This window comes from Arthrobacter oryzae (assembly GCF_030812315.1).
GTDB classification, from domain to species: Bacteria; Actinomycetota; Actinomycetes; order Actinomycetales; family Micrococcaceae; genus Arthrobacter; species Arthrobacter oryzae_B.
In genome coordinates this window covers 627,297-684,967 of record NZ_JAUSSM010000001.1, presented here as the reverse complement: position 1 = coordinate 684,967, position 57,671 = coordinate 627,297, and the positions used below count along the sequence as shown (strand labels likewise).

Annotated in this window: 47 protein-coding genes and 2 tRNA genes (2 of these 49 cut by a window edge); 8 read left to right on the top strand and 41 right to left on the bottom strand. The window is 65.5% G+C overall.

Going from position 1 to position 57,671, the window contains the following annotated elements; all coding sequences use genetic code 11:
• Positions 1-1,106, bottom strand: partial view of a signal recognition particle protein gene (gene ffh, locus J2S97_RS03170; RefSeq protein WP_307046468.1) — the 5' portion only. Its footprint begins 496 nt before the window's first position; 1,106 of the gene's 1,602 nt are visible here — the first part of the coding sequence; its start codon is at positions 1,104-1,106; the stop codon falls past the left edge of the window.
• Between the two features lie 151 nt (positions 1,107-1,257).
• Here ffh and J2S97_RS03165 point away from each other — a divergent pair, with 151 nt between their 5' ends.
• Entirely contained in the window at positions 1,258-2,646 is a 1,389-nt protein-coding gene (locus J2S97_RS03165) for a glucose-6-phosphate dehydrogenase (protein WP_307046466.1), read from the top strand.
• Positions 2,647-2,728: 82 nt separating this feature from the next.
• Here the strand turns inward: J2S97_RS03165 and J2S97_RS03160 are convergent, their stop codons facing one another.
• Together J2S97_RS03160 and J2S97_RS03155 are read right to left on the bottom strand one after the other, a co-directional pair.
• Positions 2,729-3,067, bottom strand: coding sequence for a P-II family nitrogen regulator (locus tag J2S97_RS03160; RefSeq protein WP_011692333.1), 339 nt, complete (start codon positions 3,065-3,067; stop codon positions 2,729-2,731).
• Positions 3,064-4,416, bottom strand: a complete 1,353-nt coding sequence (locus J2S97_RS03155; protein ID WP_307046459.1) for an ammonium transporter — start codon at positions 4,414-4,416, stop codon at positions 3,064-3,066. Before J2S97_RS03155 ends, J2S97_RS03160 begins: the two co-directional genes overlap by 4 nt.
• A 355-nt stretch (positions 4,417-4,771) precedes the next feature.
• Here J2S97_RS03155 and J2S97_RS03150 point away from each other — a divergent pair, with 355 nt between their 5' ends.
• On the top strand, positions 4,772-5,938 hold the full coding sequence (locus J2S97_RS03150; protein WP_373460490.1) for an MFS transporter: 1,167 nt from the start codon (positions 4,772-4,774) through the stop codon (positions 5,936-5,938).
• Here J2S97_RS03150 and ftsY read toward each other — a convergent pair.
• The 7 genes from ftsY to coaD all read right to left on the bottom strand — a co-directional run bounded on the left by ftsY (position 5,935) and on the right by coaD (position 14,086).
• Entirely contained in the window at positions 5,935-7,149 is a 1,215-nt protein-coding gene (gene ftsY / locus J2S97_RS03145) for a signal recognition particle-docking protein FtsY (protein WP_307046455.1), read from the bottom strand. The genes J2S97_RS03150 and ftsY overlap by 4 nt on opposite strands.
• A 62-nt stretch (positions 7,150-7,211) precedes the next feature.
• Positions 7,212-10,820 (bottom strand): chromosome segregation protein SMC, encoded by a 3,609-nt coding sequence (gene smc / locus J2S97_RS03140; RefSeq protein WP_307046453.1) that lies wholly within the window; start codon positions 10,818-10,820, stop codon positions 7,212-7,214.
• Between the two features lie 96 nt (positions 10,821-10,916).
• Positions 10,917-11,897 (bottom strand): bifunctional DNA-formamidopyrimidine glycosylase/DNA-(apurinic or apyrimidinic site) lyase, encoded by a 981-nt coding sequence (mutM, locus tag J2S97_RS03135; protein WP_307046451.1) that lies wholly within the window; start codon positions 11,895-11,897, stop codon positions 10,917-10,919.
• A 7-nt stretch (positions 11,898-11,904) separates the two neighbouring features.
• The gene (gene rnc, locus J2S97_RS03130) at positions 11,905-12,627 is read right to left on the bottom strand and encodes a ribonuclease III (protein WP_307046449.1); all 723 of its coding nucleotides are present in this window, start codon (positions 12,625-12,627) and stop codon (positions 11,905-11,907) included.
• 18 nt (positions 12,628-12,645) lie between these two features.
• On the bottom strand, positions 12,646-12,849 hold the full coding sequence (gene rpmF / locus J2S97_RS03125) for a 50S ribosomal protein L32 (protein ID WP_009356569.1): 204 nt from the start codon (positions 12,847-12,849) through the stop codon (positions 12,646-12,648).
• Between the two features lie 36 nt (positions 12,850-12,885).
• Positions 12,886-13,410 (bottom strand): YceD family protein, encoded by a 525-nt coding sequence (locus J2S97_RS03120; RefSeq protein ID WP_307046447.1) that lies wholly within the window; start codon positions 13,408-13,410, stop codon positions 12,886-12,888.
• Positions 13,411-13,585: 175 nt separating this feature from the next.
• Complete coding sequence (gene coaD, locus J2S97_RS03115; RefSeq protein WP_307046445.1) at positions 13,586-14,086, bottom strand: pantetheine-phosphate adenylyltransferase; 501 nt, start codon at positions 14,084-14,086, stop codon at positions 13,586-13,588.
• Positions 14,087-14,227: 141 nt separating this feature from the next.
• On the opposite strand from coaD, the gene J2S97_RS03110 reads away from it, so the two are divergent.
• Together J2S97_RS03110 and J2S97_RS03105 are read left to right on the top strand one after the other, a co-directional pair.
• Positions 14,228-15,436: an aminotransferase class I/II-fold pyridoxal phosphate-dependent enzyme gene (locus J2S97_RS03110; protein WP_307046443.1), complete on the top strand. Its 1,209-nt coding sequence runs from the start codon at positions 14,228-14,230 to the stop codon at positions 15,434-15,436.
• A 2-nt stretch (positions 15,437-15,438) separates the two neighbouring features.
• On the top strand, positions 15,439-16,224 hold the full coding sequence (locus tag J2S97_RS03105) for a spermidine synthase (RefSeq protein WP_307046441.1): 786 nt from the start codon (positions 15,439-15,441) through the stop codon (positions 16,222-16,224).
• Between the two features lie 58 nt (positions 16,225-16,282).
• Here J2S97_RS03105 and rsmD read toward each other — a convergent pair whose 3' ends face one another.
• The 4 genes from rsmD to thiL are packed head-to-tail and all read right to left on the bottom strand — an operon-like array spanning position 16,283 to position 21,153.
• Positions 16,283-16,861, bottom strand: coding sequence for a 16S rRNA (guanine(966)-N(2))-methyltransferase RsmD (gene rsmD, locus J2S97_RS03100; RefSeq protein WP_307046439.1), 579 nt, complete (start codon positions 16,859-16,861; stop codon positions 16,283-16,285).
• Between the two features lie 39 nt (positions 16,862-16,900).
• Positions 16,901-19,114 carry an ATP-dependent DNA helicase RecG gene (locus J2S97_RS03095; protein ID WP_307046437.1) on the bottom strand — a complete coding sequence of 738 codons (2,214 nt, stop codon included), beginning with the start codon at positions 19,112-19,114 and terminating at the stop codon, positions 16,901-16,903.
• Positions 19,104-20,105 carry a DAK2 domain-containing protein gene (locus J2S97_RS03090; protein WP_307046564.1) on the bottom strand — a complete coding sequence of 334 codons (1,002 nt, stop codon included), beginning with the start codon at positions 20,103-20,105 and terminating at the stop codon, positions 19,104-19,106. The genes J2S97_RS03095 and J2S97_RS03090 overlap by 11 nt, the downstream gene beginning before the upstream one ends.
• Before the next feature lie 22 nt (positions 20,106-20,127).
• The gene (gene thiL / locus J2S97_RS03085; protein ID WP_307046435.1) at positions 20,128-21,153 is read right to left on the bottom strand and encodes a thiamine-phosphate kinase; all 1,026 of its coding nucleotides are present in this window, start codon (positions 21,151-21,153) and stop codon (positions 20,128-20,130) included.
• A gap of 94 nt (positions 21,154-21,247) precedes the next feature.
• On the opposite strand from thiL, the gene J2S97_RS03080 reads away from it, so the two are divergent.
• Positions 21,248-21,751 (top strand): DUF3515 domain-containing protein, encoded by a 504-nt coding sequence (locus tag J2S97_RS03080; RefSeq protein ID WP_307046434.1) that lies wholly within the window; start codon positions 21,248-21,250, stop codon positions 21,749-21,751.
• Between the two features lie 32 nt (positions 21,752-21,783).
• Here the strand turns inward: J2S97_RS03080 and J2S97_RS03075 are convergent, their stop codons facing one another.
• The 6 genes from J2S97_RS03075 to leuC form a co-directional block, all read right to left on the bottom strand.
• Positions 21,784-22,932 carry a D-alanine--D-alanine ligase family protein gene (locus tag J2S97_RS03075; protein WP_307046433.1) on the bottom strand — a complete coding sequence of 383 codons (1,149 nt, stop codon included), beginning with the start codon at positions 22,930-22,932 and terminating at the stop codon, positions 21,784-21,786.
• A 2-nt stretch (positions 22,933-22,934) separates the two neighbouring features.
• A complete protein-coding gene (locus J2S97_RS03070; protein WP_307046431.1) occupies positions 22,935-23,987 on the bottom strand; it encodes an NAD(P)H-dependent glycerol-3-phosphate dehydrogenase in 1,053 nt (350 codons plus the stop codon).
• Positions 23,984-24,730 carry a lysophospholipid acyltransferase family protein gene (locus J2S97_RS03065; protein ID WP_307046429.1) on the bottom strand — a complete coding sequence of 249 codons (747 nt, stop codon included), beginning with the start codon at positions 24,728-24,730 and terminating at the stop codon, positions 23,984-23,986. Before J2S97_RS03065 ends, J2S97_RS03070 begins: the two co-directional genes overlap by 4 nt.
• Before the next feature lie 10 nt (positions 24,731-24,740).
• Complete coding sequence (gene murA / locus J2S97_RS03060; RefSeq protein ID WP_307046427.1) at positions 24,741-26,066, bottom strand: UDP-N-acetylglucosamine 1-carboxyvinyltransferase; 1,326 nt, start codon at positions 26,064-26,066, stop codon at positions 24,741-24,743.
• 201 nt (positions 26,067-26,267) lie between these two features.
• Positions 26,268-26,870, bottom strand: a complete 603-nt coding sequence (gene leuD / locus J2S97_RS03055) for a 3-isopropylmalate dehydratase small subunit (RefSeq protein WP_307046425.1) — start codon at positions 26,868-26,870, stop codon at positions 26,268-26,270.
• A 68-nt stretch (positions 26,871-26,938) separates the two neighbouring features.
• Positions 26,939-28,393, bottom strand: coding sequence for a 3-isopropylmalate dehydratase large subunit (gene leuC, locus J2S97_RS03050; protein WP_307046423.1), 1,455 nt, complete (start codon positions 28,391-28,393; stop codon positions 26,939-26,941).
• Positions 28,394-28,505: 112 nt separating this feature from the next.
• Here leuC and J2S97_RS03045 point away from each other — a divergent pair, with 112 nt between their 5' ends.
• Positions 28,506-29,225: an IclR family transcriptional regulator gene (locus tag J2S97_RS03045; RefSeq protein WP_011692361.1), complete on the top strand. Its 720-nt coding sequence runs from the start codon at positions 28,506-28,508 to the stop codon at positions 29,223-29,225.
• 70 nt (positions 29,226-29,295) lie between these two features.
• Positions 29,296-29,841, top strand: a complete 546-nt coding sequence (locus tag J2S97_RS03040) for a DUF1697 domain-containing protein (protein WP_307046420.1) — start codon at positions 29,296-29,298, stop codon at positions 29,839-29,841.
• Positions 29,842-29,855: 14 nt separating this feature from the next.
• Here J2S97_RS03040 and J2S97_RS03035 read toward each other — a convergent pair whose 3' ends face one another.
• The 4 genes from J2S97_RS03035 to J2S97_RS03020 form a co-directional block, all read right to left on the bottom strand.
• On the bottom strand, positions 29,856-31,475 hold the full coding sequence (locus tag J2S97_RS03035; protein ID WP_307046418.1) for a GTPase: 1,620 nt from the start codon (positions 31,473-31,475) through the stop codon (positions 29,856-29,858).
• A complete protein-coding gene (locus J2S97_RS03030; protein WP_307046416.1) occupies positions 31,472-33,250 on the bottom strand; it encodes a dynamin family protein in 1,779 nt (592 codons plus the stop codon). The genes J2S97_RS03035 and J2S97_RS03030 overlap by 4 nt, the downstream gene beginning before the upstream one ends.
• A gap of 179 nt (positions 33,251-33,429) precedes the next feature.
• Positions 33,430-33,505, bottom strand: a tRNA-Glu gene (locus tag J2S97_RS03025).
• A 128-nt stretch (positions 33,506-33,633) separates the two neighbouring features.
• A tRNA-Gln gene (locus J2S97_RS03020) sits at positions 33,634-33,705 on the bottom strand.
• 739 nt (positions 33,706-34,444) lie between these two features.
• On the opposite strand from J2S97_RS03020, the gene J2S97_RS03015 reads away from it, so the two are divergent.
• Positions 34,445-35,446 (top strand): hypothetical protein, encoded by a 1,002-nt coding sequence (locus J2S97_RS03015; protein ID WP_307046414.1) that lies wholly within the window; start codon positions 34,445-34,447, stop codon positions 35,444-35,446.
• Positions 35,447-35,461: 15 nt separating this feature from the next.
• Here the strand turns inward: J2S97_RS03015 and J2S97_RS03010 are convergent, their stop codons facing one another.
• The 17 genes from J2S97_RS03010 to J2S97_RS02930 form a co-directional block, all read right to left on the bottom strand.
• Entirely contained in the window at positions 35,462-36,199 is a 738-nt protein-coding gene (locus J2S97_RS03010; RefSeq protein WP_307046412.1) for an HAD family hydrolase, read from the bottom strand.
• The gene (gltX, locus tag J2S97_RS03005; RefSeq protein WP_307046410.1) at positions 36,199-37,713 is read right to left on the bottom strand and encodes a glutamate--tRNA ligase; all 1,515 of its coding nucleotides are present in this window, start codon (positions 37,711-37,713) and stop codon (positions 36,199-36,201) included. The genes J2S97_RS03010 and gltX overlap by 1 nt, the downstream gene beginning before the upstream one ends.
• Positions 37,714-37,877: 164 nt before the next feature.
• Positions 37,878-38,654, bottom strand: a complete 777-nt coding sequence (locus J2S97_RS03000) for a fumarylacetoacetate hydrolase family protein (RefSeq protein ID WP_307046408.1) — start codon at positions 38,652-38,654, stop codon at positions 37,878-37,880.
• Positions 38,655-38,761: 107 nt separating this feature from the next.
• Entirely contained in the window at positions 38,762-39,544 is a 783-nt protein-coding gene (locus J2S97_RS02995; RefSeq protein WP_307046407.1) for an MBL fold metallo-hydrolase, read from the bottom strand.
• A 204-nt stretch (positions 39,545-39,748) separates the two neighbouring features.
• The gene (locus J2S97_RS02990; protein ID WP_307046406.1) at positions 39,749-40,861 is read right to left on the bottom strand and encodes a branched-chain amino acid aminotransferase; all 1,113 of its coding nucleotides are present in this window, start codon (positions 40,859-40,861) and stop codon (positions 39,749-39,751) included.
• Positions 40,862-40,962: 101 nt separating this feature from the next.
• Positions 40,963-42,015 (bottom strand): 3-isopropylmalate dehydrogenase, encoded by a 1,053-nt coding sequence (locus J2S97_RS02985; protein ID WP_307046404.1) that lies wholly within the window; start codon positions 42,013-42,015, stop codon positions 40,963-40,965.
• Between the two features lie 117 nt (positions 42,016-42,132).
• Positions 42,133-42,915 carry a class F sortase gene (locus J2S97_RS02980; protein ID WP_307046402.1) on the bottom strand — a complete coding sequence of 261 codons (783 nt, stop codon included), beginning with the start codon at positions 42,913-42,915 and terminating at the stop codon, positions 42,133-42,135.
• Between the two features lie 88 nt (positions 42,916-43,003).
• Complete coding sequence (locus J2S97_RS02975) at positions 43,004-43,765, bottom strand: hypothetical protein (RefSeq protein WP_307046400.1); 762 nt, start codon at positions 43,763-43,765, stop codon at positions 43,004-43,006.
• Between the two features lie 417 nt (positions 43,766-44,182).
• On the bottom strand, positions 44,183-45,742 hold the full coding sequence (metG, locus tag J2S97_RS02970; RefSeq protein WP_307046398.1) for a methionine--tRNA ligase: 1,560 nt from the start codon (positions 45,740-45,742) through the stop codon (positions 44,183-44,185).
• A gap of 66 nt (positions 45,743-45,808) precedes the next feature.
• Positions 45,809-46,564 (bottom strand): ABC transporter ATP-binding protein, encoded by a 756-nt coding sequence (locus J2S97_RS02965; RefSeq protein WP_104175371.1) that lies wholly within the window; start codon positions 46,562-46,564, stop codon positions 45,809-45,811.
• On the bottom strand, positions 46,561-49,356 hold the full coding sequence (locus tag J2S97_RS02960) for an ABC transporter permease (RefSeq protein WP_307046396.1): 2,796 nt from the start codon (positions 49,354-49,356) through the stop codon (positions 46,561-46,563). Before J2S97_RS02960 ends, J2S97_RS02965 begins: the two co-directional genes overlap by 4 nt.
• Positions 49,357-49,563: 207 nt before the next feature.
• Positions 49,564-51,153, bottom strand: coding sequence for a phosphoglycerate dehydrogenase (serA, locus tag J2S97_RS02955; protein WP_307046395.1), 1,590 nt, complete (start codon positions 51,151-51,153; stop codon positions 49,564-49,566).
• A 126-nt stretch (positions 51,154-51,279) separates the two neighbouring features.
• Entirely contained in the window at positions 51,280-52,305 is a 1,026-nt protein-coding gene (ilvC, locus tag J2S97_RS02950; RefSeq protein ID WP_307046394.1) for a ketol-acid reductoisomerase, read from the bottom strand.
• 80 nt (positions 52,306-52,385) lie between these two features.
• Entirely contained in the window at positions 52,386-52,898 is a 513-nt protein-coding gene (gene ilvN, locus J2S97_RS02945; RefSeq protein WP_055796055.1) for an acetolactate synthase small subunit, read from the bottom strand.
• Positions 52,899-52,900: 2 nt separating this feature from the next.
• Positions 52,901-54,802, bottom strand: a complete 1,902-nt coding sequence (locus J2S97_RS02940) for an acetolactate synthase large subunit (RefSeq protein WP_307046392.1) — start codon at positions 54,800-54,802, stop codon at positions 52,901-52,903.
• Between the two features lie 384 nt (positions 54,803-55,186).
• Positions 55,187-56,908, bottom strand: coding sequence for a dihydroxy-acid dehydratase (gene ilvD / locus J2S97_RS02935; protein WP_307046390.1), 1,722 nt, complete (start codon positions 56,906-56,908; stop codon positions 55,187-55,189).
• A 140-nt stretch (positions 56,909-57,048) separates the two neighbouring features.
• Positions 57,049-57,671, bottom strand: partial view of a LysR family transcriptional regulator gene (locus J2S97_RS02930; RefSeq protein ID WP_307046388.1) — the 3' portion only. It continues 301 nt past the right edge of the window; the window shows 623 of its 924 coding nt (coding positions 302-924); its start codon lies off the right edge, out of view; it ends in the stop codon at positions 57,049-57,051.

The following is a 57,671-nucleotide window of genomic DNA, read 5'->3' as shown; positions in this document are numbered from 1 at the left end:
ATGTTTTGCGCGCCCGGCATCATCATGAGCATTTTCTTCATGGAGCCCATGTTGCGGATCTGCTGCATCTGGGCCAGGAAGTCGTCGAGCGTGAAGTCTTCCTGGTCGGCGAATTTCTTCGCCATCCGGGCGGCTTCGTCCTTGTCCCAGGACTTTTCAGCCTGTTCGATCAGGGTGAGGACGTCACCCATGTCGAGAATGCGGGAAGCCATCCGGTCCGGGTGGAACAGCTCGAAGTCGTTGACGCCTTCACCGGTCGAGGCGAACATGACGGGCTTGCCGGTGACCGACGCGACGGACAGGGCGGCGCCGCCGCGGGCGTCGCCGTCGAGCTTGGAAAGTACGATGCCGGTGAAGTTGACACCCTCATCGAAGGCGAGTGCCGTGTTGACGGCGTCCTGGCCGATCATGGAGTCGATGACGAAGAGCACTTCGTTCGGAACGATGGCCCGGCGGATCTGGCGTGCCTGCTCCATCATTTCGGCGTCCACGCCGAGTCGACCGGCGGTGTCCACGATGACGACGTCGTGCAGCTTCTGCCGCGCTTCTTCGACGCCGGCGCGGGCGACCGCCACGGGGTCGCCGGCCGGGTGTTCCAGCTCGGCGGAGGTGGCACCCGGGTGCGGGGCAAAAACGGGGACGCCGGCACGCTGGCCGACAACCTGGAGCTGGTTCACGGCGTTGGGCCGCTGGAGGTCGCAGGCGACCAGCATGGGGCTGTGTCCCTGGGACTTCAACCACTTGGAGAGCTTGCCGGCAAGGGTGGTCTTGCCGGCGCCCTGCAAGCCCGCGAGCATGATGATGGTGGGGCCGGTCTTGGCCAGGCGGATGCGCCGGGTTTCGCCGCCCAGGATTTCAACGAGTTCCTCGTTGACGATCTTGACGATCTGCTGGCTGGGGTTCAATGCACCGGAAACCTCGGCGCCGAGGGCACGTTCGCGCACCCGCCCCGTGAATTCCCGCACCACGGACACGGCAACGTCAGCGTCCAGCAGGGCCCGCCGGATCTCGCGGACGGTGGCGTCAACGTCCGCCTCGGTGAGGCGGCCCTTGCCACGCAGATTCTTGAAGGTTGCTGTCAACCGGTCAGAGAGTGAATTGAACACGCGCCGTGCACTTCTTTCAGTGGATCTACAGCTGGCGGCCGGTGCGGCTCGCCAGAGTCGTGACTGTTGTTGGCCTGGACCAACTGCCTCGACAACGGGACTCGACTATCTAGGGTACCAAGACAGCCCTTCAAGATGGCATGCTGGCAGGATGGCCAGCCAAACAACTGTAAAAACCCTGCTCATCCTAGGCGCATCCGGGGACCTCACCGGCAGGCTGCTGCTGCCGGGACTCGCCCGGCTGGCGGCAAAAGGGCGCGCTGGGGGGCTGACGCTCGTTGGCGCAGGATCGGATCCCTGGTCGCAGGAACAGTGGCTTGAGCGTGTCGAATCGTCCTTCGCCGACTCGAACTCCCAGGCGGACGCCGCCGGCAAACGGGAGCTCAAGCGGATCGCCGGAACAACCGCGTACCACCAGCTTGACGTCACTGCGGGCGGGGAGCTCGCCGCCCTATTGTCCGGCCTTGAGGCACCGGTGGCCGTCTACTTCGCACTTCCGCCCCACGTCAGCCAGAAGGCGTGCGAGGTGCTGGCCCCGGGGGACGTTCCGGCCGGTACGCGGCTGGTGATGGAAAAGCCGTTCGGATCAAGTGAGGATTCCGCCCGCCACCTCAATCAGACCCTGGCGGCACTGGTCCCGGAGGACCACATCCACCGGGTGGACCACTTCCTGGGCAAGGCCACAGTGCTGAACATCCTGGGCCTTCGCTTCGCCAACACTTTCCTGGAGCCGGTCTGGAACCGGGACTACATCGAAAAGGTGGAGGTCATCTTCGACGAGGACCTGGCCTTGGAAGGACGCGCCCGCTACTACGACTCCGCCGGCGCGCTCCGGGACATGATCCAGAGCCACCTGCTGCAGATCATGGCCCTGATGGCGATTGAGCCGCCGGCTTCGGTTGAGGAGCGCGATCTCCGGGACGCGGTGGCCACCCTCCTGCGCGCCAGCAGCATCAAGGCGCCCTACCGGTCAAGCACGCGCCGCGCCCGATACACGGCGGGATCCATTTCCGGGCGGAAAGTGCCCGACTACGCCAAGGAAGAAGGCGTGGACGCGGCCAGGAACACCGAGACGCTGGCTGAAGTGCAAGTGGACATCGACAACTGGCGCTGGCAGGGCGTCCCGTTTATCCTCCGTTCGGGCAAAGCGCTGGGGGTAAAACGCAAGGAGGCCGTGGTCACCTTCAAACCGGTGCCCCATTTGCCCAGGGGTTTCACCGGCGTTGACTCGCCCAACCAGCTCCGGATCGGGTTCGGGCCCGACACCCTGCAGTTCGACGTCGACGTCAACGGCCCCGGAAACGTCCTGAGCCTTGACCGGGCCACCCTCAACGCCGAGCTCAGCGCGTCCGACCTGCTCCCCTACGGTGAAGTCCTCGAGGGCGTCCTCACCGGCGATCCGCTGCTGTCGGTGCGGGCGGACACCGCCGAGGACTGCTGGCGGATCATTGAGCCGGTCATCAAGGCCTGGAGCCGCGGCAGTGTTCCGCTGGAGGAATACGCCGCCGGAACCTCGGGGCCGGAAAACTGGCCCGCCTAGGCATCCCGCAACGCAAAAGCGGGCCCGGCGCCTTTTCAGGTGCCGGGCCCGCTTTTCGCTTGCCCATGGGGCTAGCCGTGGGCTAGATGGCGGCCGAGCCGCGTTCTCCCGTACGTACCCTTACAGCTTCAAAAACGTCCACCGTCCAGACCTTGCCGTCGCCGGCACGCCCTGTGTTGGAGCTGGCGATGATGACATCCAGGATGTCATCCGCCTGTTCGTCCGTGGCCAGGACCTCAACGCGGATCTTGGGAAGCAGGTCCACGTTGTACTCAGCCCCGCGGTACACCTCCGTGTATCCCCGCTGCCTGCCGTATCCGCTGGCGGCGCTGACCGTGAGGCCCTGCACACCATAGGATTCGAGCCCCTCCCGGATTGAGTCGAGCTTTTCCGGCCGGACGATTGCTGTGATCAGTTTCATGCCCCCACACTTTCCTTACCTGTTGCTGCGTCAGACTTCTTGCCGTCTTCCGAAACCGGAGCGGGCTCTTCGCTCTGCTTGCCGGTGATCAGTTCATGCAGCGGCTGGAAGCTGCCGCCGTGGCCGCCGACTCCGAATTCGTAGGCGGTTTCTGCGTGCAGGCTGAGGTCCACACCCACAACTTCCTGCTCCTGGGAGACACGGAAGCCCATGGTCTTGTGGATCGCCAGTGCGATCAGAGCCGTCAGGATGGCCGAGTAGGCGATCGCGATGCCTGCCGCTGCGAGCTGGGCCCACAGCTGGGTGAGTCCGCCGCCGTAGAACAGGCCGCCGCCGACGCCTTCGACCGGGAGGGCGATGAAGCCGAGTGCCACGGTGCCGATAACGCCTGAGACCAGGTGGACGCCGACGACATCCAGGGAGTCATCGAAGCCCCAGCGGAACTTCAGGCCGACTGCCAGGGCGGAAGCCGCACCTGCTACGAGACCGAGGCCAAGCGCGCCGATCGGGCTGACGTTTGCACAAGCCGGAGTGATTGCAACCAGGCCGGCAACCACACCGGATGCTGCACCGAGCGAGGTCGGGTGGCCGTCGCGGATGCGCTCAGTGATGAGCCAGCCGAGCATGGCAGCTGCCGGAGCGGCGAGGGTGTTGACCCAGATGAGGCCGCCCTGTTCCGCCGTGGTTGCTGCGCCGCCGTTGAAGCCGAACCAGCCGAACCAGAGGATGGCTGCGCCGAGCATAACGAACGGGATGTTGTGCGGGCGGTGGTTCGGGTCCTTGCCGAAGCCCTTGCGGTTGCCGATGATCAGAACGAGGATCAGTGCGGCCACGCCGGCGTTGATGTGGACCACCGTGCCACCGGCAAAGTCGATCGCCGGGCCGAGTGCCTGGCCAACAGCGCCTTCGGGCCCGAAGAGCCCTCCGCCCCAGACCATGTAGGCCAGCGGGCAGTATACGAGCGTGACCCAGACAGGCACGAACACGGTCCATGCGCCGAACTTTGCACGGTCCGCGATAGCGCCGCTGATGAGTGCCACCGTGATGATGGCGAATGTTGCTGCGTAGCCGACCTTGATGAGTCCGTCCGGAGCCGTGATGCCCTCGAGGCCGAACGTTGCGAACGGGTTACCCACGATCTGCAGGAAACCTTCGCCGGAGCTCATGGATGCACCCCAGAGCACCCACACCACGCCGACCATGCCGATGGAGATGAAGCTCATCATCATCATGTTCAGCGCGGCCTTCGCACGTGTCATGCCGCCGTAGAAAAATGCCAGTCCTGGTGTCATGAACAGCACGAGTGCCGCCGCAACCATGAGCCATACGTGACCTGCGGTAAGTTCCATGGTGCACGTCCTCCCTTGCCTAGATGCTTAGTTGTGCAAACGGAGTCTTCCGCTTGTACAACGCCTTTTGAGTTCTTAGACGATTTTTGCCGGGCTGTGTTTCGCCGGCGGAGGAATTAGATGTCCGGGTTGTTACAACAACCTCCCGGAAGTAAATGGTGCATATCCTGCTTGTTACGGTTATGTTTCACCATTCCAAAACCGCCCTTCCACAGCACTCTGCAAGGACAACGGCCCCATGACCGATCGTTTCCGCCCAGCCAAGGCCCTGCCCCGCCGGAACAGCGGCCAGTCCGGCCGCACGGAAGGTGCGGCGCAGCCCGGTACCACCAAGTTGCCGCGTGACATCAAGGTGATGCTGGCCGCAGCGTTCCTGATTGCGCTCGGGTTCGGACTGGTGGCGCCGGTGTTGCCCCAGTTCGCGACCACATTCGATGTCGGGGCCACCGCCGCCGCCGTGATCGTGAGTATTTTTGCGTTCATGCGGCTGCTGTTCGCCCCAGCCGGCGGTGCACTGATCGTGAGGCTGGGTGAACGGCCCGTCTATGTTGCCGGACTGCTGATCGTGGCTGCTTCAACGGCTGCGTGCGCGTTCGCCCAGGACTATTGGCAGTTGCTCATTTTCCGCGGTCTCGGCGGCGCGGGTTCGGTGATGTTCACGGTGGCTTCGATGGCCCTGGTGGTGCGGCTTGCGCCGCCGGAGAGCCGCGGCCGGGTCTCCGGCGCGTACGCTTCCGCATTCCTGATCGGCAATGTCTGCGGACCGATTGTCGGCGGCCTCCTTGCCGGCTTCGGCCTCCGCATTCCGTTCCTGGCGTACGCCGCGGCGCTGGTCCTAGCGGCGCTTGTGGTGCAGACGCAGCTTAGCCACGTACCCGGCAAGTCCCGGAAGGACAGCGGCCTGGAGCAAGCGATGGGCCTGGGCGAGGCCTTGCGGGACAGCGCCTACCGGGCGGGCCTGTTCTCCAGCTTCGCCAACGGCTGGGCAACGTTCGGCGTGCGTATGGCCACCGTTCCCCTGTTCGCCGTCGCGGCGCTGGGTGCCGGGACTGCTGCGGCGGGCTGGGCGCTGGCCGTCTTTGCCGGCGGCAACGCCGCAGCGCTCACGGTCTCGGGGAAACTGGCAGACACCCTCGGCCGAAAGCCGCTGATGATTGCCGGGCTGGTCCTCACCGGATTGGCGACCGCGGGCATCGGGCTGACCCACGATATGCCCTGGTTCCTGGCGGCCTCCGCCGTTGCCGGAATCGGTTCGGGCCTGCTGGGCCCGGCCCAGCAGGCGGCCATCGCCGACGTGATCGGCAATGGCCGTTCCGGCGGCCGCGTGCTGGCGGTCTTCCAGATGACGTCCGACGCCGGGGCCATCATCGGCCCGGTCCTCGCCGGGCTCCTCGCCGACCGGCTCGGGTACGGCTGGGCGTTCGGCGTCACCGGCGGCGTGCTGATCGTGGCTGCCGCCGGCTGGCTGTTCGCACGGGAGACGTTCCAGCGAACCGCCCCGAGCGGCGCGTCGACGAACTAGTTCAGCAGCGCGTCCACAAAGCTCTCGACCTCGAACGGGGCCAGGTCGTCCGCGCCCTCGCCGAGGCCGATCAGCTTGACCGGGACGCCAAGCGATTTCTGGATGGCGACTACGATGCCGCCCTTGGCGGTGCCGTCCAGCTTGGTGAGGACGATGCCGGTGATGTTGACCACCTCGGAGAACACGCGAGCCTGGTTAAGGCCGTTTTGTCCGGTGGTGGCATCCAGCACCAACAGGACCTCGTCCACCTCGGCCAGCTTCTCGATGACCCGCTTGACCTTGCCGAGTTCATCCATCAGGCCCACTTTGTTCTGGAGCCGTCCGGCGGTATCGATCATGACCACGTCGACTTCCTGGTCGATGCCTGCCTTGACCGCTTCATAAGCAACGGAGGCTGGATCGGCGCCGTCGATGTCGGACTTGACGGTGGGCACGCCCACGCGCTGGCCCCAGGTGGCGAGCTGTTCGGCGGCGGCGGCACGGAACGTGTCCGCCGCGCCCAGCAGGACGTCCTTGTCCTCGGCCACGAGGACGCGGGCGAGCTTGCCTACGGTCGTGGTCTTGCCCACGCCGTTCACACCCACCACCATCATGACGGAGGGCGTATCGGCGTGGCGTTCCGTGCGGAGACTGCGGTCCATGGTCGGGTCCACGAGCTTGATCAGTTCTTCGCGAAGAAGGGCTTTGACTTGCTCGGGGGTGCGTGTTCCCAGCACTTTGACCCGCTCCCGGAGGGCATCGACCAACTGCATGGTCGGTTCCGTGCCTAGATCGGCGAGCAGGAGGGTTTCTTCGACTTCGTCCCAGACGTCTTCGTCAATCTTGTCGCTGGACAGGAGGGCCAGCAGGCCCTTGCCGAGGACGTTGTTTGACCTGACCAGGCGTTCGCGAAGCCGGGTTAGCCGTCCCGCCACCGGCAGCGGCGTCTCCACCGCAATGACCTCAAGTCCCGCCGCGTCGTCGGGGACCTCGGCCGTTTCCAGTCCTTCGAGGTCGACGGCGTCAGGCGCCTGGCGTCCAGGCGTCACCGCCGGGCGGTCCTCCACCAGCGTTCCGCCGGCACCGCGCTGGGGCTCGGCGGGATCGTTGGCGTCACGGGTGCCCGGGTACTTGGTGATGTTCCGGCGGGTCTTCATGAAGACCGGGATCAGCCCGCCAATGACCACCAGGGCAGCGAGGATGGCAAGAATAATGGGGAGGATGTCATTCACTCCCCTAGCTTCTCACAACGTTTCACACACGTGTCACACATGTGTGGATGCCAGGGGGAACGCTATACCTCGGCTCCAAGGCGCTGGCTGATGACCGCCGAAACGCCGTCGCCCCGCATGGTTACCCCGTAGAGCGCGTCGGCAACCTCCATGGTCCGCTTCTGGTGCGTGATGACGATCAGCTGGCTGGACTCGCGGAGTTCTTCGAAAATGGTGATGAGCCGGCCCAGGTTGGTGTCGTCCAGGGCGGCTTCGACCTCATCCATCACGTAGAACGGTGATGGACGCGCCTTGAAGATGGCAACGAGGAGGGCCACTGCCGTCAGTGAACGCTCGCCGCCGGAGAGCAGGGAGAGGCGCTTGATCTTCTTGCCGGCCGGCCGCGCTTCCACCTCGATTCCCGTGGTGAGCATGTCCGAGGGGTCGGTCAGGACGAGCCGTCCCTCGCCGCCGGGAAAGAGCCGGGCGAAAACGCGGACGAATTGCGCCGAGGTGTCGGCGAACGCTTCGGCGAACACCTTCTGGACACGGTCATCCACTTCCTTGATGATGTCCAGCAGGTCCTTGCGGCTTGATTTGAGGTCCTCCAGCTGGGTGCTGAGGAATTGGTGCCTTTCCTCCAGGGCGGCGAATTCCTCCAATGCCAGCGGATTGATCCGCCCCAAGGAGGAGAGGTCCCGCTCTGCTTTCCGGAGCCGTTTTTCCTGCTCCTCGCGGACGAAAGGCTTGCCCTCAGGGACCGGCTTGCCGGCCTCGTCCACCGGTGCGCGGAGTGCCGCCCACTTGTCACCGGATTCCCCCGCGGGCACGGGCACCGGCTGGTCCGGCCCGTAGTCCGCCACGAGCTGGTCCGGCGAGAGGCCGAGTTCCTCGACCGAGCGCAGTTCGAGGGCTTCGATCCGCAGCCGCTGCTGCGTGCGGGCAAGCTCATCGCGGTGCACCGAGTCCGTCAGTTCGGCCAACTCCCGGATAAGTGTGTTGTTCTGTGACCGGACGTCCACGAGTTCGCGGTCCCTGTGCTCCCGCTCTTCCTCCGCCAGATCCCTCGCGCGCGCGGCAAGGTCCACGGACACGTCCATAAATGCGATGACCTGCTCCACAGCAGCCGAAACGGCCGCGGCCCGGCCGGCCTGGATCCGGCGGTGGCGGGCACGTTGGGCGGCCTCTTCACGTGCCCGGCGCTCGGCAACTGCTGCCCGTTCCAGGGACAAGGCCCGGTTGCGGGTGGCCGTCAGTTGCTCCTCGGCACTCCGCAGGGACAGCCTGGCCTCCATCTCGGCCGACCTTGCCGCTGACGCCGCCAGCGCCAGTTCGTCGCGGAGTTCCGGAGAGGGTTCCTCATCCTCGGGGGCCTGCTGGGCTGCGTCCAGGCGTGCGGCCGCAGCCTGCAGCGCATCCTGCTCGGCCACGATGTTTGCCTCGGCCTTGGCCAGCGACGCGCCAAGCCTTTCGCTCTCGCCGACGGCGCTCCGCAGCACCGAGTTCAAGTGGCCCAGCCGTTCGGCCACCGCAGCGAGCCTGGCATCGGATTCGTGGAGCCGGTCCAAGGCTGTGTCCGCGCGCTCCTGGGCTTCCGCCCGGCGGGCCTGGGCCGAGGCCAACGCAAACCGGTTGCGTTCAAGGTCCGCGCCGACAGAGGCGATCCTGGCCTCAGCGTCGTCTACGGCCGCCTGCACTTCCAGCAGCGACGGCGCATTCGCCGAACCGCCCCGGACGGTGAAGGCCGTGAAGACGTCGCCCGCGCGTGTGACCACAGTCAACCCGGGCTGGGCGTGGATAAGCCGCGACGCCGACTCCAGGTCCTCAACAACAGCCGTTCCCGCCAGCAGGGTGCGCAGGAGGCTGCCCGGCAGCAGTCCCGTGGCCGTGACCAGGTCCGCGGCCCAACGGGCACCGCCGGGAAGCGGCCGTGGAGCAGCGGCGGTTGATCCTGCTGTCACCTCCGCGGGGAGCCTGTCAGCCGCCGCCAGCAGCAGCGAGGCAAGGCCGGCGTCGTCGTCCTTTAGCAGCTGCAGCGCTTCGACGGCGGTAGCGGCGTCCCGCACGACGACGGCGTCCGAGGAGTTTCCCAAGGCAGCGGCGATTGCAGCTTCATAACCGGCCTCGACGGCCAGCATCGACGCAAGTGGCCCCACGATGCCGGGCAATCCCGAATCGGCGACGCGGCCCGAACCGTCCTTGCGGCTTAGCCCCAGCTGCAACGCATCCCGACGGGCAACCAGGGCGTCCCGTTCGCGTTCGCCCTCACGCTCGGCTGATTTCAACCCATCGATTTCCGCCAGGATTTCGTCCAAAACAGCGCTGGCGTCCTCATAATCGGCGTCAAGTGTTTCCTCGCCGTCCTCGACACCTGCCACTTGCGATTCCAGTGCCGTGAACTCGCTCTGGGCGCGGCGGCGGCGCTCGTCGCCGGCAGCCTGGGATTCCCGGAGCCTGCCAAGCTCTGCCTGCGCGGACTCGACGCGCGACCGTGCGGCGCCCACCTGGCCGGCCAGTTTCGCCAGCCCCTCGCGGCGGTCCGCCGCAGCACGGAGGACCGCGGCCAGTCGCTTGTCTTCGGCGCTGGCGGCACTTTCGGCATCCTGTTTGGCTGCCGTGGCGGCTTCCAGGGCAGCGCGTTTCTCCAGGATGCCGTTTTCCAGTGCCGACTGTTCTTCGCGGACCCGCGCCGCGTTCCGTTCGAGCTGCTCCGGGTCCCGGCCGGAGTCCGGGACATCGTCCGCGGCGCCAAGCAGCCGGCGCCGCTCTTCTGCAAGCGACCCGAGGGAGCGAAGCCTTTCCCGCCCCGCCGAGAGCTGATACCACGTGTCCCGGGCAGCGTTGAGTTTGGGGGTGGCTTCGGCGGCAAGCTGTTCCAGTACTGCCTGCCGCTGCCGTCCGGTTTCAAGGCCCTGCTCGACGACGGCCCTGCGCGCCTTCAGTGCCGATTCGTCGGCAACGTCCTTGGCCAAGGCGGACTGCAACTGCACGAGGTCGTCCGCGAGCAGCCGCGCCCGGGCGTCCCGTACTTCGAACTGGACGCTTTGCGCCCGGCGAGCCACTTCGGCCTGTTTGCCGAGCGGGGTCAGCTGGCGCCGGATCTCACTGGTGAGGTCGCTCAGCCGCTGCAGGTTCGCCTGCATCGCCTCCAGTTTCCGGACCGTCTTTTCCTTGCGCCGGCGGTGCTTGAGGATCCCCGCGGCCTCTTCGATGAAGCCGCGCCGGTCCTCCGGGGTGGCGTGCAGGACCTTGTCCAGCTGGCCCTGCCCGACGATGACGTGCATTTCCCGGCCCAGGCCGGAATCGGACAGGAGCTCCTGGATGTCCAGGAGGCGGCAGCCGGAACCATTAATCGCGTATTCGGATCCGCCGGTACGGAAAAGCGTCCGGGAAATGGTCACTTCGCTGTATTCAATCGGCAGCGCGCCGTCTGTGTTGTCGATGGTCAGGGACACGTGCGCCCGGCCCAGCGGCGGGCGCCCGGACGTACCGGCGAAGATAACGTCCTCCATCTTGCCGCCGCGGAGCGTCTTGGCACCCTGTTCGCCCATGACCCAGGCCAGGGCATCCACGACATTGGATTTCCCGGAGCCGTTCGGGCCGACCACTGCAGTGACGCCCGGCTCAAAGTCGAACGTCGTGGCTGACGCGAAGGACTTGAATCCGCGGACGGTCAGGCTCTTGAGGTGCAAGGTGTTTCGGATCTCCTGAGTGGCTGAAGCGGCTAGTTCCTGCCCTAAATCTACTGCGTGGCACCGACAAACCGCGGATTTACAGCCTTTTCCCGCCTACCACCGGCCGTTACGGGGGCGGGGCTGGCACACGGGGCACGTATAGGACGACCGGTTCATGAACTGTTCGCGCTTCATGAGGCTCACTATCCCCGCAGCGGCGCAGCGCTTGCACTCCAGGTTTTCCCTGCCGTAGGCGTTGAGGGACCGGTCGAAGTATCCGGAAGCGCCGTTGACGTTGACGTAGAGGGAGTCGAAGCTGGTGCCGCCGGCGGCAAGGGCGTCCAGCATCACCTCGCGGGCGGCCTCAAGAACCTTCAGTGCTTCGGCGCGGCGGAGCGTGTCGGTGGGCCGCGCGTAATGCAGCCTCGCCCGCCACAGTGCCTCATCCGCGTAAATGTTGCCGATACCTGAAACCAGTCCTTGGTCCAGCAGCGCGCGTTTGAGGCCGGTTTTTCGTGCCCGCAGCCGGCGGTAGAACGAATCGAAGGAGAAATGCGGATCGAGCGGGTCCCGGGCGATGTGGGCGGCTTCCTCGGCAATGACCGGCGCCGGGAGCTCCCCCAGGCCGCCTGGTCCACCGTCGGATGTTGGGATCAGGGACGTCACGAACAGTCCGCCGAAAATGCGCTGGTCCACGAACCTGAGCTGCTCCGGCATGCCTTCAGCCGGACTGAGCCGCAGGCGGATTTTCAGGTGCTTTTCGTCCGGAACGCCGGCATCCTGCATCAGCAGCTGGCCGCTCATGCCCAAATGAGCCATCAGGGCCACCGCCGGGCGGGCGGTGCCGGGCGGCCGGACCGCGTCGGCGTCCGGGTGCACGGCGTCGGCCTCCTCCAGCGGAAGCCAGAGGAACTTTCCGCGCCGCACCACGTCCACGACCTTGGCGCCTTCGAGGTTGCCGGCAAAATCCTGCACGCCGAGGGCGTGCCGGCGGATGGAGCGCGGATCCAGGACGTCAACAGAGGTAATTGTCCTGCCACGGACCCAACTCACCAGTCCGCGGCGGACAACTTCGACTTCCGGCAGTTCAGGCACGGAAAACCTAGCGGCCGGTTTCGGAATCCGCCGGGAGGCTTGGCGTCGCGGCAGCTGACAGCTTCCGCCAGGCATCGGCGGCAGCTTCCTGTTCAGCTTCCTTCTTGGAGCGACCGGCACCCTGACCGTAGTCGGTCCCGCCGATCCGGAGCACGGCTTCAAAAGTCCGCGCATGGTCCGGGCCTGAGCCCTCCACGGCGTAGTAGATGCTGCCAAGCTGACGGCTGGCCGCCAATTCCTGGATGCTGGTTTTCCAGTCGGTTCCGGCGCCAAGCGCAGCGGCGTCCTGGAGCAGCGGACCGATCAGCCGCATGACCAGTTGGCGTGCCGTCTCGATGTCGTTGGACACGTAGGTGGCGCCGATGAGGGCCTCCATGGTGTCCGCGAGGATGGAGGACTTGTTCTTGCCGTCGGTGAGCTTTTCGCCCTGTCCGAGGTAGATGTAGTCACCGATGCCGAGGCTGCGGCCGATTCCGGCAAGTGCCCTGGTGCTCACCACGGCTGACCGACGCTTCGCGAGGTCGCCTTCAGGCAAGGCAGGGTTGTCACGGTACAACGCATCCGTCACCGAGAAACCCAGGATGGAATCGCCCAGGAACTCGAGGCGCTCGTTGGTGGGTATGCCGCCGTTTTCGTAGGCATACGAACGATGTGTCAGAGCAAGACGAAGCGTCCCGGCGTCAATAGAGACACCGAGACGCTTCAAAAGCTCTTCAGTTGAAGACGTCATGTTCAGCCAGTGGGCCGATTAGACGTCTGCGACCTTGCGGCCCTTGTACTCAAGGAACAGCGCAGTGCCAGCCGAGTCGGTAACGACCTTTGCCTGGTGCGGCAGGCTGTAGGTAACCTGGCCGTTCTCAACGGTCTTCACCAGGTGGGGGGCAGTTGCCTTCCACTGGGAGCGGCGGGCGCGGGTATTCGAGCGAGACATTTTCCGCTTCGGGACAGCCACGGCTAACTCATTTCTCTCTAGAAAAACACTTACAAATCAATTTTGCCGGTCAGGCTTAGCCAAGTCAGCTAGGGCAGCCCAGCGAGGATCTACGACCTCGTGGTGATGCCCCGGCTCGTCTTCCAGGCGTACTCCGCATTCGGAGCAAAGGCCCTGGCAGTCTTCCCGGCACACCGGCTGGAACGGCAGCATGGTTACAACCGCGTCCCGCAACACCGGCTCAAGATCGATTAAATCGTGCTCGATTCGATATTGCTCTTCTTCGTCTTCTTCAGCGGAGAACTGGGCGCCCTCGTAGAAGAAAAGTTCTTGCACATTGACCTCAAGGTCATACGCAAGGGGATCCAGGCATCGGCCGCACTCGCCGGTTACTCCGACGAGAACGGTTCCTGATACCAGAATTCCTTCGTGTACGGCCTCCAGCCGCAGATCCAGCTCGATGTCCGAGCCTTCCTGCACGCCAATGAGTGCCACACCAAGATCCCTTGGTGCAGGTACATGTTCCGTCAGCGTCCGCATGCTCCCCGGACTGCGTCCGAGGTCCTTGACGTCGAACGCCAAGGGCGAACTAGCATCTCGTTTAATGAGAACTCCTGTTGAACATATGACCGACGTACTATCTTAGCCTGATCTCCCGGGCGGACTCAAACCGGCTGAAAGCCACACAGTAAAGGACCGCGTGACAGTCTGGGAATGGGCCGCAAAACCGGCAGGGGCCGTTGCGTACCGATCAAGCCTACCCTCTGCCGGGCTGATCCGAGGACGGCTCGCCCGCCAGCAGGCGTTTCAACACCGACCTGGGCACATAGTCGGACACGCTGCCGCCCAAGGTGAAGACTTCCTTGATAAGGGTTGACGACAAGTGGAGGTAGTGGCCTTCGGTGGGAAGGAACACCGTTTCCACCCCGCTGAGCTGCCGGTTCATGGTTGCCATCGGGAGCTCATAGTCGAAGTCGGACGAGGAACGAAGGCCCTTCACGATCGCAGACACACCCCGCTGCCTGCAGTATTCGGCCAGCAGGCCCTCCCCCACCGGCTCCACCACGATGCCGCGCAGCGACGCGAGGGTCTCGCGCGCCATGTCGATGCGCTCTTCCAGCGAGAAGCGGTATTTCTTGGCGTAGTTGGTGGACACCGCCACGATGACTTCGTCAAAGAGGCCCGCGGCCCGCGCGATGACTTCAAGATGGCCATTGTGGATCGGGTCGAAGGAGCCTGGGCATACGGCACGTCTCATGCTCCGAACCTACCCCATTCACGGGCCGGGATAACATGACTGGATGCCCGAGTCGAACAATCCCTGCACCGTTGCAGTGGGCGCAGTTCTTGTCAGAGGGCGGGCAGAGAACGCCGTAACCAACCGACAGGCAGGCAGACAGTGACCACATCAGTTCCGGCACCGTGGCAGCGGGCGGCATCAGGGGCCAACCTGCTGGCAGCCAACGGCACACTCGGCGTCACGATCTTCGAGGAGATGACCACCCTCGCGGTCCGGACCGGTGCCATCAACCTGGGACAGGGTTTCCCCGATGAGGACGGCCCCGCGGAGATCAAGGCGGCTGCGCAGGCGGCCATCGCTGCCGGCGCCAACCAATACGCCCCGGGGAAAGGAATCCTTCCCTTGCGGGAGGCCATTGCGGCACACCAGGAGCGGTTCTACGGACTGACGCCGGACCCCGAGACAGAGATCATCGTCACCACCGGCGCCACCGAAGCCATTGCTGCCTCATTGCTGGCGTTCGTGGAACCCGGTGATGAAGTGCTTACCTTCGAACCGTTCTACGACTCCTACGGCGCCATCATCGGACTGGCGGGAGCCACGCATGTGACGGCGCCTCTGCTCGCTCCGGACTTCATGCCGGACATGGCGGCACTGGAAGCGGCTTTCAGCGGCCGCACCAAGGTGGTGCTCATCAACAACCCGCACAACCCCACCGGCGCGGTTTTCCCCCGCGAGGTGCTTCAGCGCGTCGTCGAACTTGCCTCCCGGCACGACGCCGTGATCATCACTGATGAGGTCTACGAGCACCTGACGTTCGGGGAACGTCACATCCCCGTGGCGTCCCTGCCCGGTGCTGCCGGCAGGACAGTCACCATTTCCTCCGCCGGCAAAACGTTCTCCTTCACCGGCTGGAAGATCGGCTGGTTGAGCGGACCCGAACACCTCGTGGCCGCCATCCGGACAGTGAAGCAGTTCCTGAGCTACAGCTCCGGCACGCCGTTCCAGGGCGCCATCGCCGTGGGGCTCGGCCTTCCTGACGATTTCTACACCGGAATCTCTGAGACCCTCAGGCATAAGCGCGACATCCTCAGCGAGGGGCTGAAGGCCGCAGGCCTGGACGTCTTCACACCGCAGGGAACGTACTTCGTCAACGTGGACACGGCACCCCTGGGGATCTCCGACTCGGTGGACCTGGCCCGGCGGCTTCCGGAGCTGGTGGGGGTCGCCGCCATCCCGGTACCCGTCTTCTGCCACCCCGAGGGCGCCGAACGGACCCGCAGCCTGCTCCGCTTTGCGTTCTGCAAGAAGACCGAGATCCTCGAAGAAGCCGCCGCCAGGCTCGCGACGCTTCGCGACAGGCTCTGACGGTGGCGGCCCGGCCCGCGGCGGCCTCGCGCTTCCTCCGGAAAACCGGTCAGCATGCAGCCATCGAGCCGGATGCCTTCACCGCGGGTGCCTACGTGCTCACCATCGGCGGCGCGGAGCAGTCCCACGTGAACCTCGCTGAACCGGGCGAAATATTCTACGAGTACCTCCGCCGGATCGGCCACGTGGTGGATCTGGCCGCCCCTGCCGGTGAGCCCGTCAGGGCGCTGCATCTTGGGGCCGGGGCGCTGACGCTGGCCCGCTACATCCAGGCGACCCGGCCAGGGTCTGTGCAGTACGCCGTGGAGCTTGAGCGCGAGCTCCTGGACTTCGTCCTGCAGCAGCTGCCGATGCCGGACGGGACGGAGCTGCACACGCTGATCGGCGACGCCCGGGACGCCTTGGCGGAGCTGCCTGCGGAACTGCGTTTCGACGTCGTAATCCTGGACATCTTCTCCGGGCCGGAAGCGCCGGAGCACATCGCCTGCACCGCCTTCTACGCGGAAGCGGCGGCAAAGCTGACGCCGCGTGGCGTGCTGATAATCAACGTGGGCGACGAACCGGGGCTGACACTTGTCCGAAGCCAGGTGGCTGCCCTGCGGCGAGCGATGCCCGGAGTGTCCGCGTTCGCCGAGTCCAGCATGTTCGCCGGCCGGCATCCCGGCAACATCGTACTCATCGGCACCCAGGGTCCCTGGCCCGTTGGATGGACCGAGGATCTGAAGGCCCGCGGCCCGCACCCAGCGAGGGTGCTCGCCGGCATGGACCTCGACGCGCTCTCCCGTTAGGCCGGGCTCAGGCAGGGCCGGGCAGCGAAGGCTATGGCGGGCTCCGGCATCCGGCCAGTCAGCTGCCGCCGCCCACGGGCTCGGCAAACCACAGCTTGGTCTCGCCGTATTTCTTCTCGGCGAACCGTTCCAGCGACGCCGGCCACGACGGCTCCGGGCTGCGGGAGGAGCGCTCCACCACCACGACGGCGGCCTCCGCCAGAAAGGGCGACAGTTCCTCCAGCACCGCCCCCATGGCGGGCTCGTCTAGCGGATACGGCGGATCCAGGAACACAAGGTCCCACAACGCGCCCTGCACCGTCCGTTCCAGGAAGGACTCCACGCGGGACCGGTGCACCGACACGGCCTTGCGGCCGATGGCCCCGTTGACGAGGTCCGCGTTGCGCTGGCAAACCTCGCTGGCTTTGCCGTCAAACTCCACCAGGTCTACGGTTTCCGCCCCGCGGCTGGCACTTTCCACGCCGAGGGAACCGGATCCGGCGTAGAGGTCAAGAACCCGGGCACCCGCCACCACGTTGAACGCTTCAAGCCGCGAGAAGAGGGCTTCCTTGACTCGGTCCGTGGTGGGACGGGTCATGGAACCCGGCACGCTGACCAGCGGGATTCCGCCCCCGGCACCGGAAATGATGCGGCTCATGCCCCCACCGTCCCGTTGGTTGCAGCCATGCGCCAACTCCTAGCCACGCTCAAGGAACGCCTCCTTTTCAGGGTTCAAATACTCTTCTATTGCCTCCGCGAGAGCGGAATGTTCCACCAGACCGGGATCCCGGGCCACAATCCGCTGCGCATCCTGGCGCGCCTTCGAGATAACGGCCTCATGCTCGAGGACGCGCAGCAGCTTGAGCGCCGACCGGCCGCCGGACTGCGACGCCCCCAGGATGTCGCCCTCGCGCCGCAGCTTCAGGTCCTCCTGCGACAGCTCGAAGCCGTCCGTCGTGGCCGCCACGGCGTCCAGCCGGCGGCGGCTGGGGTGGCCGGGTTCCAGCGTGGTGACCAGGAGGCAGGTGCCGGGCAAGCCGCCCCGGCCCACCCGTCCGCGGAGCTGGTGCAGCTGGGAAATGCCGAACCTGTCCGCATCCAGGATCACCATGAGCGTGGCGTTATGAACGTCAACGCCAACCTCGATCACGGTGGTGGACACCAGCAGCTTGGTCTCATTCGCCGTGAAGGACGCCATGGTCGCGGACTTCAGGACAGGATCCTGCCTGCCGTGCAGCGGCGCCAACGCAACGCCAGCCAGCGCCGGTTCACCGCTGAGGTGTTCGACTACGGCAGTGACTGACGCGAGCTCGCGGGCCGGCCCGTCACCTTCCAGCTCGGCGGCGGACGGTTCCGCTTCCCCGGGGCTGAAGTCGCCGTCGTCGTCCTCGCCGATCTTGGGACACACCACGTAAACCTGGTGTCCGGCATCGATCTCTTCCCGGGACCGGGACCAGATGCGCCCGGCCCAGCCGGGATTTTCGGCGAGGCCTACGACGTGCGTGGAAATGGGCGCACGGCCCGCGGGGAGTTCGTCCAGCACCGACGTTTCCAGGTCGCCGAACACGGTCATGGCCACGGTCCTAGGAATGGGCGTGGCTGTCATGACCAAAAGGTGCGGCGGCTTGCTGGCTTTCGCGCGCAGGGCATCGCGCTGCTCAACTCCGAAGCGGTGCTGTTCATCCACGACGATCAGCCCGAGGTCGTAGAACGAGACGTTGTCGCTGAGCAGGGCATGCGTGCCGATCACGATCCCGGCAGTGCCTGAAGCAGCATCCAGCATGGCCTGTTTGCGGGCAGCCGTGGGCATGGAGCCGGTAAGCAGCGTGACCTGCGCGGTATCGGGACCCAGGCCACCCAGCAGGCCGTCGCGGGACAACGGTCCCAGCGTCCGGCGGATGGATTCGAAGTGCTGGGCTGCCAGGACTTCGGTAGGCGCCAGCAGTGCGGCCTGTCCCCCGGCGTCAACCACCTGGAGCATGGCGCGCAGGGCCACGATGGTCTTGCCTGATCCCACCTCACCCTGGAGGAGCCGGTTCATGGGGCTGTCCTGCGACAACTCGTCCGCGAGCGTTTTCCCGACGGCCGACTGGCCGGCGGTGAGCGTAAATGGCAGCTGGCGGTCGAACGCAGCCAGGATTCCTTCTGTAACCGGCCGGCGGGCCGTCGCCTCCTCGGCGGCCAGCTGGGCTCGGCGCCGCGCGAGGGCGGACTGCAGGACCAAAGCCTCCTGGTACCTGAACCGGTCCCTGGCCCGCTGCCAGTCGGCCGGCACCTGCGGCGTATGGATCAGCCGGTAGGCCTCTGCCGCCGGCAGGAACTTCTCCCGGGCCGAGACCTCGGACGGCAGCGGATCATCCAGGACATCCAGATCGACGGTGTCAAGGAGGGTGGAGATCACTTTTTGGATGGACCAGCTGGTGAGTTTGGCAGTTGCCGGATAGACCGGGATGGGCATGGCGGCGAGCTTCTCCGGATCCATGCCAGGGGTGTCCGGGTCCTCGTCCAGCAGCAGGAAGTCCGGGTTGGTGAGGCTCAGGCTGCCGGCGTACCGCGTGACTTTGCCCGAAAACATGGCCCGCCGCCCCGGGAGCAGCTCCGCCTTGGCCCGGTAGCCGTTGAAAAAGCTTACTTTCAGGGTGCCTGCATCGTCCGTAATCACGACGTCGGTGAGCGTGCCGCGGCGCGCCCGCATGGCACGGGTGCTGTTGGAGACGACGCGGGCGATGAGCGTGACCTCTTCATCCATCGGAACCTCGCTGATGGGCGTCAGCTCACCACGGCTGAGGTAACGGCGTGGAAAGTAGTTGAGCAGGCCGCCGACAGTGGTGATGCCCAGGTGCTTCTCAATGACGGCCGCGGACCGTTTGCCGATGCGCCGTTCCAGGCCCAGTTCCAGCTCAGTGTTCATGTCCGGCGGGGTCCCGCGGCAGGGCGAGCTGGCTGACTGAGATTTCCGTCGGTTCCCCAAGCGAACCAATCAGTGCCACGGCCGGTTCGGGGGCAGGAACATGGACGTGCACACGCCAGCGGTACTTTCCGTCGGCGCCCATGGCGCCGCCCACCTGGCTCATAATCACCGAATCACCCATCTCGTCCAGCCGTTGGCGCAGCGTGGCCGCGTCCAGGGGCGAAAGGCTGATGGTGCACATGACTTCCACGCCGTCGTCGTCCGGCATGTCCGCGTGGATGTGGGGATCCTGGACGTCGTAGCCGTGCAGGCCGTCCAGCAATTCGCTTTGAAGTTCTTCGCCCAGCACAGCGGAGCGCAGGCAGTCCAGGATCAGCAGCATGCCCACCCCTCCCGCGTCAACGACATGGGCTTCGTGCAGGGCGGCCAGCTGGTCTTCGGTCCGGACGACCGCTTCGAGGGCCGCCTCAACCGCTGCGTCCAGGGCCAGGCCCAGGGCATGGTTGCTGTCGTCCCCGTTCTGGTCGGCGTCCACCGCAGCTGCCGCCCGCGCAGCCGCCTCCATGACGGACAGCATGGTCCCCGGAACGGGGTCGCTCAGCGCGGACCAGGCCCGGATCTGGGCCCGGTTCAGCGCCGCTGCCAGCAACGGCGAGCTGAGGCGGGTGTGCCCGGCCAAAGGCTCGGCGGCGGCGCACAGAAACACCGAGAACAAGGTTCCCGAGTTGCCGCGTGCCTGTTCCATGGCGGCCTGGCCGGCCCGAGCAAGGACTGCCCCGACGTCCTGCTGGCTGTGGATCCCCGCGGCCCGGTTCGCTGTCCCGGGGTCATGCGGTGCTGCGGGGCTGCTGAGGGCCTGCGCAGCGGCACGGACGGTCAGATAGAGGTTGGTGCCGGTATCGCCGTCGGCCACGGGAAAAATGTTGATCGCATTGAGCCGGTCGCTGTGGTTCCCGAGCGCTGTTTCGGCCTTGCCCAACCACCGCTTCATCGCTTGCGCGTTGGCGGCAATCTTAGTCTGCAAAGTGATCCCATCCCACAGTCTCAGCGGGCCTGCCCGCTATCTTGACGCCAGTGCTTTCCATTGGTGCAAGGGCTTCTACTGAGCCTATCGCAGCGAAACCCGGAGGCAGCTGTACGTCCGCGGGGAATGTGGCCAGAAGTCCATGATCTTCCCCGCCGCCAAGCACCCATGCCATGGGATCCCCGCCTACTGCGTCAGCGGCTGCAGACAAAGGACCGGTGAGGTGCTTCAGCACGGCCGGATCCAGGTCCAGGACGACGCCGCTCGCCGCAGCCAGGCGGCTGCCGTCGCGGATCAGGCCGTCGGAAATATCCATCATTGCCGAGGCCCCGGCGGCGAGCGCTGCCGGTCCCGCAGCCAGTGGCGGAAGCGGGCGGCATTGCCTGTCCATAATGGCTCGCTGCTCCGGCGTCAGCAGGTCAACCCCTGGCCCGGACTCAAGCAGGGCAAGCCCGGCCGCCGCGTGCCCCACCGTTCCGGCCAGCGCAACGGTATGACCCGGGCGGGCACCTGAGCGCAGTACAGCTTCCCTTCCATCCAGGGTCCCCAGGATGGCCACGGTAACGGCGAGCTCCCGGCCCCGGCCCAGGTCCCCGCCGGCGACGGAACAACCGGCAGCGCCAAGGTCACGGATGGCATGGGACAGTCCGTCCGCAAAGTCCTCCACCCAGGAGACCGCCGTCTCCGGCGGCAGCGTCAGGCTCACCACCATCGACGTGGACCGCGCACCCATGGCATTGATGTCGCTAAGGTTCTGTGCCGCGGCCTTCCAGCCGACGTCGAAGCCTGTAGTCCGGTACCCGTTGCGCCACACCAGCCGGAAATCCTGGTCCTGCACCTGGGTGTCAATGCTGACCACTGTCCGCCCGTCCGGTGCTGCCACAATGGCAGCGTCATCCCCGGGCCCAAGCAGGAGCGCCGTGCCCTGTGCGGGTCCGTTGTTAAGTCGGGGGAAGATCTTGGCGAGGAGTTCGGACTCGGAAAGTCCGGCGACGGTGAGGTGATTTTCAGGCACAGCACTACGCTACAGTCCGGGACCGACATCCGTTCCCTGGGCCCGCCCCGGGCAGGCGTCCGTCCGGCATGCCGGGGCGGGATAGGCTTAAAACATGCACCAGCTCCGCACCCCGGTTTCCATCCGCTCGCTTCGCCTGCCGGCAACGGCGGCGGCCGTGGTGCTGGCCCTCAGCGCGTGCGCCCCGGTGGTGGACGTGTCACCGGCCAAGGATGCGGCCAACCCTGCCTGCGCCCCCATGATGGTTGCCCTTCCGGACACCATGGGTGACGCCGGGCTGCGTAAGACCAATGCCCAGGCAACCGCTGCCTGGGGCGATCCGTCCAAGGTCATCCTGCGCTGCGGGGTCAACGTTCCCGGCCCCACCACCGACCGCTGCGTCAGCGTCAACGGCATTGACTGGGTCATCAAGGAAGGCGACCCCGTATGGACGCTGACGACGTTCGGCCGTGAACCGGCCACAGAGATCCTCATGGACCCGGACCAGATCAGTTCCGCGACCGTGCTGGCGGAACTTTCCGCCGCTGCCGGGAAGATCAAGGCCACCAGGAACTGCGTGGGCCAGGAAGAGTTGCGGAACCTGCCCACCGGGCAGTAGCGCAGCGACACTAGCCGGAGCGGCAATAGCGGTTAGCGCAGCCCGGTCTTCCTGTGCAGTGCCAGGTAGATGAGTTCGTCGATCAGGTCCGCATAGCTGAGTCCGGAGGCAGCCCACATCTGCGGGTACATGCTCTTGGGCGTGAAGCCGGGCATGGTGTTGATCTCGTTGATGATCAGCTCACCGTCGGGGGTGTAGAAGAAGTCAACCCTGCTGAGGCCCTCCGCTCCCACAGCATCGAACGCCGCGGCGGCAAGCTCGCGGACCCGGGCGATAGCTTCGTCAGGGATGTCGGCCGGGCAGCTCAGCGAGGCGGCGTCGTCCTCCACGTATTTGGCATTGAAGTCATAGAACTCGTGCTCACCCGGTGCCACTGCGATCTCGCCCGGCATCGAGGTCCGCGGGCTGTCGGTGCCCCGCCCTTCCAGGACGGCGCACTCGATTTCGCGGCCCACGATTCCGGCTTCGATCACGAGTTTGAGGTCGTGCTCACGGGCAGCCTCGATGGCCGCGTCCAGCCCCTCCAGGGAGTCCACCTTGGAGATGCCCATCGAGGATCCCGCCCTGGCAGGCTTGACGAACACGGGGTACCCCAGCAGGTCAACGCGTTTGCGGACAGATTCGGGGTCAGTGATCCACTGGCGGTCCGTCACTGCGATGTACGGACCCACCTGCAGGCCGGCGGCTTCGAAGACGACCTTCATGTAGTGCTTGTCCATGCCGACCGCGGACGCGAGGACACCGGCACCCACGTAGCGGGTGTCCGAGAGCTCCAGCAGTCCCTGGATGGTGCCGTCCTCGCCGAACGGTCCATGGAGCAGCGGAAAGACAACGTCCACGGAGCCGAGTTCCTGCGGGACTTCGTTCGGTGAGGCGACGATCAGCTGGTGTTCGCCCCCGATTTCGGCGAGCGTGACTGTCCGGGCCGACGGCGCCACTTCTGGCAGCGAGGAGGCCGAGAGGGACCACTGCCGGGTGTCCCCCAAGGCAAGGACCCACTGGCCGGTCTTGGCGATGCCAATGGGGATGACATCGTACTTGTCATAGTCGATGGCGCCGAGAACGCCGGCAGCCGTCACGCAGCTGACGGCGTGCTCACTCGAACGGCCCCCAAACAAAACGGCAACGCGTGGTTTGGCGTGGGCCCCACCGGTGTTCTTGTTCAATTGTTCTTCCGACACAGTCAGTAATCGCCTTCGGATTTAAGGTCCCGGGCCAGCAGCAGCGGTCCCAGTTCGTCAACGGACAATTTTCCGGCCAGGACGGCAACCACTGCCGCCGTGATGGGCATTTCGACGCCGAGCTTCCCGGCAAGTTCATGCACGGCCTGGCCCGACTTGATCCCTTCGGCCGTCTGGGTCATTTCCGCTGCCACCTGTTCCAGCGTTAGCCCCTTGCCGAGGAGGCGTCCGGCGGTGTGGTTACGGGACAGGGGCGAGGAGCAGGTGGCCACCAAATCCCCCAGGCCTGCGAGGCCCGCCATGGTCTGAGCCTCTCCCCCAAGTGCCAGCGCCAGCCTGGACGTCTCCGCAAGCCCGCGGGTAATCACGGATGCCTTGGTGTTGTCGCCCATCTGTTTGCCTTCGCAGATGCCCACGGCCAGGGCAATGACGTTCTTGACGATGCCGCCGATTTCAACGCCGACGACGTCGCTGGTGGTGTAGGGACGGAAGTACGGTGCGGTGCAGCTGCGCGCGATCCATGAGGCCGCCTCGGCGTCCGAGCAGGCCACGACCGACGCCGTCGGTTCCTCCCTGGCAATTTCCATGGCCAGGTTCGGTCCGGAGACCACGGCAACGCGGTCTGCTTTGATTCCCAGTTCCTCACAGATGACTTCGCTCATCCGGGCGTCCGAACTGAGCTCCAGCCCCTTCATCAGGGAAACCACCAGGGCGTCCGGTGAGATCAGGTGCCGCCACTCGCGAAGCTGCAGCCGCAGGGACTGGGCGGGAACGGCCAGGACCACAAGGTCTGCGCCGGAGAGCACGTCCGCGACCTCGGTGGATGCGGTGATGCTGTGCGGGAGGTCAATCTCCTTGAGGTACTGCGGGTTGCGGTGCCGGGTGTTGATTTGCTCAACGACTTCGCTGCGGCGGCCCCAGAGCCGGATGTTCCGTTCAACGCCGGATGCCGTGGCCGCATCCGCGAGGATCTTGGCAAAGGTGGTGCCCCAGGAGCCGGCTCCGAGGACGGCGACCGATTTCGCTGAGCCCGCTGCGGCCTGTTCCTGGGTCATTTGCCGTCCCATTCGATGTTGCGTCCGTGTTTGCTCTGGTTGTGGGCAGCCGGGTCCCACCGTTCGGCGGGAGGCTGCTCCGACCGCAGGGTTGCCAGCAGCCCGGTGATGGCGTCCATGATGACGGCGGTGGCCGCCGCCAGCGTGGCTTTGTCCAGCGGACGGCCCTCAAAAGCGCTAAGGTCCACGGGATCTCCCACGATGACGCGGGAAGTCCGGCGGGGGAACAGGTGGAAGCGCTTTGCGTAGCGGGGGAAGACCTGGTGTGCGCCCCAGTGGGCCATGGGAACAACCGGAATACCGCTCTCCAGCGCCATCCGGGCCGCGCCCGTGTGGCCCTTCATCGGCCACAGGTCCGGGTCCCGGGTCAGGGTGCCTTCAGGGTAGATGATGATTGCACCGCCTTCGGCAACCACTTCCTTGGCGACGTTCAACGAACGGTTGGCTCCCGCCGTCGAGCGTTCCACCGGGATCTGCTTGGTGGCGCGCAACACGGCCCCGACCACCGGCACCTTGAAGAGGCCGCCCTTGGCGAGGAAGTGCGGCATCCGCTTCTGGTTGTAAAGCAGGTGACCGATGACCAGCGGGTCGATCTCCGTGCAATGGTTGGGGGCAGCGATGAAGCCGCCCGCCGGAAGCTTTTCCAGCCCTTCCCACTTCTTGTTCATGAGCAGGTTCATCACGGGCCTGACGATCCCGGCGACGATGACAAAGGTGATGCGGCTCTTGGCCGTTTCCTTCACTGGGACCCCGTTACTTGGCTGAGGTGATGTCGAAATCGGCGCCCAGGCCGGCGAGCTTCTCGGTGAAACGCTCGTAGCCGCGGTTAATGATGTCGATTCCGGTCACCCGGGACGTGCCGGTGGCCGCCAGGGCTGCGATGAGGTGGCTAAAGCCGCCCCGGAGGTCCGGGACGTCGATATCAGTGCCCTTGAGCTGCGTGGGACCCGAGATGACGGCCGAGTGCAGGAAGTTGCGCTGGCCGAAACGGCACGGCACACTTCCGAGGCATTCCCGGTGGACCTGGATGTTGGCACCCATCCGGAGGAGCGCGTCAGTGAAGCCGAAACGGTTCTCGTAGACGGTCTCGTGGACGATCGACACGCCCTCGGCCTGGGTCAGGGCCACAACGAGCGGCTGCTGCCAGTCCGTCATGAATCCCGGGTGCACGTCCGTCTCCAGGACGAGCGGGTTCAGTTTGCCGCCGCGGTGGTAAAAACGGATGCCGTCCTCGCCGATGTCCATGCCGCCTCCCACCTTGCGGTAGGTGTTCAGGAAGGTCATCATGTCGCGCTGGGAGGCGCCCTCGACAAAGATGTCTCCGCGCGTCACAAGCGCGGCGGATGCCCAGGACGCGGATTCGTTGCGGTCCGAGAGGGCGCGGTGGTTGTAGCCGCCCAGGTCCCTCACGCCTTCAATCCGGATGGTGCGGTCTGTCTGGACGCTGATGATGGCGCCCATCTTCTGCAGAACCGCAATGAGGTCGATGATTTCCGGTTCCGTGGCGGCACCCGAGAGCTCCGTGATGCCCTCGGCCCGGGTGGCGCTGAGCAGGACCTGCTCCGTGGCGCCCACTGACGGGTACGGCAGGGAGATCTTGGCCCCCTGAAGGCCCTTGGGCGCGGAAATGTGGATGCCGCCCGGGCGCTTTTCGACGACGGCCCCGAACTGACGCAGGACGTTCAGGTGGTAATCGATGGGGCGGTCGCCGATCTTGCAGCCGCCCAGGTCCGGAATGAAGGCCTCGCCGATGGCGTGGATCAGCGGACCGCACAGCAGGATCGGGATCCTGGAGTCGCCGGCGTGGGCGTCAATGGCGGTGCTGGACGCGGTCTTGGCGCCCTTCGGATCCAAGGTGAGGTCCCCGGTGACGGGGTCCTTATCCACGGTGACGCCGTGGAGCTGGAGCAGGCTGGTGACAACCTCGACGTCCTTGATCTCAGGAACGTTGCGCAACACGGACGGCTCGTTGCCCAGAAGGGCAGCCACCATGGCCTTGGGGACAAGATTCTTGGCCCCGCGAACGGTGACGCGGCCAGTCAGCGGGACGCCTCCGCGGATTGTCAGAACACTACTCATTTACCGGTTTCCTCACGACTTCTCGCCCCCAAATCCTTACAAAGGCTCCAGCTAAGCATAGGAGCTTGGGTTACCGATCTGAAATACGGCGCGCTTCCCGGGGGTTCAGCAAGGGTCCGGGAGCGGGCGCAGCAGCGTCCGGGAACGGCTCCGCGGCGTGGCGCGTCCGTCCGGTAATAGCCTCCGGTAATAGCGTCCCGTCTAGGACAGCCGCGCAGGGAGGGTCTTCGGCTTGAAAGCGGGCCTGGTTGCCTCGTAGGCCGTGATGTCTTCCTCGTGCTGGAGGGTCAGTCCGATGTCGTCCAGGCCCTCCAGGAGGCGCCAGCGTGTGTAGTCGTCAATCTCGAACGGCGCCACCACGTTGCCGCAGGTCACTGTCTTCGAAACGAGGTCCACCGTCACCTCGGTGCCCGGGGCGTTCTCCAGCACCTTCCAGATGAGTTCAATGTCATCCTGGGCGAGTTCGGCGGCCAGCAGGCCCTGCTTGCCGGAGTTGCCGCGGAAGATATCGGCGAACCGGGAGGACAGGACGGTCTTGAAGCCGTAATCCTTCAGTGCCCAGACGGCGTGCTCGCGGGAGGACCCGGTGCCGAAGTCGGGTCCGGCCACCAGCACGGAGCCGGCGTTGAACGGTTCCTGGTTCAGGATGAACGCCGGGTCCTTGCGCCAGGCGGCAAAGAGTGCGTCCTCGAAGCCCGTGCGGGTGATGCGCTTGAGGTAGACGGCGGGGATGATCTGGTCGGTGTCCACGTTGCTCTGGCGCAGCGGTACGCCGATCCCGGTGTGGGTGCTGAACTTTTCCATGGCGGATCCTTCGGTGCTTGGTAGGTCTAGGCGGCGTCGTCTAAACGGCGGGAACTGGTCAGCGCTATCTAGGCGGCGCTGATGCCGACGGCGGCAGACTCCGGGGCGGGGTCCAGGTCCGACGGCGAACTGAGCGTGCCACGCACTGCCGTCGCTGCTGCCACTACGGGTGAGACGAGGTGGGTGCGGCCGCCCTTGCCCTGGCGTCCCTCGAAGTTGCGGTTGGACGTGGATGCGCAGCGTTCGCCCGGCTCCAGCTGGTCGGGGTTCATGCCCAGGCACATGGAACAGCCCGCGAAGCGCCATTCGGCTCCGAAGTCCTTGAAGACCCTGTCCAGGCCCTCCGCTTCCGCTTCGAGCCGGACGCGTGCCGATCCCGGCACCACGAGCATCCGGATGTTCGGGTCCTTCGTACGGCCGCGAATGATGTCCGCGGCGGCACGCAGGTCCTCCATCCGGGAGTTCGTGCAGGAGCCCAGGAACACCGTGTCCACCCGGATCTCCTTCATCGGCGTGCCGGCTTCCAGGCCCATGTACTGCAGTGCCCGCTCGGCCGCGGCCTTGGCGTTTTCATCACCGAAGTCTTCAGGGGAGGGAACCTTCGAGGACAGTGAAACGCCCTGGCCCGGGTTGGTGCCCCACGTAACAAAGGGTTCCAGGGTGTCGGCGTCGAGGTCCACCTCAACGTCGAACGTCGCGTCGTCTTCGGAGCGCAGCGTGTTCCAGTATTCGACGGCGGCGTCCCACTCCGCACCCTGCGGCGCGTGCGGGCGTCCGTACATGTAGTCGTAGGTGGTCTGGTCCGGGGCCACCAGGCCTGCGCGTGCACCGGCTTCGATGGACATGTTGCAGATGGTCATCCGGGCTTCCATGGACAGCGCGCGGATCGCTGAGCCGCGGTATTCCAGGACGTAGCCCTGCCCGCCGCCGGTGCCGATCTTCGCGATGACGGCCAGGATGATGTCCTTCGCCGAAACACCGGGGCGGAGCGTGCCCTCGACGTTGATCGCCATGGTCTTGAACGGCTTCAGGGACAGCGTCTGCGTGGCCATGACGTGTTCAACCTCGGACGTGCCGATGCCCATGGCCAGCGCGCCGAATGCTCCGTGCGTGGAGGTATGCGAATCGCCGCAGACCACGGTCATGCCTGGCTGGGTGAGCCCGAGCTGGGGGCCCACCACGTGGACGATTCCCTGCTCGGCGTCGCCCAGGGAATGCAGGCGGACGCCGAATTCCGCGCAGTTGTTGCGCAAGGTCTGGATCTGCGTCCGGCTGGTGAGATCGGCGATAGGCTTGTCGATGTCCAGCGTCGGGGTGTTGTGGTCCTCGGTGGCGATGGTGAGGTCCGGGCGGCGCAGTTTCCTGCCGGCCAGGCGGAGCCCTTCGAAGGCCTGCGGGGACGTGACTTCATGCACCAGGTGGAGGTCGATGTAGAGAAGGTCCGGCTGGGCGTTGGCACCTTCGCCGTCGCCTTTGCGCACCACGTGCGCGTCCCAGACTTTCTCGGCCAATGTCTTTGCCATGGCCATCTCCCTTCACTGCTGTTGGCTGTTTATATCCACTGAACCAGCACGCCCGCGTAATACGCCAGCCAAATGATTTGCATCTCAGATAATGAGACGGCAATATCATTACATGGACAATTCTAGTGGAGTCGGTGTCATCGATAAAGCGGCCCATGTGCTGGACGCGCTTGAGGCCGGTCCCACCACTCTGGCGCAGCTGGTGGCTGCCACCGGACTGGCGCGGCCGACTGTTCACAGGCTTGCCCTGGCCCTGGTTCACCACCGGCTTGTCAGCCGCGACATCCAGGGGCGATTCGTGCTGGGCAGCCGCCTGGTGGAGCTTGCGTCCGCCGCCGGCGAGGACCGGCTGATCGCGTCCGCGGGGCCGGTCCTCATGCAGCTGCGCGACGCCACCGGCGAAAGCGCGCAGATCTTCCGCCGGCAGGGTGACTGGCGCGTATGCGTAGCGTCGGCAGAACGCCCCATCGGCCTCCGGGACACCATCCCCGTGGGTACGCAGCTTTCCATGAAGGCCGGCTCTGCCGCCCAGGTGCTGCTGGCCTGGGAGGACCACGACCGGCTTCTCGAGGGACTGCAGGCGGCCCGCTTCACGCCGACGGTCCTGGCGGGTGTACGACGGCGGGGCTGGGGCCAGAGCCTCGGCGAACGCGAGCCGGGGGTCGCCTCCGTGTCGGCGCCTGTCCGGGGTCCGTCCGGACGGGTGATTGCCGCTGTCTCAATTTCCGGTCCGATCGAGCGCCTGACGCGCCAGCCGGGCCGCCTGCACGCCGAGGTCGTCTGCAATGCCGCCCGCGTCCTCACCGAGGCTCTCCGCAAGAACAACGACTGACCCGGCGGACATCCTGCTGACGCGGCTTGCCCGGCGCTCCCTGCCCGCTCACGGGCATTAGGCTGTGCCCATGAATAGCTATGCGGTATTCCTCCGCGGCATCAATGTGGGCGGCATCAACATCAAAATGGCGGACCTCAAAGACGCCCTCGGGTCGCGCGGCTTCACCGGAGTGAAGACGCTCCTGGCAAGCGGCAACGTGGCATTTGCCAGCAATCTCGGTGCGGCAGCGGTCAAGAAGGACGTCGAAGCCTGCCTCCGTGAAGCCTTCGGCTATGACGCCTGGGTAGTGGTGCTCACCGCCGACAGGGTTGCCGCGATCGTCGAGGCGTGCCCCTACCCGGCCGAGGACAAGGCAACCCACACCTACATCACGCTCAGTTCGGACAAGGCCATGCTGGACGAACTATTCGAGGCAGGCGCAGGGCTGGACGGCAACCGGCAGCACCGCCTGGGTCCGGAGGCCATGGCCTGGCTTGCACCCGCCGGCGGCACCCTGGACAGCCCGTTCAGCAAGCTGTCATCCAAGGCCCGCTACAAATCCAGCACCACCACACGCAACCTCCGCACCATGATCAAGGTGCGCGACGCTACGGCAGCCCTGAAGAACGGTTAGTCGCGGCAGGAACGTTAGTCGCGTGCCGCGGACTTCAGGGCAGCGTTGAAGGACTTCAGCCTGCTGACCTCGACTTCCACCGGTTCGACCACGAGCCTCTCCGCCACGGCGGCCACGGCGGCATTCAGCTTCTTCCGGGCCGCGGCCGCCCGCAGTCCGGCAGCCGCGGCGGCGATGAATTTCGCGGCGATGGCCAGGACAATGCCGAGCACCACTCCCCCGGCAATCATCAGGGTGGGAACGGGCCACCCCTCCACCCTGGGCACTTCCGGAACCGGCAGCTGGAGATAGCCGAGGCCCGCAAGGGCGCCCAGCCAGGCCAGTCCGCCAAGGGCTGCCAGAAGGGCCAGCCACTGGACTACGTTGAAAACACCCCACCACCACGATTTGCGTCCGGCCAGGAGCTCGGTGCCGGCAATGGCCTGGTCCAGCGCGTCCGGCAACCGGTCCCGTCCTTCGCGCGCGGCGCCACGGATGGCCGCACGCCAGGGCCCGGGGGCCCCGGCGCTGGCCGCGTCTGCGAAGTCCCGCACGGCCGCATCCGTCCTGGCGCGTTCCGGTGCTCCCGCCGGCGGCAGCGATGTCCTGTTGACCTCGGCGCTGGCACCTTCACGGCGCAGGTTCAGCCGCCGCAGCGGGTCCGGGCGGAACCGGATCAGCCAGCGGGTCAGGGGCCAGCCGGTGCGCCGCGTGGATTCGTGCCGGTAGGACCGCGACACGGCATCGACCACGAGCGGGACGTTGGCGGCCGCCGCCAGCTCTTCAGCGAGGCGGGATCGGGTGCCGGACCTGGCTCCTGCCGCTTCCCCCGCTCCGGAGGCTGCCGCGAGCTGAGCCGACGCCGCGGAAACATCCGCCGCCAGCCGCTGGGACAACGCCTGCCGTTGCACCGCCACGTGCCGGATGGCCGCACGGACTCTGTCTACGCCGGTCCCGGTCAGGGCGGAGGCGCCCAGGACCTGCACTTTACCCAGCCCGTCCCGGGCAAGAATGGCTTTGAGCGATTCCAGCACGGGCTCAATGTCCGGCGGCGGAAGTAGGTCGATCTGGTTGAGGACCACCAGGGTTACCGCACCATGCGAGGCGAGCGGCGCCAGGAAATCGTTGTGCACTGCTGCGTCCGCATATTTCTGCGGGTCCAGCACCCACACGAGTACGTCGACCAGCCCCACCATCCGCTGGACAATCTCCCGGTTGGCGGCCTTGGTTGAGTCAAAGTCCGGCAGGTCGAGCAGGATCAGGCCGGTGGCTTCATCGGCGAATCCCGGCACCGCGGCGGAATGGTGCCGCTTGTCGACCCCGAGCCAGTCCAGGAGAGGTTCGCTCCCCGCTGCTCCCCAGACGCCTGCCAACGGTTCAGAGGTCGTGGGACGGCGGGCTGCCGCCGTCGCGATGTCAGCGCCGCTGACCGCATTGAAGAGCGAGGACTTGCCGCTGCCCGTGGCGCCGAAGAATCCCACCACAGTATGGTCCGCGGACAGCGATCGGCGCGTACTGGCGCGCTCCAGGACCTGCAGCACGTCATCCAGCGACTCCTCGGGAAGCACTCCGCCGGCAAGCTCCCGCGCGTCGTTCAGGGCTTCCAGCCGGCTGTGGAGCCGGGAGGCTTCCCTGGTCCCGCTGTGCCTGCTCACGCGGACTCCGCCAGCCGCTGAAGGGCGCGGGCATGGCCTGCCAGCACGTCCGGTGACACGGTGGTGAAGTCCAGCCGTTCGAGGAAGCGCTGTTGTTCTTCCTGCAGCAGATTCTGGCACCGCGCGTTCAGGTCCTCGCGGGCAGTCCGCGCGAGGCGCCGTACGGCATCCTCGCCGAAGACGGCCTCCAGGAGCCTTTGGCCGACGATGGCGGTACCGCCTGCCACACCGACTTCGAGGCCGGTGAGTCCGGCAGTCATGGAGAAAACGACAATCATAAGGGCGGCACCGAGCCCGTTGACCCCGAAGGAAAGCCATCTGGCCTGGGTGCGCTTGCCCTGGCCTTCGGTGCGGATGAGTTCCATCAGGCCTTCCTGCCACGCCCGGATTTCTGCCGCGACCCTGTCCGGGAAGCCGGCGCTGGTGCCGGAAAGATCGTCGGCGCCCAGCAGCTGCCTGCCCGCAGGGTCCGAGCGCCAGCGCTGGTCTGCGTCTTCGGCCGCATTGGCGGCTTCGTCCAGGATGACGGCCTGCAGCCCGGTTTCGATCGCTGTCTCGACTTTTACCGCCGGGGCGGGCTCTCCGCGGAAGAACGCACCGACGCGGTCCCGCATGCGCCCGATGTTTTGTTCCAGGACGCGGAAGAATTCCCCGGTGCCCACGAAGTCCTGCCACCTGGCCAGGACTTCGCCGCGCAGGAGGGCACCGTCCCGCGTGGCCTCCAGAATCCGTGCCACAGCATCCTGATAAGCATTGCGTGCATCCTTGGCCAGCACTTCCGCCGCCCGCTGCTGCTCCCGCGAGGCCCGGGCGAGGGCCGTGACGCGTCCGCTGAGCGTGCGCACGGTGCCGTTCAGCGTCCGGCGGGCAATCTCGGCCCGCCCCGCCGCATCGGCCGCCAGTTCGCGCAACCACCGCCCCAGGGGTTCCACAGCTTCGGCTGGCAGCATTCCGAGGCGATCGAGGGCAACCTCCCGGACAATGAACAGCCGTGCTGCGCCGAGGCCTTCCTGCTGCAGCATCGCCCGCAGGTCCGTGCTTACCTCCGCCTCTGCGGCAGTGGGCACACGGTCCAGCACTACTGCAACCAGGATGTCCCTGGCCGCGGCGTCGAGGAGCAGCTTCCAGGGGACGGCGTCAGCGTAGCGGTTGGCTGTCGTCACGAATACCCAGAGATCGGCAGCGGCGAGCAACTGCCCTGCAAGCTTGCGGTTGTCATCCGACACGGAGTCGACGTCCGGAGCATCCAGCAGCGCTATTCCTTCCGGCACCGCCGGATGCCCCACGAGCACCAGGGACGATACCGGGGCGGCATCCGGTGCGGCCCCGGCGCGGTTGGCTGGAACCGGCGCATCCACCACGACACCCCTGATACGGCTGAGGCTCGGCAGCACGCGCTGGTTTTCAAACCAGTCCGAATCGGCCGGGTTGTGCAGCAGGATCGGCTGCCGGGTGGTTGGACGAATGGCACCGGCCCTCGTGACGGGGTGGCCCACAAGGGCGTTGACGAGGGTCGACTTCCCGGCACCGGTGGATCCTCCCACCACGGCCAGCAGTGGAGCGTCCAGGCTGCGGAATCGCGGGAGGATGTAATCATCGAGCTGCGAGAGGGCGTTCCTGATATCAAGGCGGGCGGCGTCCGCGCCCGGCAGTGCGAGGGGCAACACGGCCGCGCCGAGGTCTCCGCGGACAGCTTCGAGCAGTTCCACGGCAGCAGCAGCCCGTGAGTTCGGAGCGGCAGCGCGCGGGGGCGGACTCTCAGATGGGGACGTCACAGCTTCATCATGCCAGTTCGGTTACCGTCCGGCGCGTGCATCCCGCTAGGAAATCCCCGCCCGGCGGTCATCTCCCCGTTGCGGTTCCAGGGGAAACGACCGTTCGGCGGGGAATCGCATGGAAAGTATCCGGGAAGCAAAACAAAACGGCCCCGGGCTGTTGCCCGGGACCGTTTCAATGGTGACCCCAGCGGGATTCGAACCCGCGTTACCGCCGTGAGAGGGCAGCGTACTAGGCCGCTATACGATGGGGCCGCGTACTTCCGGATGACATTTCTGCCATCAGGCTCAGTGATTGTTTCATACACCGAGCCAGTGTTTCAAATCGAATATACCGTTCTGAAACCCCTGATTCGCCGCACCGTAGTGCAGCTTATTCAGAGCTGGGATACCAGGACTCGAACCTAGAATGACGGTACCAGAAACCGTAGTGTTGCCAATTACACCATATCCCAATGGCACTTTCGGGCCGGATATTCAGGTCTAAACCTTCGCTCCGAGCGCCTCAGCACGAGTAATTACTTTACCCGAGAGTTTTGGCTGGCACAAATCGGGGCCCGCGGACCATCCAGCGTCGCGGTGGAACGGTGGAAACAGCGGCACTCAGAGGTGGCGCCCGAAAAATTCCTTGCAATTCAGGGCTAGGCAAGTTTACGCTCGGTAAGTTACCACTGAGTAACAACTACTCCCCGCCCTCCCCGTCCGGCAGTTTCACGCCCGTTTTCTGATGTTAGCTGCGTCACGGTCGGGGGCGTCCGGGGACATCCGCCCATGCCTGGACTGTCGAGAGGAACCTCCCGTGCCACAGAGTCGTGCCACTACTCCCCTGAACACCCGCACCCGCACCCAGCAGATCGCCATAGCGGTCCTTGCCTTGCTCCTGATTGCCCTAGTGGGTTTCTACACCGTGGTCACCGGCCGCATTACTGACGGATCAGCTCGGCTCAAGGATGGGGCCCCGGTAAGGCCTCCGTCGGTGCCGACCAGGTCAAAGACGGTGCCGGAGAACTTTCCACGGGTGCCGCGCTGGCAGACACGGGGGCTGGAAAGCTCTCAGCAGGGGCAGCGAAGATCCATGCAGGTATCAGCAAGAATCTCGCTCCCGGCGCGGACCAGCTGCAGGCCGGTGCCGAGAAACTCGCGGCCGGAGCGGCCAGGATCCAAGCGGACGTCAACAACAGGCTCGCCCCCGGCGTGTACAAAGTTGATGACGGTGCCCGCAAACTCGCCGCCGGAGCGGCGCAGCTCTCCACGGCCCTGACTCCCACCCCGGCCGGCACCGCGGAGAACAACCTTGGCGACGGCGCCACGCAGCTCAGTGACGGAGCAAGCCGACTGGACGCCGGCGCGGGCCAGCTCGCTGCCGGAACAGATCAGTTCAAGGGCTACCGCGGGGCCAACGGCAATCCGGAACTGGGCACGGGCACTGCTGCCCTGGCCCAGGCCCTTGACCTGTTACAGGCTGCCGCCGAAGACCCGGTCCAGGGGCTCGTGCCGCTGTCGGTGGTGAAAGACAGGATTGCAAAAATCACGTCAGGAGCCCACAAGATCGACGCCGGAGCAGCCCAGCTCCAGTCGGGCGCCTCGAGGCTCCACGGCGGCACCGGGGAGCTGAAGGCGGGCGCCGGAAAGCTGACCGCCGGCTTCGCCACCCTGAGCGGAAAGCTCAACAGCCAGGACCCGGCGAGCCCCGGGGTTGTCCTCGGCACGCAGCTCCTGGCTGATGGCACCGCCAAAATCAGGGTCGGGATGGACGGCGTGCCCGGGAACCCCGAACGCCCGGGCCTGCTCAAGGCCGCGGCCGGCATGACCGAGGGCTCCGCACGGCTTGCCGCCGGGACTGTGGCACTGAACACCGGCATCAAGGGCGACCCGGCTGATCCTGCCAACCCCGGGCTGCTGAGCGGGTCCGAGGCCCTGGCCGCCGGAGCCTCCGAACTCTTTCAGGGCAACACCAAGCTTGCCGCCGGTTCGACGCAGCTGGCCGCAGGGGCCGGCAGGCCCGAGGAGGGGAACGCAAAGGTGGCGGCGGGAACGGAAACGCTGCATTCGAGCGCCGCAGCCGTCTCGCCGTCGGACATGGCGGGGCAGCCCGACGCCGGAACGGCCATCGGCATGGTGGGTGTGCTTGGACTCGGCTCCGTTGGAGCCTTTGTGGCTTTGCGCAACAGGCGGCCGAATGGGTTTTCCGCGTGATGCCCGCCGACGTATTTACCCCAGCAGGTCCGCCAGTGAACCTATCTGGTGACCGGCGAACGCAGACTCCGTTTCACCGCTGCGGTTCAGCCAAACGCCCAGCAGGCCCGCCGCCGTCGAACCCTCTGCATCAAGCAGCCGGTTATCGCCCACGTAGAGCGTCTCGGCGGCGCCGCTGCCCAGCAGGCGGACCCCCTCAAGGTAGATGGCCGGGTCCGGCTTGGGCACGCCCACTGTGTCCGTTCCCACCAGAACCCTGATGCGCTGCAGCCCCGCGGTGTCCAGCTTCACCCGCTGGTAGTCATGGACATTGTTGCTCACCGCCCCATAGGGAATCCCGGCAGCGTCCAGGGCGTCCAAGAGCGGGGCTACGTCCTCGAACGCACGGACGTAGCCGTGCTGCAGGGCAGCGTACGACGTAACCCAGGCATGGGACTCCTCACCTTCCTCGAGCTCCACGCCGAAGTGGCCCAGGGCGGCCCGGCCCCGGAGCAGCCGCTGCTCGTTGAAGGTCAGCTCGCCGGCAAGGTAGCGGTCATAGAAGTGTGTGGTCTCGTGCGTGAAGATCCGCCCGAACTTCTCCCACCCGGCCTGGTCCAGGCCGGGCAGGAGGTGTTCGCTGACGTCACGCAGCGCGGTGGTCATGGCGAATTCGAGGTCCACCAAGGTGTCGTCAATATCGAACAGGACACCCCGGATGACGCCAAAACCCGTATGGAGGACACCGCCGCCGTCACCGCGCATGGCAGTCATCAGCCGCGGAAAGCGTGCAGGCGGGCCAGCGATGAGGCCTTGCCCAGGATGACCATGGATTCAAAGAGCGGCGGGGAAATCCGCCGCCCGGAGATAGCCGTGCGGACGGGGCCGAAGGCCAGCCTCGGCTTGATCCCCAGGTCCTCGACGAGGGCCTGCTTCAGCACAGCCTGGATGTTCTCGGCGTTCCAGTCGGTGACGGCGTCCAGGGCGGCAATCGCAGCGTCCAGGACCTCAGTGAGGTTTTCCGGCAGCCCCTTGCGGGCATCGTCCGCGACGTCGATGGCGTCATCGTTCTTGAACAGGAAGGAAATCATCTCGGGCGCTTCGCCCAGCAGGGCAATCCGCTCCTGGATCAGGGGGGCGGCCTCAGCGAGGATCTCCTCCTCGCGTGCGGTCAGGGTGTCCCCCACCAGGTCTGCGGCGCGGAGGTACGGGACCAGGCGGCCCCTGAAGTCGTCCGCTGCCAGCATCCGAATGTGGGTGCCGTTGATCGCTTCGGCCTTCTTGATGTCGAAGCGCGCCGGGTTGGCCAGGACGTCGTGGACGTCGAAGTTTTCGATGAGCTGTTCGACCGTGAAAATGTCCTCATCGGCGGACAGGCTCCAGCCCAGCAGCGAGAGGTAGTTGAGCAGGCCCTCGGGGATAAAGCCGCGGTCGCGGAGCAGGAACAGGTTGGACTGGGGATCGCGTTTGGACAGCTTCTTGTTGCCCTCACCCATGACGTAGGGAAGGTGGCCGAACACCGGCATGTAGCTGGCGACGCCGATGTCCATCAGGGCGCGGATAAGCACCACCTGGCGGGGAGTGGAGGAGAGCAGGTCTTCGCCGCGCAGCACGTGGGTGATCCCCATCAGGGCGTCATCAACCGGGTTCACCAAGGTGTACAGCGGGGAGCCGTCAGCGCGGACAATCACGTAGTCCGGGATGCTGCCGGCCTTGAATGTGATTTCGCCGCGGACCATGTCGGTGAACGTGACGTCCTCGTCAGGCATGCGGACGCGGAGCACGGGTTCGCGGCCCTCGGCCTTGAACGCGGCAACCTGCTCGGCACTGAGGCTGCGGTCGAAGTTGTCGTAGCCGAGCTTGGGGTCGCGGCCGGCAGCGCGGTGACGCGCCTCCACTTCGTCCGGGGAGGAGTAGCACTCGTAGGCGTAGCCGGCGTCCAGGAGCTTGGCCACCACGTCCTTGTAGAGGTCAAGACGCTGTGACTGGCGGTACGGCTCGTGCGGGCCGCCCGTTTCCACGCCCTCTTCCCAGGAGATGCCGAGCCACTTGAGGGCTTCAAGGAGCTGCTCGTAGCTTTCCTCGGAGTCGCGCGCGGCATCCGTGTCCTCGATGCGGAAGACGAACGTTCCCTGGGTGTGCCGGGCGTAGGCCCAGTTGAACAGCGCCGTCCGGATCAGGCCCACGTGCGGGGTTCCGGTGGGCGACGGGCAGAAGCGCACCCGGACCGGGGTTTCGGGGGTGACGGCAGGACTGGAGACGGCGTTGGACACAGAAGGAGTAGTCATAGTGACTCCAACTTTACCGCCTGCCCGGGGCCGCCCCGCCACCAAATCGGCCGCCGAATCCGTTGTAGAACCGGACAGCCGCCCCGGGGATTCCCGGGACGGCTGTCCGCAATTCGGCTCTGTTTTTTGGCTCGCGCCGGTTTGTGGCTACCTCTGTTCTGTGGCTAGCGCCGGACGATCGGGTTGGAGAGGCGTCCGATGCCTTCGATCTCCACCTCAAAGCGGTCACCGGCTGCGACCAGGCCCACGCCCGCAGGCGTGCCGGTCATGATCACATCGCCGGGAAGCAGCGTAAAGGCCTGCGAGACAACCGAGACGAGTTCGCGGACGCCCCGGATCATCTGGCTGGTGCTGCCGTCCTGGCGGAGTTCACCGTTGAGCCAGCCCTGGATACGGAGGTCCTCGGTGTCCAGTTCGGTCTCGATCCACGGACCGAGCGGCGCCGAAGTGTCAAAGCCTTTGGCACGCGCCCACTGCAGGTCCGTCTTCTGGACATCACGGGCGGTCAGGTCGTTGCCGCAGGTGTAACCAAAGATGACGTCGTCGACGCGGTCCTCTGGAACGTCCTTGCAGATCCTTCCGATCACCACGCACAGCTCGGCCTCAAAGGACACCTCGTCCGAGAATTCCGGCAGCACAATGGGATCGTTAGGACCCACGACCGAAGTGTTCGGCTTCAGGAACAAAAGGGGCTGCTGCGGCACGTCATTGCCGAGTTCCTTGGCGTGCTCAACGAAATTTCGTCCGACGCCCACAACTTTGCTGCGCGGGATGATGGGGGCCAGCAGCCGCACATCCTCAAGCTTGTACTTGACGGTGCTGCGTTCAACGCCATTGAAGAATGGGTCACCCTTGATGACAGTGACTTCCTCACTGCCGGGCGCGCCTTCAACAACGCCGTAGAGGGGATCGGAATCAGCTACAAAACGGGCGATACGCATGGTTCCTAGCGTACCGTCTCCGGTCAGTCGTCCCGCCGCCGGCCTGCCCGGTCCGGCCGGCCCGGTAGCGCCGGCTCCGCTGGACCCCAGGCACCGCCGCCACGTGATCAGCCCCGGAGGAACTCCAGCTGCGCAGCCACTGAGTTCTCCGCTGCCGTACGGACGGCAGGATCGACTTCCGAATAGACGGCGTCCGTGACTTCACGAACTCCTGCACCGGACCCGAGCTCCGCCAGGGCTGCACGGATCTGCGCGAGCCGTTCGTGGCGGTGGTCCCGATACGCGCGGACCACCGTATCAAGGGCAGGGAGCACCGGTCCGTGCCCGGGCAGGACTGTGGCCGGTCCAAAGCCTTCGAGCCTGTCCAGGGTTGCCAGGTAGTCTCCCAGTTTGCCATCGGGGAAATCCAGAACCGTGGTGCCGCGTCCCAGGATGGTGTCGCCGGTCAGCACTGATCCGTGCCTGCCGTCGCCCGGAAGGTGGAAACACAGCGAGTCCGAGGTGTGGCCGGGAGCCGCAATGACACGCAGCTCAACCCCCGCCGCGAGGATGATCTCACCGTCGGTCAGCGGTTGGCCTCCGTGGCAGTGCCGGGCATCCGCAGCGCGGACCGGCGCCCCCGTCAGTTCGTGGAAGCGTGCGGCCGCTGCCGTGTGGTCGACGTGTCGGTGCGTGATCAGGATGAGCTCCACACGCCCTGCCCCGGCCAGCTCACCCAGATGCTGTTCGTCCAAGGGTCCGGGATCCACCACCACGGTGCTCCCGGAGTCCGGGCTGCCCAGCAGGTATGAATTTGTCCCGTCCAGGCTCATGGGCCCGGGATTCGGTGCCAGCCGGAAGCGCGCCAGGTCGCTGGCGGGACGAATCGAAGCGGAGGATGCGGGATTCACGTGTCCATCTTCGCATCTCCGGTCCGGCAGGACCCGTCGCGGGAGCGGCCGCTGGTGGCGCCCGCGTATTAATAGGGAGCAAAGCACCCGACGCAGTCACCCGACAGGGTCAAAACGCCGCAGTCAAAACTCAGGAAAGTACGACGCCGGGTGGCCCGCAAGCGCTTGCGAGCCACCCGGCGTCGTGCGTCAGTCAGAAAGCACCTAGGCGAGGCGCGTCAGCCAGCCGTGTGTGTCTTCGACGGTGCCCGTCTGGATGCCGAGGAGCTGCTCGCGGATGGCCATAGTGGTTTCCCCTGCCTTCGCGTCCTCGGAGCCAATGAACTCCGTGGCGTCCTTGAGGATTCCGATGGGCGTGATCACGGCTGCAGTCCCGCAGGCGAAGACCTCGGTGATCTCACCCGACGCGACGCCGTCGCGCCATTCGTCCAGGGTGATCTTGCGCTCGGTGACGGTGCGTCCCATGTCCTTGGCCACCTGCATGACGGACATCCGGGTGACGCCTTCAAGGATGGTTCCGGTGAGGGCGGGGGTCACCAGCGAACCGTCCTTCATGACAAAGAACACGTTCATGCCGCCGAGTTCCTCAACGGCATTGTCATTGAACTGGTCCAGGAAGAGGACCTGCTTGCAGCCGTGGGCCTCGGCTTCCTGCTGCGCGATGAGGGACGCCGCGTAGTTGCCGCCGCACTTGGCGGCACCGGTTCCGCCGCGGCCCGCACGGGCGTACTCACGCGAGATCCAGATCGAAACGGGCTTCAGCTCGCCGCCGAAGTAGTTTCCCGCCGGTGATGCGATCACGCGGAACGAGACCTCCCTGGCTGCGCGGACGCCGAGGAACGCCTCCGTGGCGATCATGAACGGGCGGAGGTACAGTGCCTCGCCGTCACCCGCCGGAACCCATTCCCGGTCGGCCTGCACCAGTTCGCGGATAGCGCCGAGGAAGTATTCCTCCGGCAGCTCCGGCAGCGCGAGCCTTCGGGCGGACTTGTTCAGTCGCGCCGCGTTGGCCTCGGGCCGGAACGTCCACACCGAGCCGTCGGCATGGCGGTACGCCTTGAGCCCCTCAAAGATCTCCTGGCCGTAGTGCAGCACTGCCGCCGAAGGGTCAAGCGAGATGGGACCGTATGCCTCGATGCGCGCGTTATGCCAGCCGCCCTTGCCGTTCTCGTCGACGCTGTAGTCGACGACCGCAGTGTGGTCGGTGAAATAGTTGCCGAAACCTGGGTTCGCCATGATGGCAGCACGCTCTTCAGCAGACTTCGGGGTTGCCGAGGGCTGCTGGGTGAATTCGACGCCATGGGCAGTCTGAGTCATGGTTCCTCCACGGTCGGCTGCCTGGTGTGTGGACGTGGTTCATCGTCGGACCACGGCAGCATTTTGGTGATTCGAAACAAGCTTACGCCTGATGCGGGTCCCTACAGGGCGGCCACGATTGCGTCGCCGACGGCGCTTGTGCTGCGCTCACTGCCGTCGCGGCCTTCGACGTCTGCGATGACCGCCGCTTCGATCTTTTTCGCGGCGTCGGTGTAACCGAGGTGGTCCAGGAGCAGCGCAGCCGACAGGATGGCAGCGGTGGGATCTGCCTTCTGCTGGCCGGCGATGTCGGGAGCAGAGCCGTGCACGGGCTCGAACATGGACGGAGCGGTGCGCTCCATGTTGATGTTGCCCGAGGCAGCCAGGCCAATGCCTCCGGTGACGGCCGCGGCGAGGTCCGTGATGATGTCGCCAAAAAGGTTGTCGGTGACAATCACGTCGAAGCGCGAAGGGTCGGTCACCATGAAAATCGTCGCTGCGTCGATGTGCAGGTAGTCGTGGGTCACGTCCGGGAATTCCTGCGCCACGGCTTCAACGGTGCGCTTCCACAGGTGGCCCGCGTAGACCAGCACGTTGTGCTTGTGGACGAGCGTAACGTGCTTGCGCGGACGTTCGCTTGCCCGGCGGAACGCATCGCGGACCACCCGCTCCACGCCGTGGGCGGTGTTCAGGGAAACCTCGGTGGCAACCTCATGCTTGGTACCTGCGCGCAGCGTCCCGCCGTTGCCGACGTAGGGTCCCTCGGTGCCTTCACGCACCACAATGAAGTCAATCTCTCCGGGGTTGGCCAGCGGGCTGCCCACACTGCCGAAGAGGCGTGACGGCCTCAGGTTGACGAAGTGGTCCAGGCTGAAGCGCAGCTTGAGAAGCATCTCCCGCTCGATGATGCCCGACGGGATCCGGGTGTCGCCGGGGGCCGCGCCCACTGCGCCGAACAGGATGGCGTCGCGCGTGCGAAGGTCGCTGAGCACCTCGTCCGGGAGGGTCTCGCCCGTCTCCAGCCAGTGCTGGGCTCCCAGCTTGTAGTGCGTCTGGTCCAGGGTGACGCCTTCAGCGGCCACAACCTTCTCCAGTACCTTCAAGGCTTCGGCGATGACCTCAGGGCCGATGCCGTCGCCGGGAATGACAGCAAGATTAATTGTGGATGCGCTCATGTTTTCAGGGTAGCCAAGCCATCCACATGATGGTCAAGTTGTCTCAGTATCCGAACACGTACGTGCTGCCCCGAACTGTGGCCTGAGGACGCAGGCGCCTGTCAGTACACCGGCCCTCTATTGCCCGGCAGCAGGTGAGGCCACCACAGCCACATTCTTCCCCCACGGATCCTCGGTGTAGCAACTGATCAGGACGAGGCGGTTGGGGGCGACCGTCCAGATGGGGCTGTCCTTCAACGTGGCCTTGGTGTACGTGGTGACGGAATCCACCCTGTACTTCATGGAGCCGGTAGCTGTGGTGACCGTCAGTTCATCGCCGGCCGCCGCGGCTGAACTCAAGTGGTTGAAGGGGGCATCCAGCCCTTCCCAGCTGTGGCCGATGACGTATGTCGTGTTTGCGGAACCGGTCCCGGGCGTTCCGAAGGGCGCCAGCCAATAGCCGTCCATCGTCTCCGGCGGGACGATGCTGTGGCTTTCGGCGTCGAGGGAATCGGGAGCCAGGGGATGTACCACCACGTCCATTCCGGCCGCCGGGTACGTGATCCTTTGCGGCGCGGACGCGGCCGGGTACGAGTCGGCCGGCTGTGCCGCGGCCGTGCCGCCGTTGGCCAGTGGCGCGGGCTGCCCGACCGGCACCCGCGCCGCTACCGGTGCCGGGGTTCCCGTCGCGGGCGCCTCTGGCCGATCCAGCGGGTCGGGAAGCTGCCCGGACAGTACTATCGCTGTTGGCTCCCCGGCCGCCGGCGCACCGTGGTCACCGGTCCCCGCCACGCCGTAAACCAGCCAGGCTCCGAGAAGCCCCGCGGCGCACACGGCGAGGACCAGGATGTCCCGATAGCTAAGCAGCAGGCCCCGCATCCGGGCGGCGCGCTTCTGCCGGTTCCGGCGGTGACTAACCATGAAGGGCTCCTGGTGACGCTGAAACTGAAATGCTGAACGGGAGGGCGGGTGCCGTAACTTCACAGCACCCGCCCCTTAGTTGAGTTCCCTAGCCGTTCGCGCCGCTGGAGCGCAGACCGCTCTTCACGAGCACCCAGGCACCTACGGCTGTAAAGAGCCCGGTCAAGGCGGCCAACCAGGTCGGGACTCCAGTGACTGGGCTCCCAACGGCAGTCTGGACGTTGTAGCCCTCATTGCTCGCCGCCGGGACCCCCGTCGCAGCGGCTGCCTGCGGAGCTGCCGTTACCGGCGTGACCGTAGTGGCTGCCAGCGGCGCAGCCGCAGGCGGTGCTGCCGCAGGCGGCGCTGCCGCAGGCGGCGCAGCAGCCGGCGGAACAACCGGGACAGCGGCCGGCGGTACGACTACCGGCTGGTCAACCGTTTCCACCGGGTCAACCGGATCAACCGGATCCACCGGATCAACCGGGTCAACCGGGTCAACCGGATCCACCGGGTCCACCGGATCAACCGGGTCAACCGGGTCAACCGGATCCACCGGGTCCACCGGATCAACCGGGTCAACCGGAACGGTGGGCGCCACGCAGTTGTTAGCCAGCAGGATGAGGTTGGCTGGCGTGAGGTTCTGCCCGTGGGGAATGTCATTTCCCACGTTCACCGGCACAATGTCGCCGGTATCACTGACGTGTGCTGCCAACGCATTGAGGCTGATGGTTTCCAAGAGGTAGGGGTTGGATGCCGAGCCTGTGGCGTGGCAAATGGTGATCTTGTCATTGGGGGCGGCGTTCGCTGCAACCGTGGCACCCATCAGCCCCAGCCCCACCACCCCCAGAGTGGCGATAGTGCGTTTCATTTTCGGTCCCTCCATAGCAAATCCGATTCGAACCGACCAGAATGCGCGGAGTAACCGTCTTGAGACCAGGAACTGCAAAACCTGTGTGAAACCTCAAGGGCGAAATGAATGGTGACGGTTACTCCCCAGAATTCGTCATCAGTTCGCTTGCCTTTTCAGGCTAGGTTTGCGGCCCGGGTTAAACCCGAGTAACAGGTACGCGATTACCCAACCGGCCGCGGGCACCAATTACCTGCTTCCTGAATATATTCACTCGCATGCATAGAGGAAACTACTTGGATGCAGTACCTGCGAGCTGACGAAATTGCCTGTGGGAACCGCTGTCCCGTGGGTAAAAGAACGCTCCCCCACCTGTTGCCACGGGTGAGGGAGCGTTGAGCAGTTTTTCCGCAAGATCTGCGGGAGCGTCCGGCGGGACTACGCTTCGGCTGGTTCCTCGTACTTCGGGAAGATCGGCGCGGGAGCGGGCAGCTCCGTGCCGGGAACCAGCGGCGCGGGGATCGCCCCGAACAGGCGGGCATCGCCGTCGGGCTGGCCGAGTGTCCCCAGCAGCGCGGAAGACGCCGTCGGCATCACCGGCTGAACCAGGATGGCCACGATCCGAAGCACCTCAAGCGTCACGTACAGCACGGTGTTCATGCGCTCGACGTCGGTCTTCCGCAGGACCCAGGGGGCCTGCTCGGCGAAGTACGCGTTGGTGTCGCCCAGGACACCCCAGATCGTTTCCAGGGCACGGCTGAATTCCTGCTTCTCGAACGCGGCCCGGGCGGCATCCAGCAGTCCGTTGGCCTGGGCCAGCAGGGCGGTGTCCTCCGCCGTGAAATCGCCGGGGACCGGCACACGGCCCTCGCAGTTCTTGGCGACCATGGACAGTGAACGCTGTGCCAGGTTTCCGAAGTTGTTGGCGAGGTCCGAGTTCATCCGGCCCACAATCGCTTCGTGGTTGTAGCTGCCGTCGGCGCCGAAGGGAACTTCGCGCAGGAAGAAGAAACGCACCTGATCCAGGCCGTACTGCGCCACGAAGTCCGACGGCGCCACCACGTTGCCCAGGGATTTGGACATCTTGACGCCGTTGTTGTGCAGGAAGCCGTGGATCATGATCCGCTTGGGCAGCTCCAGTCCTGCGCTCATCAGGAATGCGGGCCAGTAGATGGCGTGGAACCGGGAGATGTCCTTGCCGATCACATGGACATCAGCCGGCCAGTACTTCTTGAAGGACTCGGAGTCGACGTCCGGGTAGCCCACGCCGGTGAGGTAATTCGTCAGCGCATCCACCCACACGTACATCACGTGCTTGTCGTTGCCGGGAACCGGCACACCCCAGTCGAACGTCGTGCGGCTGATGGAGAGGTCCTCCAGCCCGCGCTTGACGAAGCTGATGACCTCGTTGAAGCGGGACTGCGGGGCGCCGAATTCCGGATGCGCCTCGTACAGCGCCAGCAGTTTGTCCTGGTAGGCGGAGAGCCGGAAGAAATAGCTTTCCTCGGCCGTCCACGTCAGTTCGGTATCCGTCTCGCGGGAGTAGCGGAGGCCGTCCTCCTTGAGCACGGTCTCGTCCTCGACGTAATACGCTTCGTCGCGGACCGAGTACCAGCCCTCGTACTTCGACAGGTAAATGTCCCCGTTGGCTTCCATCTTCTTCCAGATGGCCTGCGATGCGGCGTAGTGGTCTTCGTCCGTGGTCCGGATGAACCGGTCGAAGGAGATTCCCAGGTCGGCATGGGCAGCCTTGTAGATCCCGGCGTTCCGGTCCACCAGTTCCTTAGGCGTGATGCCTTCCTTTTCAGCAGTCTGCGCAATCTTCATGCCGTGCTCATCGGTGCCGGTCAGGAAGAAGACGTCAAACCCGTCCAGGCGCTTGAAACGGGCCATGGCGTCGGTGGCAATGTACTCGTACGCGTGGCCGATGTGCGGCACACCGTTGGGATACGTGATGGCAGTGGTGATGTAGAACGGGGTTTGGGCTGAAGACGACACTCTGGGAAGTTACCTTTTTTCGGAAGCGGTGGCTGGGCCGGCAGACGGGAAACGCTACCCCTAAATCTAGATCAGTTCGGTCAGGGTATCGCTGAGCCGGACAAGTTCGTGGTCATGTGACGCCACCAGGACAGCAATGCCGTCGGACGTGGTGTCCTTGAGGATGCTGATGATGCGGTTGGCCGACGTGCGGTCCAGGCTCGCGGTGGGTTCGTCCACCACCAGGACCCGGGTTCCCAGGATCAGTGCGCGGGCAATCGCCACGCGCTGACGCTCACCGCCGGAGAGCTGGGCGGGACGGTGCCGCATGCGCCGCCCCAGGCCCACCAGGTCCAGGAGGTCCTTGGCCATGTCGCGGCGCTGGTCCACCTCGCCGTCCGGTACGGCCGGCAGCAGTACGTTCTCGAGGGCGCTCATACCGTCAATCAGGGCGCCGCCCTGGTCGACATAGCCGATCAGTGCGCGGCGACGGTCGGCGATTTCGTCGTCGCCCATGCTCTCGAGGGACTGGCCTTCCCAGAAGACACGGCCCGACGTCGGCAGCGTGAGTCCCGCGCCGACGGTCAGGATGCTGGTCTTGCCGGAGCCGCTTCGGCCGGCGACGCAGTGCATCTCGCCGGCGTGAAGGGTCAGGTCGAAGCCCTCGACGACGTTGACGGCGTCGGCTCCGCCTTTCTGGCCTCCGTAGCGGATCGTGATGTTGCTCAGTTCCAGCGGGGTCCCGTGGTCTGCGGCCTTCAGGATGGTGTTGGCGCGGGTCTGGAGCGAGCCGTCCCCGGCGTCATCCTGGGGAATCCGGTCGAGATTCACGTCGTTGTTCATTGGACCACTTTCGTTGCAATTGGAATCCAGCAAAGTACAGCCACGAGTCCGGCCAGTGCGGCCCAAAGCGCGGCATAGGGTGCGAGCAGCAGGCCGATGCCGAGGGCGCCAACCACGCCGAGCGGCAGGGCCACCGTGCCCACGAGGGCGTTTTCGAACAGCCTGACCTGGCCCAGCATGTCAGGGTTCCAGCCCATCGCTTCGAGGGTACCGAGGTACTGGCGCTTGGCCTGCAGCTCAAAGCGTCCGGTGACGAGGGTCAGGACGAGGCCCACGGCCACTCCGGAGAGGGCCAGGACGATGCTGGGCAGCGCCACGCTGGCCGCGGCGAGTCCGCTCAGGGCGCTCGCGCCGGCGGCGCGCGGAATATCGATCAGCAGGGCGATCAGCCCGCCCACAGCGGCCCCGAAGACACCGACTGCCACAGCGAGTGAGATGGTGTTGAACTTGTTGGTGCTCAGCTGCCGGTTGGCGAACGTGAGCGGGGAATCAACCGCGATCAGCCGCTCATCGTGCTGCGGTTCCTGGTCCACTTCGTCGCGGTGCCGCAGCTGCCTGGCCGCAAAGTAGGCGGCGGCCGCGTAAAGCACCAGGACGGAGGCGGAAACAATGACCGTCGCGATGTTCCAGCTCACCAGGCTCAGGATGGTGCCGGCAATCGCCAGGAGGCTGGCTCCGACGCCGAATTCGGCGAGCACCCAGCTGCGGACCCTCGTCTGGGTCCAGCCCATGGCCCGCAGCGTGCCGGCTTCCAGGCGCCGCTGGCGGATGTAGCTGACCGTGGACGCCCCTGTAAGCAGGGCCGCCCCGATGAGCGTCAGGAACAGCAGCGTCACGTTCGTTCCGGTCAGGGAGCCGGACACGGCATCAGCCGCATCCTGGCGGACCCAGGACTGCGTAACGGTGCCAAGCGCGGATTCCTTGCCGGCGTCATCCTTGGAGTAGCCCGGCACAAAGATGTTGGCGTCTTCACGCGCGGAGCCCGCAACAACCGTGGCTTCCAGGCCCATGTCGCGGATTTCGTCGGCGAGCTGCTCAACCTCGGGTTGCGACTGCTTCCAGCTCCCTGGCGCCTTGGCACGGACACGGACGGCGTCGATGACGGAAGAGTTCTCTTCGTAACCCCGGGCTGCGGCGAGGCCGTAGTAGTCGGTGATGGCGCCGGCGGACTGGCTGACCAGCCCGGTGGCGCTCAGTGAGGGCTTGAGTTCAGTGCCCTCGACTTTGTTCCCCTGCGCGTCCTCGGTCAGGGTAAGCGGTGAAGGGTCGTAGCCGCCCAGGGGCAGCCGGTTGATATCCCCGGCGGCTTCCTGGACCTTGTCGGCGTCGAACGTGCCGTAGACCATGGCGAGCGGAGCGGCGAGCTTGCTGCCCGTCTCCAGGCTTTCGCGGTAGGAGCGCTCGTCCACCGGTTCACGCTGGGTCTGGTCGACCGGCGCGCCGCCGGCAGCCTTCTCCGGGAGCCGGTTGACGGTCACCCACTCCCCCGGTGTGGCGGTCTTGTCAACGGCACCGTTTCCAGCGGTGGAGCCATCGGTGTATTTGGGGGCCGAGGCGAAGTCCGTGGTCCACGTCGCAGGGTTGTAGAGGCCCTGGCTGAAGTTGCCGGTGTTGCCCAGGAGTTGGGAGTAGTCCTGCGACCCTGGCCACGAGAGTGCAAACGGCGACTTGGAGACGAACGGGAGGTAGTCCTTGTCCAGGGAGCGGGTCACGGTTCCCACGTCCTTGACCACGTTTCCGGAATCGTCGATTTCCTCGATCTTGACCGAGTACTTGAGATCCAGGGAGGTGCCGGAGCGGACGATCAGCGGGATGGCCTGGGAATCGGCGGTGAGCTGGCCGTTCCGTTTGGCCTGCTGGTACTGGGTCATCAGCGGAGCCCAGTACTTGAGCTTGACGCCGAGGAAGTCGGGGCCCTCCTCCAGTTCCTCCATGCTGATTCCGGTAGTGAACAGGCTCTCGAAGTGCCGGCCGATCGCTCCGGCGTTGCGGGCGTCTGCCGGCGGCGCCTTTTCAAGCGGTGCCAGGAAGTCACCGGCCGTGCCCAGCAGGGCACGCTCGGACACGGGGTCGACGGCGACGACGGACTCCGTCACCTGCGGCGCCAGCGGAAGCGACACAGAAAGGTTGAAGAGGTTGTGTTCGGAACCGCCGGCGGGAGCCGGGAACTTGATGCCGGTCTCGCCTTCGGCGCCCGCGATGCGGATGCTCTTGCCGCCCGCGGTCTGCTCTTCGATGAGCCTTGCCTTGCCGAGCGAGCCTTCGGCCATGGACTTGAACAGGGTCTGCTCCGACTGGCCGTCCGAGCTGACGGCGCTGGCGGTCATCCGGTATTTCTTCGCCTCGTCGGTGAGGACGGATTCGGCTGCCGGCCACTTGCTGGGATCGGTTCCCCCGGGCTGGCCGGCGGTGGCCGTGCCCACGAGTCCGGCGTTGAATCCCAGGTAGTCCATGGCGTCAAGACGCGGGGATTCCAGGTTCTGCGATACCCGTGACACGAGGCTGATCGGAGCCGCCACGGACGTGCCTGAGAGCTTCCTGATGCCATCCAGCTGGTCGAAGCTGATGCCGCCCTGGCCGTTGGCGATTTCCGGCTGCATCAGCGCTCCGCCGGATCCGGCCTTGGCCTGGACCAGGATGTCATAGAGGCCGCGGGAATTCTCGTCGACTGTTCGGTTGAGCGCCGCTTGCGACTGGCCCTGGACGAGGACGGACAGGCACATTGCGACGATCAAAATGGCCGCGGTCAGCAAAAGCACTCGGCTTCTGATGAACCTCTGGACGGCGTTCATTGGGCTCCCTGAAAGCTGGATTGCGTGTGTGCACACCTCAGTCACACCTGATAAGTGTGAAGGCGTCCCCTGCCGGGCGTGCAAAAAATAATGGCCGGTCTGCCGGCCGGATCCGAAAATCGGACCCAGCCATTGTACGCAGACCGGCCAATCATATGTGGCAGAAGTTAACCTCTGTCACAGGATGTTCACCGAATAGGCGGGAGGTCAGTCTTCGAGATCGACTTCGCGCACCATTTCGGCACCGATACCGGCCTTGATTGCGTCAAGGACCTGCTGCGGCACCGAGCTGTCGATGGTCAGGAGTGCCAGGACCTGGCCGCCCTCTGCCTGGCGCGCAACCTGCATGCCGGCGATGTTGATGTTGTTCATGCCCAGGATGTGCCCGATGGTGCCGATCACGCCGGGGCGGTCGGCGTAGGCCACCACCACCAGGTGCTCGCTGATGGGGATCTCCACCTCGTAGCCGTTGACGCCCACAAGCTTCTGGATCTGCTTGGGACCGGTCAGGGTTCCGGCCACGGAGATCTGGCTGCCGTCGCTCAGGGCGCCGCGCAGGGTCAGGACGTTGCGGTACGACTCGGTGTCCGGCGTCGTGATCAGGCGGACGTTGATGCCGCGCTGCTCGGCAATGACCGGGGCGTTGACGTAGGAGACCTGTTCGGTCACGACGTCGGCGAAAATGCCCTTGAGCGCGGCCAGTTCCAGCACCTTGACGTCCAGGGAGGAAATCTCGCCGGCAACTTCGACGTCGAACTGGGTCAGGGATGCGTGGGTCAGTGCCGTGAAGATGCGGCCCAGCTTCTCGATCAGCGGAATGCCCGGGCGGACGTCCGGAGCGATAACGCCGCCGGCAACGTTCACTGCATCGGGCACCAGTTCCCCGGCCAGTGCCAGTCGGACGGACTTGGCCACGGAGACGCCGGCCTTTTCCTGGGCTTCATCGGTGGATGCGCCCAGGTGCGGGGTCACCACAACGTTGTCCATCTCGAAGAACGGCAGGTCCGTGCTGGGTTCCTTGACGAAGACGTCAACGCCGGCTCCGGCGATCTCGCCGTCCTTCAGGGCAGCGTGGAGTGCTTCCTCGTCCACCAGGCCACCGCGGGCGACGTTGATGACGTAGGCGGTCCGCTTCATCTTCTTAAACGCCTCGGCGCCGAGCATGCCCACCGTTTCCGGTGTCTTGGGCATGTGGATGGTGATGAAGTCCGACTGTGCCAGCAGTTCATCCAGGGTCACCAGCTGCACGCCGAGCTGGGCTGCGCGTGCGGAGGTGATGTAGGGGTCGTACGCCAGGATCTTGGTGTCGAAGCCCTTCAGGCGGGCTGCCACGAGGGCGCCGATCCGGCCAAGGCCGATGATGCCGATCTTCTTCTCGTAAAGTTCGATGCCCGTGTACTTGGAGCGCTTCCACTCGCCGTCCTTCAGCGCGGCGCTGGCCTGCGGGATGTGGCGGGCGAGGCTCAGGATGTGGCCCACCGTGAGTTCTGCGGCCGAGACGATGTTCGACGTCGGTGCGTTGACTACCATGACACCGGCCTGCGTGGCGGCCTTGATGTCGACGTTGTCCAGGCCGACGCCGGCGCGGGCGATGACCTTGAGATTCTTGGCAGCGGCGATGGCCTCGGCATCCACCTGGGTGGCAGAGCGGACCAGGATGGCGTCAACATCCGCGATGGCTGCGAGCAGCTGGGAACGGTCGGCGCCGTCGGTCTGGCGGATTTCAAAGTCCGGGCCGAGGGCCTCGACTGTGGCGGGGGAAAGTTCTTCGGCGAGCAGTACTACGGGTTTTGACACGGCTGATCCTCTGCGTTGCAGTCCGGGGGATAAATCAAGTCTAGGCTGACGGAAAGGCCGGGCTCACATTGTTAAGTGTGAACCCGGCCTCACTGTTGTCTTCTGCCTGGCGGCTGAATGCCGGGCTTAGCGGGCTGCCGAGCCCTCTACGTAGTCCTCGTCCTGCTGCTGCCAGGAGAACAAACCGCGCAGTTCGCGGCCGACGCTCTCGATGGGGTGCTGCTCTGCCTTGGCACGCAGCGCCTTGAACTCGGCGCCGCCGTTGTCCTGGTCTTCAATGAAGCGCTTGGCGAACGCGCCGTTCTGGATGTCGGCGAGGACAGCCTTCATGTTTTCCTTCACCTCGGGGGTGATGACGCGCGGGCCGGAGACGTAGTCGCCGTACTCTGCAGTGTCGGAAACGCTCCAGCGCTGCTTGGCGATGCCGCCTTCCCACATCAGGTCAACGATGAGCTTGAGCTCGTGCAGCACCTCGAAGTAGGCAATCTGCGGCTGGTAGCCGGCCTCGGTCAGGGTCTCGAAGCCGTACTGGACCAGCTGGGAGACACCGCCGCACAGGACAGCCTGCTCGCCGAAGAGGTCGGTTTCGGTCTCTTCGGTGAAGGTGGTCTTGATGACGCCGGCGCGGGTGCCGCCGATGGCCTTGGCGTAGGACTTGGCCAGCTCCCAGGCGGAACCGGTGGCGTCCTGCTCGACGGCGATGATGTCGGGGATGCCGCGGCCGGCTTCGAACTCGCGGCGCACGGTGTGGCCGGGGGCCTTCGGGGCGACCAGGATGACGTCAACGCCTTCCGGTGCCTCGATGTAGCCGAAGCGGATGTTGAAGCCGTGGGCGAACGCCAGGGCCTTGCCGGGGGTCAGCTTGTCCTTGATGGACTCGTTGAAGATCGAGCGCTGGTGCTGGTCCGGCGCAAGGATCATGATGACGTCGGCCCATTCGGCGGCGTCGGCAACGTTCTTGACCGTGAAGCCTGCGTCCTGTGCCTTCGCGGTGGAGGGCGAGCCTTCCTTGAGGGCGATGACAACCTCGACGCCAGAATCGCGCAGGTTCAGCGCGTGGGCGTGGCCCTGGGAGCCGTAGCCCACAATGGCAACCTTGCGGCCCTGGATGATCGACAGGTCTGCGTCGTCGTCGTAGAACATTTCAGTCACTTGCGTAACTCCTTTTGAGTGGATTCTCTGGGGTAAATAGTCTGTGTTGTTGCGGTACTGCACGGGCTTTGTGCTGCGAACTAAGCGCTGCGCAAGGCCCTGTCACTCATGGAGCGGGATCCCCGTCCAACGGCCAAGGTGCCGGACTGCACAATTTCGCGGATGCCGAAGGGCTCGAGCACTGACAGCAGTGCGGTGAGCTTTTCGGGGTGGCCGGTTGCTTCAATGACCACGGAGTCTGTGGAGACGTCGACCACTGAAGCACGGAACAGGTCTGCAGCCTGGGTCACCTGCAGACGAGTTGCGGCATCCGCACGTACCTTGACCAGGATGTGGTCTCGCTGTACGGAAGATTCTGAGGTGAGTTCAACAATCTTGATCACATTGACCAGCTTGTTCAACTGCTTGGTGACCTGTTCGATCAGGTCACCGTCGGCGTCGACGACGACGGTCATCCGGGACATGCCCGGGACTTCCGTCGGGCCGACGGCCAGGGAATTGATGTTGAAGGCCCGGCGCGCGAAGAGGCTCGCTACGCGGGTCAGCACACCGGGTTTGTCTTCGACCAGAACGGACAGCGTGTGGCGGCTCATGATCAGTCCTCCTCTTCCCATTCCGGGGTCATGTTGCGGGCGACCTGGATCTGGTCGTTGCTCACTCCGGCGGGCACCATCGGCCACACCATGGAGTCGGGGCTCACCACGAAGTCGATGACCACGGGGCGGTCATTGATCTCAAGGGCCTTCTGGATGGTGGCGTCGATATCCTCATCTCGCTCGCACCGGAACGACGCGCAGCCGTAGGCCTCCCCCAGTTTCACGAAGTCCGGAATCCGGACCGTTTCGTGTCCGGTGTTCAGGTCGGTGTTCGAGTAGCGGCCCTCGTAGAAGAGGGTCTGCCACTGGCGCACCATTCCCAGCGAGGAGTTGTTGATGACGGCAACCTTGATGGGGATCTTGTTGATGGCGCAGGTGGCCAGTTCCTGGTTGGTCATCTGGAAGCAGCCGTCACCGTCGATGGCCCAGACCACACGGTCGGGTTCGCCCACCTTGGCGCCCATGGCCGCGGGGACCGCGTAGCCCATGGTGCCGGCTCCGCCGGAGTTCAGCCAGGCGTGGGGGCGTTCGTACTTGATGAACTGCGCCGCCCACATCTGGTGCTGGCCAACGCCTGCCACGTAGATACCTTCGGGACCCGTCAGCGCGCCGATGCGCTCAATGACGCGCTGGGGCGCACTGAGGCCGTCCTCCGGCTCGGTCCAGCCCAGCGGATAGGTTTCCTTCAGGTTGTTCAGGAACGTCCACCAGTTGTCCAGGTCCGGCTTGCCGGCGACCTCGAACTGTGTCTTCACGGCTTCGGTGAGTTCCGGAATGATCTCCTTGACGGATCCCACGATCGGAACGTCAGCCGTGCGGTTTTTGGAGATCTCGGCCGGATCGATGTCCGCGTGGATCACCTTCGCGTTGGGCGCGAACGTCTTCAGGACGCCGGTCACCCGGTCATCAAAACGGGCGCCCAGCGTGATGAGCAAGTCAGACTGCTGCAGCGCGGTCACAGCGGAGACCGTGCCGTGCATGCCCGGCATGCCGACGTGCTGCGGGTGCGAGTCAGGGAACACACCGCGGGCCATCAGGGTGGTGACCACGGGCGCGCCGGTGATTTCCGCGAGTTCCCGCAGTTCCGCCGAAGCATGCGCCTTCACCACGCCGCCGCCGACGTACAGCACGGGCTTGCTGGCCGCCGCAATCAGCTTCGCTGCTTCGCGAACCTGCTTGTTATGGCCGCGGACCACCGGGCGGTAGCCGGGAAGGTCGATCTTCGGCGGCCAGGAGAAGGTCATCTGGCCCTGCTGCGCATCCTTGGCGACATCCACCAGCACCGGACCGGGACGGCCCGTGGAAGCAAGGTGGAAGGCCTCGGCCATGACATGCGGGATGTCGTTGGGGTCGGTCACCAGGAAGGAGTGCTTGGTGATCGGCATGGTGATGCCGACGATGTCCGCTTCCTGGAATGCGTCCGTCCCAATGACTCCACTGGACACTTGGCCGGTGATGGCCACCAGCGGTACGGAGTCCATGTGCGCATCCATGATGGCGGTAACGAGGTTGGTGGCTCCGGGGCCCGAGGTGGCAATACAGACGCCCACCCGCCCGGTAACCATGGCGTAGCCTTGCGCGGCGTGGCCGGCTCCCTGTTCGTGACGGACCAGGACGTGATTCATCCTGGAAGCCATCAAGGGGTCATAGGTGGGCAGGATCGCGCCACCGGGCAAACCAAAAATATCGTCCACGCCGAGTTCTTCGAGCGAGCGGACAATAGCTTGTGAACCGGTCATCACCGTCGGGGGTACGACGTTGTTCGGTCCAAGGACAGGAGAGACAGCAGCAGCGTGCTCGACGCCGGCATCGGCCGTGCGGTCGGCGCGTTCCGGAGCCTTGGAGGCTCCAGCGGACTTTGTAGCCATCAGCGAGGGGCTGATCGGCGATCCTTTGCTCATCGGACTCTTCCTTTGTGGATCTTCATTAGCGGGTGGTTCTCATGGCGGATTCAATTACTGCAGCAAATAAAAAAACCCCTCAGCCTGGCGGCTCTTCGAGGGGTTGCGCGTGACGGTTCGTTACCAGTCGGGCTATTTAGCCACGCGCTTGGTAAGGACGACGACTGCATCTGCAGCGGCGTAGCTAGTAACGAATGCGATCATGCGTTCAGTTTTCCCTCTGGTGAGATGCGTGTCAACGACGACGGCGCGCATCTCACCATATGGACTCCATTGTCCATCTATTGGCAGCCTCCCCCAACTGACTCGCAGTTAACGCACCCAAAAGGGTTTTTGACGACGTTATCTGCCAGTCAGTTGGGGTCAGCCCACCGCGCCCGTGAGCTAGCCGCAGTATGCGCCCGTGGAGGCGCTGTGCACCAGCTTGGCGTACTTGGCGAGCACGCCCTTCGTGAACTTGGCCGGCAGCGGTTCCCAGCCGATCTTGCGGGACTCGAGTTCGGCGTCGTCCACCAGCAGGTCGAAGCTGCGGGCGGCGATGTCCACGCGGATCCGGTCGCCGTCCTTGACGAAGGCGATGGGGCCGCCGTCGACCGCTTCCGGCGCAACGTGGCCGATGCACAGTCCGGTGGTTCCGCCGGAGAAGCGGCCGTCGGTCAGCAGCAGCACGTCCTTGCCCAGGCCGGCGCCCTTGATGGCACCGGTGATGGCGAGCATTTCGCGCATGCCCGGACCGCCCTTGGGGCCCTCGTAGCGGATGACCACAACATCGCCCTTGTTGATCTGTCCGTTATCCAGTGCATCCAGGGCGCCCTGCTCGCGCTCGAAGACACGGGCTGTACCTTCAAAGACATCGGCGTCGAAGCCGGCGCTCTTCACGACGGCTCCTTCCGGTGCCATGGAACCGTGCAGGATGGTAATGCCGCCGGTCTTGTGGATCGGGTTGTCCAGGGCGCGCAGGATCTTGCCGTCGAGGTCCGGCGGGTTGATGGACGCGAGGTTCTCGGCAAGGGTCTTGCCGGTAACGGTGAGGCAGTCGCCGTGCAGCAGGCCGGCGTCGAGCAGTGCCTTCATGATGACCGGCACGCCGCCGATCTTGTCCACGTCCGTCATGACGTAGCGGCCGAAGGGCTTGAGGTCGCCCAGGTGCGGGATCTTGTCGCCAATGCGGTTGAAGTCGTCGAGCGTCAGTTCGACCTCGGCTTCGCGGGCAATGGCCAGCAGGTGCAGGACAGCGTTGGTGGAGCCGCCGAATGCCATAGTCACGGCGATGGCGTTCTCGAACGCCTTCTTGGTCATGATGTCGCGGGCAGTGATGCCGAGGCGGAGCAGGTTGACCACCGCTTCGCCGGACTTGCGGGCGAACTCATCACGACGGCGGTCTGCCGAGGGCGGGGCGGCGGAGCCCGGCAGGGACATGCCCAGGGCTTCGCCGATGCAGGCCATGGTGTTGGCCGTGTACATGCCGCCGCAGGCGCCTTCGCCGGGGCAAATGGCCTTTTCGATGCGTTCCAGGTCCCCGAGGCTCATCTTGCCGGCGGCGCAGGCACCCACGGCTTCGAAGGCATCGATGAGGGTGACTTCCTTTTCGGAACCGTCCTCAAGCTTGACCCAGCCGGGCATGATGGAGCCGGCGTAGAGGAACACGCTGGCGAGGTCCAGGCGCGCGGCTGCCATCAGCATTCCCGGCAGGGACTTGTCGCAGCCGGCCAGGAGCACGGAGCCGTCAATGCGCTCAGCCTGCATCACGGTTTCCACGGAGTCGGCAATGACCTCGCGGGAGACCAGGGAGAAGTGCATGCCTTCGTGGCCCATGGAAATACCGTCGGAAACGGAGATGGTTCCGAACTGCATGGGGAAGCCGCCGCCGGCGTGGACGCCTTCCTTGGCGCCCTGGGCCAACCGGTTTAGGGACAGGTTGCACGGAGTGATCTCGTTCCAGGAACTGGCCACGCCAATCTGGGGCTTCGCAAAGTCGTCGTCGCCCATGCCGACCGCCCGGAACATTCCACGCGCTGGCGCGGCGTGGATTCCATCGGTTACGACCCGGCTGCGGGGCTTGATGTCCGGCTTGTTTTCTGCTGCGGTTTGGGTGTCCTCACTCATGGGTCAAAGTCTATGGCTCAGATAAGGGCGCCAACGACCCGGAAGGGAGGGTTAAGCCGAAAACCGGGAATATTTCGATCAAATAGTGGACTCTCGTCTCAAATTATGAGATCGCCAGTCGGGGAGCCGCTCCGGATGTGTCACGCGTCACTCAGGCTGGCGGCATTGATGGACGCAGCTTCCGCCTCCAGCATGGCCAGGACCTGCTGGATGGTGGTCCTCGCCGCAACATCCGGGCGCGCCAGCGCCACGATGCTGCGGCGGGCAGTAACTCCGAGCAACGGACGCAGCACAAAGCCGCGCTCCTGGTTCCTCAGGGCCGTGTACCGGGGCAGCAGGCTCAGCCCATGACCGGCGCTGACAAGCGCCTCCAACACCCGAAGATCCGGAAACAGTTGGGCGCGCAACGCCGGAGCCCCGGCCTGGACCTCGATCTGGCGCAGCACCGTGTCGAACGGAAAGCCCTCCGGCACGCCCATCCAGGGGAACCCCACCACATCGCCAGCCGTCAGCGAGGGCTTTGCCGCCAGGACATGCCCGGCCGGCATGGCCACGTCCAGCGGCTCGTTCAGCAGCGGAACCACCACCAGCCCCTGCCGGGCGAAAACATCCGGACCGTCAACGCTGTGGGCAAGCACGACGTCGTAATCAGCGGCCAGGGCAGTAAACCCGGCGACGCCCGGGTCCTCGAAGCGGGCCTCGAACCGAAGGCCCTCCACTGCCTTGACGCGGTGCAGAAGGCCCGGGAGGAACATCTCAGCTG

Excerpts from the sequence above, each read along its gene's own strand:
- J2S97_RS03165 (WP_307046466.1), top strand. The coding sequence starts at position 1,258 with ATGGCCAGCCAAACAACTGTAAAAACCCTGCTCATCCTAGGCGCATCC.
- J2S97_RS03160 (WP_011692333.1), bottom strand. The coding sequence starts at position 3,067 with ATGAAACTGATCACAGCAATCGTCCGGCCGGAAAAGCTCGACTCAATC.
- J2S97_RS03155 (WP_307046459.1), bottom strand. The coding sequence starts at position 4,416 with ATGGAACTTACCGCAGGTCACGTATGGCTCATGGTTGCGGCGGCACTC.
- J2S97_RS03150 (WP_373460490.1), top strand. The coding sequence starts at position 4,772 with ATGCTGGCCGCAGCGTTCCTGATTGCGCTCGGGTTCGGACTGGTGGCG.
- rnc (WP_307046449.1), bottom strand. The coding sequence starts at position 12,627 with ATGACGTCTTCAACTGAAGAGCTTTTGAAGCGTCTCGGTGTCTCTATT.
- coaD (WP_307046445.1), bottom strand. The coding sequence starts at position 14,086 with ATGAGACGTGCCGTATGCCCAGGCTCCTTCGACCCGATCCACAATGGC.
- rsmD (WP_307046439.1), bottom strand. The coding sequence starts at position 16,861 with ATGAGCCGCATCATTTCCGGTGCCGGGGGCGGAATCCCGCTGGTCAGC.
- J2S97_RS03095 (WP_307046437.1), bottom strand. The coding sequence starts at position 19,114 with ATGAACACTGAGCTGGAACTGGGCCTGGAACGGCGCATCGGCAAACGG.
- J2S97_RS03090 (WP_307046564.1), bottom strand. The coding sequence starts at position 20,105 with ATGAAGCGGTGGTTGGGCAAGGCCGAAACAGCGCTCGGGAACCACAGC.
- J2S97_RS03080 (WP_307046434.1), top strand. The coding sequence starts at position 21,248 with ATGCACCAGCTCCGCACCCCGGTTTCCATCCGCTCGCTTCGCCTGCCG.
- J2S97_RS03070 (WP_307046431.1), bottom strand. The coding sequence starts at position 23,987 with ATGACCCAGGAACAGGCCGCAGCGGGCTCAGCGAAATCGGTCGCCGTC.
- murA (WP_307046427.1), bottom strand. The coding sequence starts at position 26,066 with ATGAGTAGTGTTCTGACAATCCGCGGAGGCGTCCCGCTGACTGGCCGC.
- leuD (WP_307046425.1), bottom strand. The coding sequence starts at position 26,870 with ATGGAAAAGTTCAGCACCCACACCGGGATCGGCGTACCGCTGCGCCAG.
- leuC (WP_307046423.1), bottom strand. The coding sequence starts at position 28,393 with ATGGCAAAGACATTGGCCGAGAAAGTCTGGGACGCGCACGTGGTGCGC.
- J2S97_RS03045 (WP_011692361.1), top strand. The coding sequence starts at position 28,506 with ATGGACAATTCTAGTGGAGTCGGTGTCATCGATAAAGCGGCCCATGTG.
- J2S97_RS03040 (WP_307046420.1), top strand. The coding sequence starts at position 29,296 with ATGAATAGCTATGCGGTATTCCTCCGCGGCATCAATGTGGGCGGCATC.
- J2S97_RS03010 (WP_307046412.1), bottom strand. The coding sequence starts at position 36,199 with ATGACTGCCATGCGCGGTGACGGCGGCGGTGTCCTCCATACGGGTTTT.
- gltX (WP_307046410.1), bottom strand. The coding sequence starts at position 37,713 with ATGACTACTCCTTCTGTGTCCAACGCCGTCTCCAGTCCTGCCGTCACC.
- J2S97_RS03000 (WP_307046408.1), bottom strand. The coding sequence starts at position 38,654 with ATGCGTATCGCCCGTTTTGTAGCTGATTCCGATCCCCTCTACGGCGTT.
- J2S97_RS02990 (WP_307046406.1), bottom strand. The coding sequence starts at position 40,861 with ATGACTCAGACTGCCCATGGCGTCGAATTCACCCAGCAGCCCTCGGCA.
- J2S97_RS02985 (WP_307046404.1), bottom strand. The coding sequence starts at position 42,015 with ATGAGCGCATCCACAATTAATCTTGCTGTCATTCCCGGCGACGGCATC.
- J2S97_RS02980 (WP_307046402.1), bottom strand. The coding sequence starts at position 42,915 with ATGGTTAGTCACCGCCGGAACCGGCAGAAGCGCGCCGCCCGGATGCGG.
- J2S97_RS02975 (WP_307046400.1), bottom strand. The coding sequence starts at position 43,765 with ATGAAACGCACTATCGCCACTCTGGGGGTGGTGGGGCTGGGGCTGATG.
- J2S97_RS02965 (WP_104175371.1), bottom strand. The coding sequence starts at position 46,564 with ATGAACAACGACGTGAATCTCGACCGGATTCCCCAGGATGACGCCGGG.
- J2S97_RS02960 (WP_307046396.1), bottom strand. The coding sequence starts at position 49,356 with ATGAACGCCGTCCAGAGGTTCATCAGAAGCCGAGTGCTTTTGCTGACC.
- ilvN (WP_055796055.1), bottom strand. The coding sequence starts at position 52,898 with ATGAGCCGCCACACGCTGTCCGTTCTGGTCGAAGACAAACCCGGTGTG.
- J2S97_RS02940 (WP_307046392.1), bottom strand. The coding sequence starts at position 54,802 with ATGAGCAAAGGATCGCCGATCAGCCCCTCGCTGATGGCTACAAAGTCC.
- ilvD (WP_307046390.1), bottom strand. The coding sequence starts at position 56,908 with ATGAGTGAGGACACCCAAACCGCAGCAGAAAACAAGCCGGACATCAAG.